We start from the raw sequence: 57,671 nt of genomic DNA, 5'->3' as shown, positions 1-57,671 counted from the left end.
GGACACTTTCACTTTAACCAAAGTCATAGAAAAGATAATGCCGATGGAGCTTTTGAAAAATATTTCCGGGAAGTGGCTACTTCTGTGAATGAAAATTATTCCAAAAGAAACGATCTCCCTCTGGTACTTGCAGCCCTGCCGGAGCATCACAATCTTTTCCAGAAAATAAGTGGAAATGCCATGCTTTTGGAAGAGGGTATCAAAATAAACCCGACAACTTTGTCCACTGAAAAAATGGCGGAACTGGCTTGGGAAATTATCGAACCTGAATATTTGCGCAAGCAGGAAGAATTGGTCAGCCGATATAATCAGGCAAAAGCCGATGGACTCGGAAGTGAGGAAATCAAAGAAGTGGCAGTAGCCTTGGTTGAAGGTAGAGTGGACACCTTGATCATCGAATCTGACCGCATTATCGCAAGTCGGATCACGAATCTGGTCACTGGGAATGTACAAAACAAAGACATCGATAATCCTAAAGTCGATGATTTACTCGATGATATGAGTGAATTGGCCATGCGAATGGGTGGTCGAGTGACAGTTCTTACACCCGAAAAAATGCCATCTGAGTCGGGAGTAGCTGCGATTTTTAGGTATTGAATTTTTGTAATCTTTAGTAAGTGAAAAAGGGCCTCAGATGCATTTAATGTGTGTTTGAGGCTTTTTTTGTCACAAAGAGGAGTATGTTTTTATATTTCCTGTAATAAAGCGGTATATGATTTTAAGATTTTTTGTAACAAAGAGAACTCAAATTAGGAAAATTCTATTTTGAATTAATTATTTGGAGAGTGAAATCCTTTACTAGTGAATAGTGGTGAGTGAGGTACTCACCACGGCGTTAGAAGCTGTCGGAAGACAGGCACTCACTGCGGCAATAGTGAAATGAGAATCCTGCTTCAGGAGAAGCAGGATAGCAACAAAAGCCCGTATTTTTGAAGTAAGTGACACTCACTGCGGGGGAGGTGTATAACGATCAGTTAAACAATTTACCTATTACACCATTCAAACTCAAAGTCGAATCCTTCTCGTCACTACCTCAGCCATGATGGTCTGGCCTTCTTTATTTGGATGAACACCATCTGGGAGAAGTTCGGATTTGTTCATCAATGGAGTGTAGAGATCGATCATTTCTGAACCTGTTTTTTGTATGACTTCATAGATCATGAGTCGCTGTTCGTTGTCCATCACATTCGGAGAGATGCTGAAGTTTTCCCGGGTTACAGGCACGGGAATCACAATATAGACTTTGCCGTCAGCTGGCATGTGTGCTCGGAACTCAGCGATCAGGTCTAAGTAATCTTTAACAAAATCGGCTTTGTGTGCCCAGTTTTGAGGTTTGGAGTCGTTGGTTCCTAATTTAATCACTACCACGTCAGGTGCAAAATCTTTGACTTCCTGAAACTGTGGTTCATTCCAATAGGGGAAGTCACCTTTCTTCAATAGTGTGCGGCCGCTGACGCCAAAGTTTTTGACTTGATAAGCATCGCCAAGCAATGCTCCAACTTGAAGTGGATAGCTGTCAGGATTGTCCCGTCCGGGACCTTGGGTGATGGAGTTGCCGACAAAAGCCACTTTGATTGGACCTTGTGCAAAAGAAAGGGTGGAAAAAAGCATTGCGGCTAATAGGAGAGGGAGAGTTTTCATGGTTTTTTGGTTGATTTTGTGATGGAATAAAACTAGTTGTTTCCCGCAGAATTATGCTGAAAAAATACGCTGATGAGCGGGGATTTTTAGGGAAAGTTACCGGTTTGAAAGTTTTTGATATCATAGATGAGCTTTAACTTTTAATTTTAACCATGAATTTTAGCCAAAGTTTCTTTCGCTATTTGTCTTTGCTATCGATCGATGTGGTTTTGGGGGCGATGGCAGGATTGCTGTTTTTCTCCAGGCTTTTCCGAGTGGAAGTTGATTTGACAGTTTACTTACTTTTAGGATCGGCTGTTTGGTGTATTTATACCCTTGACCATATTTTGGATGCCAAAAGTGGAGTTTTTCCACTCTCGGATCGTTATGTGTTTCATCAGAATAACCGAACCGTTTTGATGGTTTGTGTTTTGGCAGTTGCTATACTCGGACTGGGGCTAGCCTTTCTGACATTTGGTTTAGGTAAAGAATTCTTTTGGAGTGTTGGACTTGGGGCTTTGATTTTGGCTACGATGTTTTTGATAAGAAAGGCCGGCAAATCAGCAGGACTTCTTAAAGAGATCAGTACAGGAGTTCTCTATGTTTTGGGAATTGCTTGGATTCCACTTCTGAGGATAGGGTCTATGGATTTGTCTTATTTGTTTGCCGGATTTTTATTTGGGTACAGTTTGCTGGCAGTAATAAACCTCTTGACGCTCGCTGTTTTAGATGCCAACGAAGATCATGTTCAAGGTTTTCCTTCAGCAGCTGATATTCTTCCCTTAGTCAAATTGGTGGAGGTAATTCGGAGATTAAACTTCCTGCTGATCTTTGTTTCGTTGGCAGGATTCATCTTTCTTTCCTCACTTTATAGACCTTTCGCATGTGTCATATTATTGATGGCATTGGTTCATTACCTGACTTTTTTCCAGGCGGATCTTTCTTCGGAGCAAAAAAGAATGAGGATGGAGGCGAGTTTTATGTTGCCTGTGCTGCTTCTTTTTCTTTGATAGACTATTTTACACCGCGGAGGTTTTTTACCACAGAGTTAAAAGAGGAGTTGTTTTTGGGATTTTGGCCTTGTCTGAAATTCAATCACACAATTTATTCTTAATATTTTTCAAGGTCGCAGAGGGGAAAAGCTAAAGCTTTTCTTTGGGGTAAACCTTTGAGGTTTTGGCAACCTCGAAGGTTTTTGATTTTGCCGCGAAGGACGCAAAGGACCGCAAAGATTTTCCACTTCGTGGTTTAAAGATTCCTCAATACCTAAACCCTCTGAGATCTCTGTAAAAAAAACCTTTACGATTTTCTCCGTTCTTAACGGTAAAATCCTCTCAATTATACAAATGCGCTATGTCCTGTAATTGCCCTTCCTACGATCAGGGAGTTGATTTCTTTGGTGCCTTCATAGGAATAAACCGCCTCGGCATCTGCCACAAAACGTGCGATGTTATGCTCCAGCAAAATTCCGTTTCCACCAAAAAGCTCACGGGCATGGTCTACAATCGAGCGCATTCGAAGCGTGCAAAAGACCTTGGCCAATGAAGCATGTTCGTCCAATAGCTCGCCTTGGTCTTGCATCTCAGAAAGCCGGAATACCATGGTCTGCATGGCGGTAAGGTCACCAAGCATCGTGACCAGAAGATCCTGCACCAACTGAAACGAGGCGATCGGACGACCAAATTGAATCCGCTCCTTGGTGTATGCCAAAGCCAATTCGTACGCTCCTCGAGCGCAACCAACAGCTTGCCAAGCGACGCCTGCTCGAGTCATGCGAAGGACTTTTGCAGTATCACGAAATGAGTTGGCCTCCTGCAATCGGTCAGACTCGGGTACTTCACAATTTGTGAGTGTTATCAGCGCATTTTGAACAGTTCGGAGTGCCATTTTATCCTGCATCTTCTCGGCTACAAAACCTGGGTTTTCCTTTCTGACAATAAATCCTTTGACTTGATTGTCATCCAAGTCTCTTGCCCATATGATGGTAATATCTGAAAAAGTGGCGTTTCCGATCCATTTCTTCTGCCCGTTGAGCATCCAAGATTCTCCATTCCTTTTGCATGTAGTGGTTAAGCCACCTGCCACGCCCGAACCCACTTCTGGTTCGGTCAAGCCAAAAGCCCCGATTTTCTCCAACTTCTGCATTTTGGGAAGCCACTTTTGCTTTTGTTCTTCGGAACCGCAGAGATATATCGAACCCATTGCCAAACCGCTTTGCACTCCAAAAAAGGTAGAGATTGAGGTGTCCACGCGTGCCATTTCCATTGCGATGAAGCCTTCCAGAAGTGCAGAATGTCCTGGGCAGCCATAGCCATGATAGGTCAGACCTGCAATATTGAGCTCAGCCATTTTTGGAATGATGTGCATTGGAAATTCAGCCCGATTCCAGTAGTCGTTAGCGATTGGTTTGATCTCTCGCTCCATAAAATCACGGACTTTCAGCTGGATTTCCCGCTCCTCAGGTTTCAAAGTCTTCCCCAACTCATAAAAATCTCCATTGATGGCAGGAATTTCTTTGGGTTTGCCTCCGCCTTTAAGCATCCCCATCATTTTGGAAAGATCCGATTCACTCATTTGGGAGACGAGCCCGACCATTTTTGGGAGATCTACTTTTTGAGAGAGTTTGGCGATTTGGTCCAAGTCAACACTTTTAAGTAATTGGCGGATGCCGGAGATTTTTTTTAAGATATTTCGCATAAATAGGGTTGTTTTGGGAATATTAGATACTTAGATATTAGACATAAGACATTAGATACTAGATATTAGACATAAGACATAAGATACAAGAGGCTAGACGCTTTACTCGATCTACTTGAAAATTGATCATTGTTTTTTGATCATTGAAGATTTCGCTTCTGGTGTCTTGTGTCTTGATACTTATGTCTCGATACTTGTGTCTTACTACTTTCTGCCAGTTACCTTATCCTTTTACTGATGTCAGATGCCTACGGTTTCCTTGCCCCAATCTATCAGCCATTATCTCAATTGGTTTTTGGAAAGGATTTAATCCAAGCAAATCAAGCTTTTTTGGAAAGTTATGAAGGGAAAAAGGTACTGATTATCGGGGGAGGAGATGGAGTGGCTTACCGTGATTTTAGCGGAAATTTACATGGTGAGTATTGGGATTTGTCTTCTCGAATGTGCCAATTGGCAAAAAAGAATCTAGAAGGTTCTAATCTAACTATTCATATCGGTGCTTGGCAGGGAAAGGGGAAATTTGATCGAATTTTTTTGCCTTTTGTGGTGGATTCATTGGAGGAAGAGCAGTTAGGAGAATTTCTTATTCAGATAAGGCAATGTCTTAATTCCGAAGGAAAGGTTATTATCTCGGATTTCTTTCCTCCCCGGACTTTCCTACAGCGGCTTGTTCATCAACTGATGATTTATGGCTTCAGAATTTTAGCAAAGCATCCTCGCAAGGATTTGCCCAATATTTCCCAAAAAATGAAAGTAGCTGGTTTTAGTTTATATCAAGAAAGAATGTGGAGAAAAGGCTGGATTCGATCTCAGGTGTATGCAGGCTGCAATTAGTTTGCCTTTTCGATACTTCGTCGGATCATTTGGTCAAAGTAACTTCCATTTCCTGGACCATACCAGTTGGTCTCACGAACCTCATGATAATGCTCATCATACAATTCATCCGGGGTAATGTATCCAATATAACCTCCGTTGAAAGTTGTCACAATCAAATTGAGTCCATTTTCTCTAGCCAGTTTATCCCATTCTTCATAGAAAACACCTGAGATTTCCCCACTCGAAGTGATCATCAGCAAGTTTCCAATCTGAGTAAAATCCAAGTGAGGATTGGTGTCACCAAGAAGGTAATTGAAAAGCCAAGGACGAATTCTCAGATTGTCGGAAATCCGTAAATGTGGCTCCCGAAGACTGATATCTAAACGGGAATGTACTATTCTTGGAGTTTTGAGAGTGGCAAATTGAGTCATTCTGAGCCAAATTGCCGAGTCCAGACTGGCTGCATATTCCTGAATTTTTTCAGGCGTATTTCCTGGGGAAAGTGGCCGATGACTGCCAACTGTCCCAGCTGCAAATAGAGCAAATTCATATTCTCTTGCTTCCAAGGCACGTGTGAGATATTTGGGGTAGTCACCTGATAAGCCCATAAATTTCGAACTCAAACAGGTGGCGTGGGCGGAATAAGTGAAGAGGGATGCCTTTACACCTGATTTTTTGGTGAAGATTAGCTGTCGGACATAGGGATCGTAAGGGGCATCTTTGATAAAGCGGTTGGCCACATATTTTCCTGCATCTACTTTGCGATAGCTGAGGGAAACTGTGTCTTGTGCAGAAATTGCTAACCGGAGCGCTTCCACACTTTTGCTGACTATATGGTCGACGATTTTTTGATCATATCCTCCAAATGCCAAATTACCCATCGCACCAGGCATGTAACCTCCCATTCCAGAGTGCGTGTGCGTAGCTGTAAAGATTAATTGATCGGGAGCAATTCCTGAATCTGCAACACCTTTTTCAATAGCTTTTGCCAATGCAGGATGAATAATCAGCAGCTCAAAATTGAGCCAAGCGATTTGAGTTTTGCCGTTAGTCAAAGTGATCGCTTTGACATAGCTGCTGTCCTGAACAAATTCGTAAGGGCCTCGGGGTGAATAACCTACCAAAGGAGCGGGCTCATCCGGTGTGGCATTTGCTTTTCCCCAGCCTGCCATCCAAAAATTCCCCTCAGAACCTTGCCATGGAGTTTTTTCCAATCGTTCTAAAGTCTCTTGGTAAAAATCCTGGTTTTCGATGGGTGATCGATCAACAGTGGTGATGGTCGCAAATCCAATAAGGAGGATCACTCCGATAGTCCAAGCGAGAATTTTTATAAGGCGAGACAAGGGATTAACGATTTACGATTTTTGATGCTTCGACTACGCTCAGCACAAGTTTACGATTTACGCTGTCGATTTCAAATCCCCCTAACCCCCTTTGAAAAATGGGGGAGTTGAATTTTGCTTAAATTTTACTTGGAATTTTGTTTCAGCCTTCTGGCTTTGGCTTTATGATTTCCATCCGAATATTGAAACATCAACTATTAACCCTTAACCCCCTCCTCAATACTCAAAAGTCCCGTACTGACTCTGAATAGTTACTTTTTTGCTTTCGTGAGGCTCGACTCGACCGATGATTTTGGCTTCGACACCGTATGATTCGGAGATATCGATAATCTCTTCAGCATAGCGCTCATCCAAGTAAACTTCCATGCGATGACCCATATTGAAGACTTTATACATTTCCTTCCAATCCGTCCCACTTTCTGCCTGAATGGCTTGGAACAAAGGAGGTGTGTCAAAAAGATTGTCCTTGATGACATGTAATTTGTCCACAAAATGCAGAACCTTGGTCTGTGCTCCTCCGCTGCAATGTACTATGCCATGTACACGAGAACGAAGGTAATTTATGACGTCCACCATGATCGGAGCGTAGGTTCGGGTAGGAGAAAGTACGAGCTTACCCATGTTCACCGGAGCTCCAGGTGCAGGATCGGTGAGGTTGTATTTTCCAGAATAAACCAACTCTTCAGGCACAGCAGGGTCAAAGCTCTCTGGATATTTGGTTTTCAAAAGTTTGTTGAACACATCATGGCGCGCTGAGGTCAGGCCGTTACTGCCCATTCCACCATTGTATTCAGTTTCATAATTAGCTTGGCCATAAGAGGAAAGGCCAACTATTACATCACCAACCTGAATTTTGTCATTGGAAATAACATCCTCGCGACGCATTCGGCAAGTAACCGTGCTGTCCACGATAATCGTCCGTACCAAGTCTCCCACATCAGCGGTCTCTCCTCCTGTCAATACCACATTGACGCCGTTGTCTCTTAGCATTTGTAGGACCTCTTCTGTGCCTTGAATGATCGCAGAGATCACTTCTCCCGGAATCAGATTCTTATTTCGTCCTATAGTGGATGAAACCAAAATATTATTGATTGCTCCTACACAAAGTAAGTCATCAATATTCATGATGATAGCGTCCTGAGCTATTCCTTTCCAGACACTCAGATCCCCCGTTTCTTTCCAATAGAGGTAAGCCAAAGATGACTTAGTGCCGGCACCGTCAGCATGCATGATGTTGCAGAATTCTGGATCGTTGCCGAGGGTGTCTTCTACAATTTTGCAAAAAGCCTTGGGAAAAAGCCCTTTATCAAGGTTGGAAATGGCGTTGTGAACGTCTTCTTTGGATGCGGAAACTCCGCGCTGCATATAGCGCTCGTTCATGAGAGTGGGATGATTTGGTTATGTCAAAGGTACGGAATTGAGAAGCTGAAAGATTGGAAGTTTGGAAAATTAGTAGGTGGATAAGTGGAAATTGTAATTTCTCTTATTGACAATTTTTTACCGAGTGAAACTTGAATGTTGATTAATGTGTATATTCATAAAAAATATACACATGAGAACAAATATTGAAATTGACGACGACTTGATCAAAGAAGCAATGAAGCTTACCGGGATCAAAACCAAAAAGGGAGTAGTGGAGGCTGCCCTTGCACAAATGCTTTCCTTGAAGAAGCAGGAGCGACTAAGAGATTTGAGAGGTAAGTTAAAGTGGGAGGGGAATTTGGACGAAATGAGAGAAGGCCGTGATTTTGGTTGATAGCTCAGTCTGGATTGACTATTTCAACGGTGTTGAAACCAGACAAACCGATTTTGTTTATCATGGAATTGGAGCTATCAACTTTGCCATTGGAGATTTAATTTATGGGGAAGTAATGCAGGGATTCAAAGCTGATAGGGATTTTCAGATAGGTCAGAATTTTTTTGAGGACGTTCCATTTCTTTTGTTGACAAATAAAGAATTAGCTCTTAAATCCGCTCAGAATTACCGCTTTTTACGGAAAAAAGGCATCACAATTCGAAAAACAATTGATTCTTACATCGCTACTTTTTGCATTGAAAAAGACATAACTCTGCTTCATTCCGACAAAGATTATGAGCCATTTGTTGAGCATTTAGGGCTGAAGTCGATTTTTTGAATTTTTCAGATTGAATATAAAGTGAGATTAGAGGACCTTTTCATGTCGTAAATCAAAAATCGTAAATCGTAAATATCAAAAACGTGAAAATGGAAAGGCCAGTTCCCCAGCCTTCTTCTGTCTTCCGTCTCCAGTCTTCCTACTTTTTACCTACCAAAATCAAGTCTTCCTGTGGTGCAATCAAATACTCCGCTCCGGTATCCGTGACCACGGCCATTTCTTCCACTGAGATGGTTTTTTCGGTACCGTCCGCTTGTTTCCAGCAGTGGAAACCGTCAAAGGCAAAAGTCATCCCTTTTTTCAGCAATTTCTGAGCGGCAGGTCTTGGAGTTGGTATTCTCGCTCCTCCGAGATTTGGACCCACATCATGTGCTACATATCCAACGGGGTGACCGGTGCTCCAAGGAACGTACAGGGAGCCATTTGCATCCATCAAGTCACGCTGTGCACGGTCGACATCTTCGCCTTTCACACCGGGCTTCATAGCTGCCAAAGCAATTCGACTACCAGCCTTGCTATTTTCCCAATATTTCTGAATATCGCTAGGCGCTTCAGTTTCTCCGTCTTTCAGTACATAGGCAAATCGCTGAATATCCGAAACCCAAATTCCGTAAAGCTTTACTCCGAAATCAGTCTGAATCACATCCCCAGGCATGATGACTTTATTTGTAGCATGGGAATGTCCCCGGTCAGGGCCGGAGTTTACATTTGGGTTTTGATCGGGGTGCCAAGCATCCGTGACACCGTATTCCGCCATTTTGGACTTTAGGAACTTGGCTACCTCAGCATCAGTCGTTTTTCCCGGCTCGATTATTTTATAAGCTTCAACTTGAAAATCCGCAGCCAATTGTGCCGCTTTTTTCAGGATTTCCACTTCTTCAGGAAGTTTGATTGATAACCATTCATAGACTAACTCGTCGGAGGATATCAATTTCGAAACATCTTTTCCCATCAAGTCTGACAGATCCAAATACTGACTATGCGTCAATCCATCCGCCATGGCATTGCTTTCGGAGGAGTTGATCGCAATCTTGGCAAAGCCACTTTTCTTGATAAAATCTACCGCTTTGGCAACTGCCGATTCTCCTCTCGGTATGCGCTCTACTTTTTCATGAATATTAAGGTCGTCAAGCGCAGTGGCTTCACCTTCAGGGGAAAAAACCAGGGAATGAAATCCTGTTTGGTCTGTGTAAAAGAGGAATGCCGCTGTTCCGCTCGCATTTTCTCCTCCCACATGGGTAGCAATGGGGTCGTTGTAGTTTTCACGACAAATTACCAACCACGCGTCGACTCCGGCATTTTTAAGGGCTTCGGGAAGAAGTTGATTGATTCGTTTTTTTCGGATTTCCGGCCAAGGATTTTCTCCCCAATAGGTCGTAGGGTTGATTTTTTCAGTTTTGACTTCTGCTTTTCCCCCAGTATCACAAGACCAAAGAGTAGCTAAGATTCCAAAAAGAATGAGTGGTTTTCGCATATTCAAATTCATATTTGCGTGAAAATAGCCAGGATTTTCACAATGAAAAATCTTAATTCTATAAATGCAACAGGTTAGCAATCAGGTTTAGGTCAGGAAAAAAATTGTATTTTGAACAAAATAAGGTCGATGTCGTGTTGAGACTAAAAATTCACTAGCTGAACTGCTAAAATGAAAATTGGAATTGTTTGTTATCCCACTTTTGGGGGAAGTGGTGTTGTAGCCACAGAGCTTGGTATAGGTTTGGCTAAAGTTGGCCATGAAGTACACTTCATCACCTATAAGCAGCCCATGAGGTTGGACTTTTTCAGTGCAAATCTTTTTTACCACGAAGTGGATATCAAAAGTTACCCCCTCTTTGAGCATGCGCCTTACGAACTTGCCTTGGCAAGTAAGATGGTAAGTGTGGTGAAGTATGAAAAGCTTGATTTGTTGCATGTCCACTATGCAATTCCCCATGCTTCGGCAGCTTATATGGCGAAGCAAATTTTGAAAACAGAAGGAATTCAGATCCCTGTGGTAACCACGCTTCATGGTACCGATATTACTTTAGTAGGGAAAGATCCAAGTTATGAGCCTGTTGTTACTTTTTCTATCAATCAGTCTGACGGTGTTACTTCTGTTTCAGCTGATTTGAGAAAAGAGACCTATGAGTATTTTGACATCAAGCGAGAAATCGAGGTAATTCCTAATTTCATTGATTTGGATCGATTCAAGCGTCAACGAAAGGACCATTTTAAAATGGCAATCTGCCCTAATGGCGAAAAATTAATGGTACATACTTCTAACTTCCGTAAAGTAAAGCGAGTGGAAGATGTAATCCATGTTTTTTACAACGTGAGAAAAGAAATTCCATCAAAACTGCTTTTGGTAGGTGATGGACCTGAACGAGATCGGATGGAGCGGCTTTGCCGGACACTTGGTACTTGTGATGATATTCGGTTTTTGGGTAAGCTCGATGCCGTGGAAGAGGTGCTTTCTGTTGCCGATTTGTTTTTGATGCCTTCAGAGAAGGAGAGTTTTGGACTCGCTGCTTTAGAGGCAATGGCTTGTGAGGTACCTGTTTTATCTTCAAATGCAGGTGGCATCCCCGAATTGAATATTGATGGTGTCACAGGCTTTGTATGTAATGTAGGTGATGTGGAAGACATGACTGAAAAAGCTAAGATTATCCTTGCAGATGATAATTTGGCCGGATTTAAAGAAAGAGCTTTGGCGCGGGCCAAGGAGTTTGACATTCATCAGATTCTGCCACTCTATGTGTCATACTATGAAAAAACTATTGCGTCGACACTCAGTGTAGTTTGAGTTAATGTGACAAATCATTTTTAAAAATATTTACACGAAGCCCAGAAACCTTACCTTTGCGGTTCAGTTTAAACTATAAACGGTAAAATTCAAATATTTTAATAACGTATTATTTAGCCATGAAATCCTGCTTGACTACTAGCCTGTCAAACAAGTTATAAATTTCGTAATGCAAGATTATACCTAACCACTGAATAAAATTATTAACAGATGAAAAAGATTGGAAGATTGGATAAGCCCGATAATTTCGGTTCGGCCCACATGTTTTCTAATCCAATTATGGAGAGATTGTCCAGGACTCATATTATGGTCCCGATTACTTTATTTATATCAATCTCCGTGGTGTCGCTTTATTATGCATTGACTGCTACGGAGATCGGTTTGGGGATCGGATTATTGGTATTACTGTTGGGCATATTTGTTTTCACTTTTGTGGAGTACATGATGCATAAGTATTTTTTTCATATGGAACCCGATACTCCATTGAAGGATAAATTGCAATATTCCGCTCATGGTGTGCATCACGACTATCCACGAGACAAAGATCGCTTGGCCATGCCTCCCTTCGTAAGCGCAGCTTATGCAGCAATTTTTTACCTGGTGTTCAATCTGATTATGGGAGACTATTGCCTGTATTTCCTCCCCGGATTTTTGATTGGCTATACGACATATTTGGCTGTTCATTTCATAGTCCATGCTTATAATCCGCCCAAAAATTTTCTGAAAATTCTTTGGGTCAATCATGCAATTCATCACTACAAAGACCCGGAAACTTCTTTTGGGGTAAGCTCGCCATTATGGGATTACCTACTTGGTACCATGCCGAAAAAAGATTAAACCAAGCCTCCTACGGGAGGTTTTTGTTTTGTAGGCCACAAAGGCACGAAGACGCGAAGGGAAAGTTTGAAGTATAAAGTAAGAAAGCTAAAATTGATACTGGCCAATTATTTTCCGCTAACTTTTCACTACTTACCATACACCACTTACAAGATTTAAATTCGTGCCTTCGAGTCTTAGTGGCAATAAAAAAATGAAAACAATATCAATCATCGGCTTAGGCTGGCTAGGAGAGCCACTTGGAATTCACCTTCAGGATAAGGGTTTCAAAGTCTTAGGATCTACTACTTCTGAGGAAAAAAGAAAACGACTATTCTTAAAAGGACTGGAAGTGATCCGTTTTTCCTTAAATCCACACCCTGAAGGCCTTGGCTTTCACGCACTATTTCAACCCGAAATCTTGGTAGTCAATATTCCTCCTCGCACCCGATCAGGAAATGGAGAATTTCACTTGGAGCAACTCAAATACTTAAGAAGCCTGATTGATTCCTCACCGATTGAAAAGGTGATTTTCGTGTCTAGTACAGGAATCTATCCCGAAACACCTTCCAAGGAAAAATACGCTGAGGATTATTTATTGACACATGAAAATGCCGGAAATGAGATTCTTCTTCGCGCGGAGCTGTTAATGGGAAAAGACCAGAACTACGACTTGACCATAGTTCGGTTTGGAGGCTTGATGGGGAAAGATCGAATTCCGGGGAAGTACTTTTCAGGAAAAGAAAATGTCGCAGGACATACCCGTGTCAACTTTATCCATCAAAATGACGCGGTGGGAATTTTGGCTTGGGTGATTGAAAAAGGGCTTTGGATTCAAACCTTCAATGGAGTTGCCCCGATTCATCCATTTCGAAGAGAGATCTATGAAAAGAACTCGGCTGAACTCGGAATCGCTCCACCTGCTAGCTACCAAAACGAACTTGATGGAATTGATCGATTGATTGATTCAAGGAAGATTCTGGAAACAGGATATGAATTTGAATTCCCGGATCCGTTGGGGTTTTCTTATTTGTCGACAAGTAACTGAGAGATTTGTTCAAATGTGAAACCTGTTATTTTCTAATTTCTCACAGATGGCACAGATTATCACAGATGTGTTTGTCTGTGTTCATCTGAGAAATCTGTGAGCAATTTCAAAAACTGGCATCAGAGACTAATTACTCCTCACTTCAAATTTTTAGCTTTCTCACTTCAAATTTTAAACTTCCCTTTCGGTCTTCGTGTCTTTGTGGCAAACCAAAAATGCCATCTTGTCACTTTTTCCCACTTGGAACAGGCATTGATAACACCCTCTTGTCAAATTTTGTGTTTTACTAAACCGATTTATACCCATGCAGGAAAAAGGCACGATCTCGATCCATACAGAGAACATTTTCCCGATTATCAAGAAATTCCTCTATTCCGACCATGAGATTTTCCTTCGGGAACTCGTCTCCAACGCGGTAGATGCAACCCAAAAAATCAAAAGACTTGCGACATTAGGTCAGTATACCGGCGACTTGGGTGATGTCACCGTCGAAGTAGCTTTTGATGAGAAAAAGAAAACGATCACCATCTCAGACAAAGGTCTTGGGATGACTGCCGAGGAGATCAAAAAGTACATCAATCAGATTGCTTTCTCCGGTGCAACGGAATTCGTTGAGAAATTTAAAGACGCCAAAGACGCCAATGAGATCATCGGTAAGTTTGGTTTAGGTTTCTACTCCGCCTTCATGGTGGCCAAAAACGTGGAAATCCACACACTTTCCTATCAGGAAGGATCCGAACCGGCAATCTGGACTTGCGATGGCAGTACAGAGTTCGAAATCAAAAAAGGAAAGAAGAAAACCCGAGGAACTGACATCATTCTTCACATCAATGAGGATTCTGAAGAATTCCTTGACAAGTGGAAGCTTCAGGGAATCCTTGACAAATACTGCAAGTTCCTACCAATTCCGATCAAGTTTGGAACCAAATCCGAGTCTGTAGAAGACGGAGTGGATGACAAAGGCGAGAAAAAGTGGAAGTCCGTTGAAGTGGACAATATCATCAATACCACTTCTCCGATTTGGACAAAGTCACCAAGTGATTTGAAAGACGAGGATTATCTGGCATTCTACAAGAGCCTTTATCCAATGGGTGAGGATCCGCTGTTCTGGATTCACCTGAATGTGGATTATCCGTTCAACCTGACTGGGGTGCTATATTTCCCTAAAGTCAAAAACGAATTCGAGCTTCAACGTAATAAAATCAAGCTTTTCAGCCGTCAGGTATTTATCACCGACGAAGTGAAGGACATTGTTCCTGAATTCCTGATGCTGCTTCATGGTGTGATTGACTCTCCGGATATTCCGCTTAACGTGTCACGAAGCTTCTTGCAAGCTGATGGCAACGTGAAAAAAATCAACAACTACATCACGAAAAAAGTAGCTGACAAGCTATCTGAGCTTTACAAAAAAGATCGCAAAGCCTACGAGGAAAAGTGGAGCGACATTGGACTTTTCGTGAAGTACGGAATGATCTCCGAGGATAAATTCTACGAAAAAGGTAAAGAATTTACCCTCCTGAAAAACACCAAAAATGAGTACTACACGCTGGATGAGTACCGTGAAAAGGTAAAAGCCATCCAGACTGACAAAAATGAGCAGACGATTTTCTTGTATGCTACTGACCTGAACAAGCAAGATGGCTTTATTCAGTCTGCTGAGAAAAAGGAGTTTGACGTGCTGGTATTGGACTCACCGATCGACAGCCACTTTATTCAGCATTTGGAGACCAAGTTGGAGAAGACTCAGCTGAAGCGTGTGGATGCTGATGTAGTGGAGAAACTGATCCAAACTGATTCTGCATACGCTAATCTCCTAACTGAAGATCAAAGCAAAGCGGTGAAGGAGCTGTTTGAAAAGGCGATCAACAATAAAAACTACACGGTGGAAGTGGAAGGCTTAAGTCCTGAGGAGATGCCAGTAACTATCACGATGGAAGAGTGGATGCGCCGCATGAAGGACATGGCACAGACAGGCGGAGGACCGATGAGCTTCTATGGGGCTTTGCCAGACAGCTACAAAGTTGCCATCAATGGTAACCATCCGATGGTAGACAAAGTACTGAAAGCCGAGTCTGAAGAAGAAAAAGAGCGACTGGCCAAGCAGGCATTTGATTTGGCATTGCTTTCCCAAGGCCTCTTGACTGGCAAAGATCTGACGGCCTTTGTGAAGAGAAGTGTGGAGATGATTTAATCCTTCCCACAACCCTCCAAGGGTTTGAAAACGTTAGTCACCCTGAGCGAAGTCGAAGGGTGGTATTGAAAATCCTCGGCCTCGGTCGGGGATTTTTAGTTTTACTTAGAAAAATCTAATTGCTTAAACTAAAATGTAACTGTTTATTAACAAATTGTACATCAATAAGTTATAAATTGCATTCTACTAAGAATTTAAAAATAATTTCATTGAAAATCAACTAGTTACAATTTTTCGATAATTTTTTTTCGTTGGAAACTTGACTTTTTGAATGGGGGGGGTATGTTTAGTTTAAGTTTTCGGCGATGGAAATTTCTAATATTAGTTTGTAACCTAAAATTGTTAAAAAGATGATCGAAATTAAAAAATGTTTATTTGGCGTATTTGCTATCTTATTGTTCTCTACAGGATCAAGTTCAGCGCAATCTACATGTGATACGACTCCGGATGTGGGTCAAACAGTCGGACGATGCTTTGTTGTAACTACCTCACAAGGAGATTTAGCTACTTGTAATACCTCAAATCCGGAAGGAGAAATCTGTTATTTTGGTGAGCCTAAAGTAGAGGGGTAATTTAATTCTTAAATATCTGTAAACTTAATGGCGGCAATTTGAAAATTGCCGCCTTTATTACTATTATGAAAAAAATTTTCAAGATCATTTTATTACTTCTATTTAGTTGCAATGTTGATTCTATTAAAGATGAATCAAAAAGTCCTAAAAGCCTAAGTTATAAATTTGAGAAAGATTATGCGATTGGGATAGATGATGAAACAAATATTTTTAATTATTTAAGTGCCCCTATAAATCTTGGGAATGAGCAAAAACTTTCTTTTTTTAGTGAAATTTCTAACTCATTAAATATTTATGATATTTCAAATGGAACGCTTGAAAAGAAAGTTAAATATCCGATTCAAGGGCCAAATTCTATTTTTGGTATTGGGTTTAACTCAGGATTAATTTTTGTGAATATTGATTCCATAATTTACTATAGTAGATTAATGGAAAGAATTTATATCTCTAATTCAAATGGCGATATTTATAAATCTTTGAATTTAACCAATACTAAAAATAGTTTTGGATCTATTGATATAAGTTCTCCAATGGTATATCTGGACAAATCAATTTATTTACAAACCTTGCCAAAGATACCTATTTACTCAACTTCAGACTCAATTCTTGTTTTAAATAGAATATCAAAAATAAATTTAGAAACTGCGGTAGTAACAGAACATGAAATTGAAAGTCCAGCCATTTATTCCTCAGGTAATTTTTCTTACCAATTGAAGATGCTTGACTTCGTTTATAATCCTACCATCGACAAATTTATTTTTAGTTATCCACTATCAGATTCTTTATATGTAGTGGATTTTAAAGGTTATTCAAAGTCCTACGTTGCTAAAAGTGATTTGGTTAATAATTTTATTGAATCAGACCCTCAAAACAAAATTGTGCCTAAATCAAAATTAACAAATTATTATTTTTGGAGGAGTGATTCTTATGGTAAATTAATATACGATCCTATTAATGATATTTATTTAAGAGAAGCAAGAAAGGGGATCACAGAGCAAAATTTTTTAGATCGAAAATTGAAGACGGAAAAGGAAATTTTAATTCTTAATAATAAGTTTGAGCACATTGGAACTATACCTCATAACGGCGGAGATTTTTTTTATTACTTTTTCGGGAAAAATAGAATTTTTTGGAACAAAGATCTAGTTGAGTTCAATTTAAATTCTCGTCAAGAAGATTCTTTATTTTTTGATGTGGTATTGATAGAGTTTAAATGAATCCTTTGGACTAATAAAAAAATTTCACTTCTTTCTATTTGCAATTTAGGTACTGATTTCATTCCCCACCACCGTACTAGGCTATTTGGAGAAATCCTGTATTTTTGATTATGCTTTCCAAAAAGACCAAGTATGCCCTCCATGCCCTGACTTACCTCGGCAAGCATAGGGAAAACAAGACTGTTTTGATTCTGATTTTTGCTGTATGACATGGCACAGACTGGTGGCGGACCGATGAGTTTCTACGGCAGCTTGCCATACAGCTACAAAGTCGCCATCAACGGCAACCACCCGATGGTAGACAAAGTACTGAAAGCCGAATCTGAAGAAGAAAAAGAACGATTGGCAAAGCAGGCCTTTGATTTGGCATTGCTTTCCCAAGGGCTATTGACTGGCAAAGATTTGACTGCCTTTGTGAAAAGAAGTGTGGAGATGATTTAGACCTTTGAGGTCTCAAAGACCTCGAAGGTCTTTATGATTTTGAATAAATTAAACCTTCGGGGTTTTCAAAACCCCAAAGGTTACCCCCAATCCCCGGCATCTGTCGGGGATTTTTTGTTGTTCATTTAAAAATACAGCTATTTCGTAACTATATTTTGGTTATTTGTCAACAAATTGCACATCAGTTAGCTAAAAATTACATTCCCCTAAGAAATTAAAAATAATTTCTTTGAAAATCAACTAGTTATGATTTCTAGATAAATTTTTTTCGTCAGAAACTTGATATTTTGAAAGGGGAGGGGTAAGTTTAGTTTAAGTTCTTAGCGCTGAGGGCTTTTAAATTTTGTTTTAAACTTAAATTTTAAAATCATTTTAAAGAAAATTCAATTATTAGGTTTCGCTTTGTTGAGTCTATTTCTGATGTTTTCAGCGGAAACTTCAAAAGCAAATGATTACCCCTCCAATACAGGCTATTGGGTTGAAAGTGGTGATAATACTTATTATTGTGAATGGTCTTTCTTTGAATCGACCTGTAAATCAGGAAGTACTTCAAGTACACCTCCAGTAATCAAGCCAGTAGAGGGTGGTTAAATATTATTTTGAACGGGCTAATACTTGAGATTAGCCCTTTTTTTCATTTAATTAAGATAAGAATGCGGTTAGTTGCCATTTGCCTTTGTTTATTATTTGTGTCCTGTTCTGCTGAGAATTTTGAAGATAAAATTAAAGAATATCAGGTTGGAGGAAATAAAATATCTTCAAAGAAAGAATATGATTTGGTTAAGATGGTTGAGTATACCATCCAAAATCCCAACTTAGATCATCGATTCAATCGCGGGAGTTTGGATGTTTTATTTCAGGATTCATTGCTTTATTTTAATTTTCAGAATAAGATTAAAATTTTGAATTTAGAAACAGAGACATTATCGGAAGTTATTCTAGATGATTTTGAACTCAGAAGCGATTTAATTTATCTACATCCAATTTCAAAGGACTCAATAGTTACATTGCAAAGATTGCCTCCTATTTTGATGATAAATGATTCTAAAGGGAAAATATTTTATAAGGAGACTCTGCCCTATTTTCCATTTGATATCGATGATATTTGGTGGAAATCTATGCAGAGTTTTAGTGGAAAAAATAATTTTAATTTTAATATACAGCCATTAAGAAATCTTTTCTTTGATCATAAAAATCAAACCATACACATACCTATTCTTGCTGTAGATTATTTATTTTTAAAGGATGTCAGTGATGCCGAAACTATCGGAGTTTTTGATTTGCGAGCAAAAAATTGGAAAAATGGATATGGAAAATCCAGAGGTTTAATGCGATATCGGGGAGAAAATAACTATTCCGGTGTTTTCGATCGAAATTATTTTTTGGTGAGAGGCGATACGTCATACCTAAGTTATCCAATTAGCCATCATATTTTTCTTATTAATAATAAAACCGATGAATTGATTGCCGAAATCTTAGCTTCTCCAGAAGTTGCAGATCCTATTTCTTCACCTATTAAGAAAGAATGGTTAACAAGTAGTGATTTTGTTAAAATGAATGATTGGCGATCTACAACCCCTTTTTATAGTCAATTAATGTATCATGAAGACAACGAGCTTTTTTCACGAATCTATTTTCATAAGATGGGCTTGTCAAATTCATTTGCAGGGAGTTATTGGGAAAACAGGGACATGACTTTACTAATATTCGATAAAAATCTTTCATTACTAGATGAAATTAAACTTGATCCTGAAGTTTTTGAATTGTGGCGTTATATCCCAACTGGCGATGGTATGCTTGTATCAGAAATGAATAAGCAAAAAGATCTTGAAAATTCAGACCAAATTTTACTAGGTTATACTGCTCGATATAAGATCAATGGGAAATGAAATGGCGATGGATATTTTTTTTTAGATGATTAACCACGAAGTTTATGGGGATTGTTATCTTTCCTTTAATCATTTCAGGAATTGTTTATTGTGTAAAAAGATTGATCCAAACTTTGCGTGAGAAATATTATGGTTGAATGAAAAAGAAGCCCTATTTCTTTCGCTGACACTTTTCTTTGCGATTGGTTTGACCTAGTTTATCCTAGTAAAATTTTGAATAAACAGTAGGGACGTAAAAATTTACAATCCCGGCCTTGGTCGGGGATTTTTTCATTCCCCACCTCCGTACTAGGCTATATGGAGAAATCCTGTATTTTTGATTATGCTTTCCAAAAAGACCAAGTATGCCCTTCATGCCCTGACTTACCTCGGCAAGCATAGGGAAAACAAGACTGTTTTGATTCAGGATATTGCCGAGGAGCATGGAATTTCACATAAGTTTCTTGAAAACATCCTGCTTGAACTCCGCAAGGCCGGCTATCTCGGTAGCAAAAAAGGCAAAGGGGGAGGCTATTACCTGATCAAAGAACCCAAAGAAATTCCACTTTCCAGAGTGATTAGACTCCTGGATGGACCGATTGCTTTGCTTCCATGCGTCAGCCTCAACTACTATGAACCTTGCGCAGAATGCAAGGATGAAGCACAATGCGGCATCAATAAAGTCATGATTCAGGTTCGAGACGAGACGCTTAAAATACTGGAAAACAAATCGTTACAGGATATTCTCGATGGAGAATAAAATTTTTTTGGAATAAACCCTATAAATTAAATAGGGTTTATATACTTTTGCTTTTATACTCCGTATGAAGTAACTATGATTCTGGACCAGCCGCTCAAAAAACTATTTACATCCAAGCCCGGCAAGGATAGCAATGCCAAAAGCTTAATGAAATCCATTTCCTGGAGAATTGTAGGCACTATTGACACAATCATTATTTCCTACATCATCACTGGTCAATTGATGATGGCGGTGTCGATCGGTTCGGTTGAGGTTGTATCTAAAATCCTTTTGTATTACCTCCATGAGCGAGTTTGGGAGAATGCATCTAAAGTAAAAGTCGATGAGCCAGCAGCAGAATATATCAGATCTTGAGGCAAGATTTCAGAGCCTTTCAGCAGCTGAGGGGCTTGAGTTGATAGCTGAGCTTTTTCCAGGGAAAGTGGTTTTTTCCACTTCTTTGGGTCAGGAAGATCAGGTGATCACCCAGTTGATTGCTTCGCAAAATCTATCGATCCAGATCTTTTCATTGGATACTGGACGTCTGTTTCCTGAGACTTTAGATCTATTAAGTCGAACCGAAGCCAAATACAAAACTCAGATTAAGGTTTACTATCCAACGACTTCTTCTGTAGAAAATCTAGTCAGTGAAATCGGGATTAACGGCTTCTATGAATCCGTAGAAAATCGCAAATCCTGCTGTTCTGTACGAAAAGTAGAGCCTCTAAAAAGAGCTTTAGCCGGAAATGACATCTGGATCACGGGCCTTCGAGCAGAGCAAAGTGCCAATCGTAGCGATATGAAGCGCATCGAGTGGGATGAGTCCAATCAGATCATCAAATACAATCCATTAATGGACTGGTCATTTGATCAGATGATTGCCTATATCAACGAGCATAGAATCCCTTACAATCCTCTTCATGATCAGGGTTTTGTCAGCATCGGATGTGCGCCTTGTACCCGAGCGATTTTGCCAGGTGAAGATGCAAGAGCAGGCCGCTGGTGGTGGGAAGAGTCGAAAAAGGAGTGTGGGCTGCATTCCAGATAGCAGTTGGCAGTCTCAGTAAGCAGTAAGATAAGTCAGAAAGCTAAAGTTAGAAAGCTGAAATTGAGTAGAAAATATAAGGCAAGCAATACGCAACTCCCCCTTTTAAAGGGGGCGGGGGGATTTGAAATTCGAACCCTCCTGCTATAAAGGATCAGCTCGTAAATCGTACTTCGTAAATCGTAAATACACATGTCAAACCTATTTCTACCTAATCCCAAAGAAGCAGAATCGATCCACATCCTGAGGGAAGTGGCGGCGCAGTTTGAGCGTCCGGTTTTGCTTTTTTCGGGAGGAAAAGACTCCATTACCTTGGTTAGACTGGCTCAAAAGGCTTTCTATCCAGCCAAAATCCCTTTTCCTCTACTTCACGTTGACACCGGCCATAATTTCCCTGAGACGATCGAGTTTCGGGACAAGTTGGTTGCGGAGCTAGGTTTGGAACTGATCGTAAGAAACGTTCAGGACTCTATCGATCAAGGGAAAGTTCGTGAAGAGCGAGGCCGCTATGCAAGTCGAAATACCCTTCAAACAACGACTTTGCTTGACGCCATCGAAGAGTTCAAGTTTGACGCTTGTATCGGCGGTGCCAGAAGAGACGAAGAAAAAGCCAGAGCGAAAGAGCGAGTTTTCTCCGTTCGGGATGATTTTGGTCAGTGGGATGAAAAGAATCAACGCCCTGAACTTTTTGACATGCTCAATGGCAAAATCCATGTCGGTCAAAACGTCCGTGTTTTCCCGATTTCCAACTGGACAGAACTGGACGTGTGGGAATATATCAAAACTGAAAAAATAGAAATACCGAGTATCTATTTCGCTCACAAGCGTGAGGTTTTCTTCCGCGATGGAATGATTTGGACTGCCAACGAGCATGTTTACAGAGAACAAACCGAGTTGGTCGAGGAGAAAATGGTTCGCTTTAGAACTGTTGGAGACATGACATGTACTGCCGCTGTTCTCTCGGAAGCAGTGACTTTGGATGATGTGGTGGCTGAAATCCGGGACTCTACGATTTCAGAACGGGGTGCAAGAATCGATGACAAGCGATCCGAAGCAGCGATGGAGACGAGGAAGAAGGTTGGGTATTTTTAAAGAGACACAAGATTCAAGACGCAAGAAGCAAGAGATCCAAGCTTGGTTATGCTGCTTCTCCAAAAGCATCATTTAAGAATTACTAGTCCTGCTTCCGGAGAAGCAGGGCAACAAAGAGGCGTCATTGCGAGGGAGGAACGACCGAAGCAATCTTATTAAATAGGAAATACAATGGAAATACACTTGAAATAGGTCCCGCAAGCGGGACGAAATAAGAGCCTGAAAGGGAGGTTATTTCACCGAACGAAGTGAGGCATATTTCTAAGTATTTCCACAGTATTTCAAAAAGAAAAAAACATGGACATACAAGGCAGAAAACTCATAAAAATCGCCACAGCAGGCTCCGTCGATGATGGAAAAAGCACGCTTATTGGTCGGTTGCTTTACGATACCAAATCATTGACGACGGACAAGATTGAGGCTATCGAGCGAAGCAGCAAGCAACGCGGCTATGATTACTTGGATTTTTCATTGGCTACAGACGGATTGGTGGCAGAGCGTGAGCAGGGAATTACGATCGACGTAGCTCATATTTATTTCAATACTGAAAAGACCAATTTCATTGTAGCAGACACTCCCGGCCACGTAGAGTACACCCGAAACATGGTAACCGGTGCTTCCACTTCCAATGTGGCGATCATTCTGATTGATGCTCGCAAGGGTGTAATTGAACAGACTTACAGACACTTCTTCATTGCTAACCTGCTCCGCATTTCACATGTGGTGGTTGCAATCAACAAGATGGATTTGGTCGGTTACGATGAAGATACCTATCTGAAAATCAAAGCTGATTTCGATGTTCTAGTTGGAAAAAGTGACTTCAATGAAGATCAGATTACATTCATTCCTGTATCTGCACTAAAGGGTGAAAACATTGCGAGGAAATCTGAAGAGATGTCATGGTATGTTGGAAATACACTGTTGGATCATTTGGAAATCCTAGAACCCGAGGATTTACAGGAAAGTACCGTTGCGAGATTCCCAATTCAGTATGTGATTAGACCAAAAACGGAGGCTTTCCATGATTTCCGTGGATTCTCCGGAAAACTTTATGGAGGAAGCCTGAAAGTTGGGGATGCGGTGACTGTACTTCCATCAGGAAATGAATCTACGATTAAGAGCATTCATTTCTTCGATCAGGAATTGGATGAAGCAGCTCCAGGTTCATCGATTGCCATCACATTGGCTACTGAAGTGGATTGCAGCCGGGGCGATATGATTGTGAAAAGCGGTTCAGCACCCAAAAGCGAAAAGGCCCTTTCCGCCACCATTTGCCAAGTAAATAGCAAGGCACTTAAAGTGGGAGGGAAGTATATTCTTCAGCACGGAATCAACCGGGTTTTGGCTAAAGTCGATCAAATCGAAAGCCGAATCCACACTGATTTTACCGGAACTGAAGAAGTAGAACAGTTGAAATTGAATGACATCGGACGGGTTCATTTCCGTCTCAGCAAGCCTATCCATTTCGATTCCTATCATGACAATAAATCAAACGGAAGCTTTATTCTGATTGATGAGGGCAGTTTTGATACGGTTTCGGTGGGGTTTATTGAGTAAAAATAGACTTAAGTAGCAAGACATAAGTATCAAGACTTCTGGTCCCTGTTATGCTGCTTCTCCAGAAGAAGTATGGGGAAAAATTGAAAATCCGTGAGTGACACTCACGGCGGCAACAGACACAAGTATCAAGACTTCGATGTTCAGTATTCGACGTTCGACATTCGATATTAAAATATTGAATGTCGAATTATGAATATCGAATGATGAAGTGGACGACGTCAAGTTATGCTGCTTCTCCGGAAGCAGCATTAAAATAGCAATGAGTGAGACACTCACGGCGGCGGACTAGACTTCGATTTTTATTATTCAGCATTCGGCGTTCGATATTAAAATAATGAATAGCGAATGCTGAACATCGAACTCCGAAGATCGAAAACGAATGAAGAATCGATTTAATTAATAAAGCATTATCCCCGAAAGGGAAACCTATTATAACCATGCAAAGCTTTCGAACCGAACTAGAAAACCCGATTGTAGAACGAGATATTCTTGAATTGGAGCGGAAAATCGCCCTTTTCCGCGAGGGAAAAATCGATGAAGAAAAATTCCGAAGCCTCAGACTGGCTCGTGGTGTCTATGGACAGCGGCAGCAAGGCGTACAAATGATTCGAATCAAACTTCCTTATGGGCGAGTAAATTCGGCTCAATTGCGTCGAATCTGCAAGGTTTCGGAAGAATATTCCACAGGAAGATTACACATCACCACACGTCAGGATATTCAGATTCACTATGTCAGTTTAGATCGCACCCCGCAGCTTTGGGCTGAATTGGAGCGTGATGATGTCACCCTTCGCGAAGCATGTGGCAATACAGTCCGCAATGTAACTGCGTCCGAATTGGCAGGAATTGATCCAAATGAGCCATTTGATGTTACTCCCTACGCGGATGCCACGTTCCGTTACTTTTTGAGAAATCCGGTTTGTCAAGAAATGGGGCGAAAGTTCAAAATGTCTTTTTCTTCATCGGATGAAGACATTGCACTGAGCTATTTGCATGATATGGGCTTTATCCCAAAAGTGAAAACTGTGGACGGCAAAGAAGTTCGTGGTTTTAAAGTTCTGCTTGGTGGTGGCTTGGGTTCTCAGCCTAGACATGCAGATTTGATTTCTGATTTTATTGAAACTGATCAAATCATCCCTTTCACTGAAGCAGTCCTTCGGATCTTTGACCGACATGGTGAAAGAGCCAGAAGAAATAAAGCCAGAATGAAGTTTTTGGTGAAAGATCTTGGAGTCGAGGCGTTTTTGGATTTGGTGGAAAAAGAAAAAAAAGCGCTACCCTATTCCAGTTATCCAATTGAATTTGAGGATTATGATTCTCAAAAATCCCTTCCGAATCCAGAAACACCGGCACTTGAAGAACAACCTGGGTTGGATTTTGAGCTTTGGAAATTGACCAACGTTCTTCCCCAAAAGCAGGAAGGATATGTTTCCATTGGAGTCAAAGTTTTGCTTGGAGATTTTTACATCGATCAGGCCAGGGCATTGGCAGATTTAGTCGAGAAATATGCGAACAATGAGGTTCGATTCACACTTCGTCAAAACTTCCTGATTCGGGATGTGCGTGAAGACTTGGTTCCTTTTTTCTATCAGGAACTTCAGAAAATCGGTCTTGGACAGCGTGGTTACAATACTCTTGGAGATATTACGGCTTGCCCGGGCACAGATACCTGTAACCTTGGTATCGCAAGTTCCACCGGTATTGCGGTCGAACTCGAAAAAGTCATTCTAGAAGAATACCCACAATACCTTCAAAACCGAGATTTGGTCATCAAAATCTCAGGCTGCATGAATGCCTGTGGTCAGCACAACATGGCTCACATTGGATTTCAGAGTATGTCCATGAAAGCTGGTAAAACTGTGATTCCAGCCCTTCAGGTATTGCTTGGAGGAGGAAATTTGGGTGATGGTAATGGAAGATTTGCAGATAAAGTGACCAAGGTTCCAAGTCGTCGTGGACCACAAGCACTTCGAGTTTTACTGGATGATTTTGAGAAAAATGCCGGAGGAATTGACTTCCTGAGCTATTATGATAAGCAGGGTCAGATGTATTTCTATGAGCTTCTGAAAGAACTCAGTGATGCATCGACCGTGACAGCTTCCGATTCGGTGGATTGGGGTCACAATGAAGCCTATGAAGTGGCTGTTGGTGTGGGAGAATGCGCAGGAGTTGTAATCGACTTGGTAGCGACTTTGCTTTTGGAAGCATTGGAAAAACTAGATCAAGGTCAGGAAGCGTTGGATCAAGGCCGTTGGTCGGACAGTATTTATCATCACTATGCAGGTTTGATTAATGCCGCAAAGGCACTTTTGCTTAGTGAAGATACCAGTACCAATAGCTACGCAAATATCATTTCTCTTTTTGATGAGAAGTTCGTTGAAAGCGGAAAAATCAACATGGAGGGCACTTTTGCGGAAAAAGTCTATCAAATCAATCAGCACGAACCTAACGAAGAGTTTGCAAAAACTTATGCAAAACAGGCGATGGAAGTATATAGTCTGCTGAAAACCTATCGGGAGGAGGAAGTCGAAGCATGAGAACGATCGTCAATCCAAAAGTTACACTTGTTGGTGCTGGTCCGGGAGATCCCGAACTGATCACTTTGAAAGCGATCTTGGCATTGAACAACGCCGACGTGGTGTTGTATGATGCGTTGATCGATCCTGTTTTGCTGAACCATGCGCCGGACACTGCCTTGAAAATCTTTGTTGGCAAGCGTGTTGGAAAGCATTCCACTCCTCAGGAAGACACGAATCAACTTTGCGTGAGCTTGGCAAAAAAGCATGGACACGTCGTGAGACTTAAAGGTGGAGATCCATTTGTCTTCGGCCGAGGTGCCGAGGAAATCGAATACATCGAGGCTTTTGGAATTCCGACCGCTTTGATACCAGGGATTACTTCAGCTATTGCAGTTCCGGCTTCGGCAGGAATCCCTGTGACAAAACGTGGTGTTTCCGAGAGTTTCTGGGTAGTGACAGGGACTACTTCCTCTGGGGAATTGTCCAAGGATTTGGCTTTAGCTGCGCAATCTACCGCTACTGTAGTAATATTGATGGGAACCAAAAAACTGGCTGAAATTGTAAAGGTTTACCAGCAATTTGGAAAATCAGATCTGCCGATAGCGATCATCCAAAGCGGAACCACCAATGAAGAAAAGATCGTGGCAGGCTACATTTCCGATATCGAGTGTAAAGCTATAGAAGCCCAAGCCGAAGCTCCTGCGATTATTATCGTTGGAGAAGTCGTGAAAGAAAGCGTGAAATTGGCGGAAGTTTATAGAGAGATAGTATTGATTAGTAGGCAGTCTCAGTGATCAGTAGGCAGTCTCAGTTTGTTTTGTTGAACCCTTCGACTTCGAGACTCCCGTCTCTCAGGTGCTCAGGGTGACAATCGTGTCAGGCTGAGTCTGAATAACCTTGGATTAACAAAATGGAGATGACATATCGAATGATTATTTGGTTTTTCAACAATTTACCAAATAATACATACTCTGTCATTGGTAGCGGAGTCGAAGCCATATGAAGCAATATTTTCAGATATCTGAAATCTGGTTAAACTATCCAACTTTACCACCTTCCAACCTTGAAACTTTAGATCTAACAGTCTTGAATCTTGCTTCTAACATCTTGCCTCTAAAAAAATGAACCATCTCTATCCCATTTTCCTAAAAGTTCACGAACTCAACGTCCTGTTGGTCGGTGGGGGATTTGTGGCTACGGAAAAGTTGGAGTTTTTACTTAAATCAAGCCCGGAAGCTCAAGTGACCGTTGTTTCCAAAGAATTCAGACCTGAGTTTTTGGAGATTGCTGAAAAAGCTCAGACGGTCACTTTGATCGAAGATGTGTACCACGAAAAGTATCTTGGAGGCAAGCATCTTGTGATCGGGGCAACTGATAATAAAGCTGTCAATCGCCAAATCCGTGATGAGGCAAAAGAGCGCTTTCTCTTAGTCAATATTGCAGATACGCCGGAATTGTGTGATTTCTACTTGGGTGGAATTGTCACCAAAGGCAACTTGAAAATTGCCATTTCCACTAATGGAAAGTCTCCAACTACGGCAAAGCGACTTCGGCAGCTTTTGGAAGAAGTACTTCCTGAAGAAATCGACGACCTTTTACTCAATCTCAATGCTTATCGGGAGACATTGAAAGGTGACTTTGAATTCAAAGTGAAGGCGATGAATGAGATTACGGAAGGTCTCGTAAGGAAGTCAGAAGTCTAAAATCAGAAGTCTGAAATGTGGACCTTTGAGGTTTTAAAAACCTCGAAGGTCTTGAATAAATCGTGTTGAGGCCACCATCCTTATGCTGCTTCTCCAGAAGCAGAATCGACAACAAAAATAACATCCGATGTGCTGCTTCTCCAGAAGCCGTACTTGCTTAAAAAGCCAAAAATCACATATTATATGCGGATTATGTGATTTTTTTCACGTTTTCGGCACGTAAAGTGTGATTTTGTAGAAAAAATGAATAAAAATTTAAATACTCAAAGACTGGCAAATGAATCCAGTTACTAATTTTAAACTTTCTAGGAGTATAAGAGTCAACATTCGCTCAATATCCACCATTCTTAACCAGGGAAAACGGTTTTAAACCTTTCAATAATCTTCAGTAGTCAAGAAGTTCTAGATAGATTAAAACATTAAGGAGTTTAGGATCATTAAGAACTAGGCTCAATCCTAAGCTGTGAAATTTTCACCAGAGATCACCTGCATTACTCTTAATTCCCTTAATGGTAAGTATGAAAAACATTAAAAACCATGGCTCTATGTCCTTTTGACACTTATTTCATTGGAGTTATTTTAAATGCGATTTCCCTGCCAGTCTTCCCTCATTAATTTTTTATTTCACCCAGTTCCCGTATTTTTGGGCACCATTCAAAAACGAATCAATTATTTAAGTTTATGGCATATTTATTCACCTCAGAGTCAGTGTCTGAGGGTCATCCTGACAAAATCTCTGACCAAATTTCCGATGCGCTGATTGACAACTTTTTAGCCTTCGACCCCAATTCCAAAGTAGCTTGTGAAACGCTAGTAACCACCGGACAAGTTTTCTTGGCTGGAGAGGTGAAATCGGAAGTCTATCTTGACGTCCAAAAAATCGCTCGTGATGTAATCAACCGAATTGGATACACCAAAAGTGAATACATGTTTGAGGGCAACTCCTGTGGAGTTATTTCTGCCATTCATGAGCAGTCGGCTGATATTAATCAGGGTGTTGAGCGTAAGAATCCTGAAGAGCAGGGTGCTGGCGATCAAGGAATGATGTTTGGTTATGCAACCAACGAAACTGATAACTACATGCCGCTTGCTTTGGATCTTTCTCACATGATATTGAAAGAACTGGCCGCACTTCGAAGAGAAAACAAGGATATCACGTATTTCAGACCTGATTCCAAGTCTCAGGTGACTATCGAATACAACGATGACAATGTCCCTCAGCGAATCGATGCGATCGTAGTGTCAACGCAGCACGATGACTTCGATGCGGAGGAAGCCATGCTTGCCAAAATCAAATCCGATATCATCAATATCCTCATTCCTCGAGTTAAGGCTCAATTGAAGCCTGAGCTTCAGAAGCTCTTCACCGACGAAATCACTTATCACATCAATCCAACCGGGAAATTTGTGATCGGTGGTCCTCATGGAGACACTGGTTTGACTGGTAGAAAAATCATCGTGGATACTTACGGTGGAAAAGGTGCACACGGTGGAGGAGCTTTTTCCGGAAAAGATCCATCTAAAGTCGATCGTTCCGCAGCTTATGCTACGCGTCACATCGCCAAAAACATGGTAGCAGCTGGTGTTGCTGACGAAATTCTGGTTCAGGTTTCCTATGCAATTGGCGTAGCAAAGCCAATGGCAATTTACATCAATACCTATGGCACTGCGAAAGTAGGATTGAGTGATGGTGAAATCGCGAGAAAGGTCGAATCCATCTTTGATATGCGTCCATATGCGATAGAGCAGCGACTGAAGTTGAGAAATCCGATCTATGAGGAAACTGCAGCTTACGGTCACATGGGAAGAAAAAATGAAGTGGTTAAAAAGACCTTTACTTCACCTTATCGTGAATCAATCGTCAAAGAAGTGGAGCTTTTTACCTGGGAAAAGTTGGATTTCGTAGATCAGGTAAAAGAAGCTTTCGGGATTTAAAATCCAAAACCTTACACATACAAAAGCCCCCAAAAAGCATCAAACTTCTTGGGGGCTATTTTTTGGTGAAAATAATTTGATCTCAAGCTTCCGAATCAAGCATTTGTAAGAGTTCTTCGAATCATATCCAGGTTGACGCGAATTTCTTCGATACTTTCCCATTCCCGACCTTGCGCTCCATGTTCGATACCCACATAACCATTGAATTTGTGGCCGACTACTATTTTCATCATTCGCTCATAGTCTAGTGGATGCTCTTTGCCAAAATCATCCCAAACCTTTGGCTTCAAACTGACTCCTTTTGCTTTAGGCATCAATTCATCCACACCACGGTAGGAATCATAGCTGAATATTTTGTCACCTTCTTTGTGCAATTGGAAATTTCCAAAATCAGGAAGTGTGCCTGCTCTTCGATGTCCAGTTTCTTTGATGAGCTCTGCCAGCCATTTTCCGTTGCTGGAAAATCCCCCATGGTTTTCTACAATCACATCGATGTCAAAATCATTGGCGAATTGACAGATTCTTCTCAGAGTAGAGCTGCACACATCGATTGCTTTTTTTTCCTCCTTGGGATCAGTGCTGTAGGGAACAGCAGTATAGGCGTTTACTCGGATGGCATGACAGCCCAGAAACTTGGCTGCTTCCACCCATTTTTTATGTTTTTCCACAGTTTCGGCTCGCTCTGCTGAGGTTGCTGCTCCCAATTGCCCTTCCCCATCGATCATAATCAAAACCGAGGTAACGCCTTCACCATCTGCTCTTGTTTTCATTTCCTGAAGGTAGGCTTTGTCTTGTGCCTTATCTTTGAAAAACTGATTCACATACTCCACGGCATCAATACCGTGTTTTTTTGCTTCAATGGCAAAATCCAAATGGTCCATTTTTCCTGCAAAGAGCGGTTTATTTAGTGACCACTCTGCCAGTGAAATTTTAAATAATTCTGCTTTTTTCATGTCAAATGAAAACTGAGGGAGCCCGAGTCCTACTGCCGCTGTAGCAAGGCCGGCCGATTTGATAAAGTTTCTTCTGTTTGTCATGGGTAAATTGGTTATAGGTTATTGGTTATTTGTAAAAATGGTTTTTTGGTCGATTTTATTCTTTAAACTTTAAGAGGGTTGAGTCCTCCTAGTCCTGTAAATTCTGAATCATTTTTCTGTCCACTGTAAACTGCGACTGCCTACTTCTTTTTAGATTTTTCACGTTAGCCTTCATACTTGTTATATCTCCCACCCACTTCGATATTCTCGGGTCAGGAACTTATTCACTGCTTCATCATTGGTTATTTTAATCAAATTTGGATCAAAATCAATTCGTTTGTTCGCTCGAAGCGCAACCGCGCCGAGATTGATGGTATCTGTTATTGTCTGGGCTCGGATAAAACTGCCCGATGTTTGCCTTCCTTCGAGCATCGCATCTACCCACTGGTCGGTATTGCGTTCCACTTCTCGAGAGTTGATCTTTTCAGATTCTGGGCGAATTGCCATTTTGCTTTCCGGTAAAAGGACCGGGTTTTCTCCTCTGAATCCTCCAATAATTTTCCCCTTTGTGCCGACTAGAAGTAATCCTTCTTCAGGAGTGTCCTTTCCGTCCATATCTAATTCTTCACAGGCAAAAGGCTTCATTCCACCGTCGTACCAGAATAATTCGAAGGCAGGCAATTTTTCCTGCTCAGGAAATTTCCATTTGATGGTGCAACTAGCAGGAAAGGCAACTTCATTTTTTACCCATTGATAGACCTGATCAATTTCTTCTCGAGAAGTGGTTCCGAAAGCTCTTGCAGAAATAGGAGATCTATTAATGCCTAATGTTTCAAATAACGGAAACAAACTGTAATGACCCATATCCGCCACAGATCCACCTCCGAATTCATACCAGCCACGGAAGACATTGTGAGTGTAATTCTTATGGTATGGCATGTCTGGAACAGGTCCAAGCCAAAGATCCCAATTGAATCCTGCTGGAACTTGCTGGATTTCGGTAGGTCGCTTGGTCCATTGTTGCCAAGCCGGGCGATAGGACCAATTGTGGATTTCTTGCAGATCGCCAATCAGCCCTTCATCCATCCAAGCTTTGATTTGACGGTATTCGGGCCGATCGGACCATGCCAAAAGATGGGTAATCATTCCGGATTCTTTAGCTTTTTCGATGACTTTTCGTCCTTCAATCAGTCGATTGGAAATTGGTTTGTGAGTTACTACATGCATGTTGCGATTCATTGCTGCCAAAGCAATTGAAGCATGGGTATGATCCGGCGTCATGATTTTGACTGCGTCGATTCCTTTTTCTTTTGCAAAAAGCTCTCGATAATCCTCGTAACTCTCACAGCCCTTGTACTTGCCGGAAGGTTTATTCTTGGCGTAGTATTTTTCAACGTATTCCTGTCCGACATCTCGACCTCCCGGAATTCCCGGTTTGCCTTCCCACCATGTCGGATCATCTAATACTTTGCGGATATCATTTCGGATTCCATGAGCTGACCAATCGATATAGTCAGTCGATAATTTATTGGAATCGCAAACTGCGACTATGCGGACTTTCGGATTTTGAAGTAAACTACCCATCTCTCTTAGCCCCTGAGTTCCGCATCCGATATTTGCGACAACAAGCTGATCGGATGGAGGAATGTGGCCCGTTCCTGCGATAACATGAGATGGAACGATAGTGATAGAAGCGGCAATGGTAGCCGCCGAACCAAGAAATTCTCTTCGGTTGATTTTGGGTGATGGATCCATGAAAAGCTGTTGGCCTTGAAAGTCAATAATTTACGAAAGGAATGAGTATTTCAAAAGAAAATTTTTCCAATGGGTAATTTCCAAGAATTTTCAAGACTGGTTTTGAATTCAGGTTAGGCTTTGCTTTTTCTTCGTTCTTTTGGCTTGACCCAAAAGAACCAATAGGTCAATATTTGCCAAAGCTCCCACCCTGCCTACCGGAAGGCAGGCGCACAAGGGCAAACGCTGGCTCGCTGGCAAATCCTCATTATGCGCCCTACCGATCAATATTTTGTATACCCAAATTAAATTCAAACCTCGATTAACAAGTTTTTTGGCTTTCAGCTTAAAAAAATCATTTCATTTTTGTGTGTTTATTAAATATTTCAGACTAAATGTGACATTTGGTAATAAAGAGACAGCCTTATTTGCTTCACACATCCATGCAATTTTGACACTTTAATAAAGGAACCATAGATAATCTTGGAGACCGCTTAATTGTGGTTTCACTCATCGGACATCGGTCATCGGACATCGGACTTCCGATCCAGATCCCAAGGTACATTTGTCAACTCGAGGAATGCCTGATAATTCAAATAGCGTTATTCTTTCTCCTTCTCCGGTTTTTCAGGCGATTCTTTTTTCTCATCGTCCCCTTTGAGATAAGTCGGGAGATTGAGCCCTGCCATATTAAAGAGATCATTTAATGGCGGAACTGTTTTCATCATTCCGGAGACAAAATTGGCAGTTGAGTTATTTCCGTTTTCGCCCTGACCGGAATCCCAAACCGTGATTTTATCAATTTTGATATTCTTGACAGCTTCCACTTGAGTTCTTACCAATTCAGGCAGCTTTTCAATCAGCAAAAGTTGGAAGGCTTTGGTTGGATCTCCACCCGCAGCGGCAACGACATCCCGATATCCTTCAGCTTGTTTTGTCAAAATCTCAAAAAGACCTTTTGCTTCCGCTTCCATTTTGGCAAAAATCGCATCGGCTTCACCTTTGGCCTGTTCTCTGATGCGTTCTGCTTCGGCTTGTGCTTCAATGATCGCACGCTGCTTGGCGATTTCGGCGGGGATTACAATGTTTGCGTTTTGGGTAGATCGCTCTCGCTCAGCACGTGCAGTTTCAGCTTTTTGCTCGGCCAGATAGGCCTCCTCTAAAGCCTTAGCCGCCTGAACTTTTTCAGAGGCAAGGGCAATTCGTAAGGCTTCCGCTTCTTTTTCCCTTCTTAATGCATCGGACTGGGCGATAGAGATTTTAGCTTCGTTTTCACCTTTGATTGCGATCGCATTTGCTTCAGAAGTTTTGACTCGGGTGTCTCGTTGAGCTTCAGCTTTCCCGATACTTTCATCCTTTTGGGCTTCGGCAATGCTTACTTCCCGATCTTTTAGCGTCACAGCGATCTTTACATCGCGATCCCGTTGGGTGTCGGCGATTTGCACATCTTTTTCCCGATCAGCTAAAGCCTTACCTGTTTCACCGATTTTTTCTTGCTCAGCAACTGAGATCTTCGCTTCGTTGATTGCTTTTGCGGCAGCTTCTTTACCCAAAGCTTCAATATAGCCGGACTCGTCCTTGATATCAGTTACGTTAACGTTGATCAGTTTCAAACCGATTTTCTTGAGTTCGGAATCAACGTTTTTTGAGATATTATCCAAAAACTTATCCCGGTCGGAATTGATCTCTTCAATTGTCATGGTCGCAATCACTAATCGAAGCTGTCCAAACAAAATGTCTTTTGCCAATTCCTGAATTTGCTCATGTGCTAAACCCAAAAGACGTTCAGCAGCAGTATTCATGGTGTCTGAATCTGTAGAAATAGCAATCGTAAATCGACAAGGTACATCCACACGAATGTTTTGACGGGAAAGCGCATTGGTCAGATTGGCCTCAATGGAAATTGGCTTCAGATCCAGGTAAGCATAGTCCTGAATGACGGGCCAAATGAACGCCCCTCCACCGTGGATACACTTGGCGGAGGTGCCGCCGGTCTTACCATAGACGACGAGGATTTTGTCCGAAGGACAGCGCTTGTAGCGAGAAACTAAGGCGATGATGGTGACGAAGACGACAAAAGCTCCTGCTAGTATTAAAATTAAAGGATCCATAAAAAGGGTTGATTTAGAGTTTTTCTACGATTAAAAGATTGCTGCCTTCGACTCCTACCACTTTGATGGCAGCTCCGGTTTCGATTCGATCACCGAGAGAGATTGCGCTAAGTTCTTTTTGGGAACCCTTGACGCTGATGGCTATTTTACCGACACCTTGCTTGTGTTCAGGGATTGAGAGGTAAACTGTTCCGGTTTTTTGAATGGCATGCTCCAGTTGGAAGGTATTGTCTTCTGCGAGTTTTTGGATTTGCTTGATGATGAAAAAGAAAACCCAGACGAACCCAATTCCGACTAGTGTTGAGATGATGATTAATATGAAGTAGTTCGATATTGAGTCATAAAATGTGATTCCTGTCCAGCTGAATCCTAGCAGAAAATTGATGAGGTTTCGGAGTGTAAAGAGTTGCATCGGAGCATCTACACCTTCCAGGTTTCCATCAAAGTCGGCATTGATTCCTGAAGTGGAATCTGAACCGATAAAGGTCATGATGGTTTGGAGCAAGAAAATGAAAGAAGTTGGTAGCGCGATGTACCAAAGTGCTCGGAGGGAAGGTTCCATTTCGGCTAAAAATTCCATAATGATAGCTGGTTAAAGGATGATAATTTCTGCCTATAATTATATCTTTAATTTTTAAGAATTGCAAAAACAGAGGCAAGTGGTTTGAAAAAAAATATAGAATTGTCACTAATAAAAAGACAAATCAATATAGAATGTCACTGTAATATTATGAGGTATAAGCGGCGGGGGATTTTTTGTACTAAGATTTAAAAAAATGATTCATGTCAAATGAATTTATAGGCTGTATGTGTTAGTTTATCCTTACCTCATCTTGACCTTATAAAAATCAAAATTCGAATTTTATAACTAGGCCTTGTATGAACCCACGGAACAAAAGAAATTGTTTCCGTCAATATGTGTCAAAAGCCTTATTAATGACGGAAATTAGAATAACTTCATGTGGGATTTAAATCAAACAAAAACTTACTAATCATGTGGATAGCATCAACCTCAGGCTTTTTTTCAATTGTACAACATCATGATCTTCCAGACTTGGTTTTGGTGAGGTCCCGGGTAAAAATAGACCTCGAAAATCTCTTTGCTCCAGACAGGATCATACATACGCCTGAAGGAGATTACCATTGGAGGGTTTTGGCTACGAAAAAGGAGGCAGGTGAACTTTTTCTTGACAGCCTTATGAATATCAATTATTCAAACTTTAAAAATCAAGTTGCTCAAATCCCGGAACAGCGTGATAAGCTCGATGCTTATCATGAAATCTGGCGGGTAATGTGGGACTATTCAACTAAACAACAGAAAAAATGAAAATCACTTTTGTAATCGGAGCAGCAGGATCAGGCAAAACCAGTTTTATTCGAAATAAATACCCTAAGTCAGAGAAATTGTCTGTATTTGATTTAGCCCGAACATCCTGGGATTTATTTCAGGATTACCAGGCGCTTGAAGATGACCGATCAGTGGATGTGTACAATAAATGTTCTGAAGAGGGATTTTTTGCCATGATGGACGGAAAAGATCTTGTCGTGGAATATTGTGCCGAAGGACATGATGATGAGTTGTTTTCCGTGATCAACCAGGCAAAAAAAGCAGGTATCCGCGCTGAAGTGATTTGCCTAACCGTGGACGCAGATGTCGCTTGGGAGCGGGTACAAAAAGCTGATTCGACTTACTATTCTTCCAGCCAAATTAAGGAAGATACCCTGGAGGTGTTGTCGGCTGTGATCGAAGATTATGTGTTCAACCAGGATTTCGAAAAAATCTGTGAAGTGGGTTCCGATGGAGGGAGTGTCAGTTTTTTCAGGTGTAAAAAACTAGGGAAGGAAGTGTTCTTCTTCTCTACCGATGAGTCGGCCTTATTTGATTTTGCTCCGGGTTTTGAATTTGAGAAAATGCCCGGAGTAGCATACGTTGACGAGTTTACCAATTTCCGGGATGCCTTCGAGGCACTGCTGGAAAAGTACCCCATTTTCAGATTATATCCTTTGGAGGTCAATCCGAAGTATAAAAGAGAATTTAAAGAAGCTTACAACAATTTTCTGGGGCTCAATAAAGATGAGATGAAGGATGAAAGGTGGAATCAATTTTTAAATTAAGAGGCATGGAAAACTATAAAAATGCGATCAGGGAAGTATGTGTTACCCTATCCAAATCAAGAAATGAAATTATCACTTCCATGATAAATGTGGCAATGAACGGTGAATATCAAGAACTTGATGAGGTTTTTTCAAATGGAGATATGTTTAGTTTTGAGCTAAGCCATTTCGCTGACTGCAAAGATGAAAACCTAAAACTACTCCATGAACTGATCCAAAAATTGGAAAGTACTTATGACAGCATATTGAATCTTAATAGTTTAGATTCCAATGATTTATAATCTGAATTAGTGAAAAAAAAACCCGATGAATCAAAACCGGGGAATTTTTCATCCTTCTGATTTCATCCTTCTCACTTTCTAGAAAGCTCTTTCCTCCAAATGCTCACCCAATTTCAACCTTGGAACTCCTTTGCTCATCCAATTAGGAGCTGGCAGACCTTTCAAGTGGTGATCGAAGAACTCCATCATCCGGACACTGTAGTCTTTGCGGTTTTCGAGTTTGCTCGGTCAGTTTTACATCTCGTGCTTTGAGAGATTTTTTAAAGAATGACAAAATTCAATGAATTTTTGGCTCTAATCTTTGATTTCTTAAATGTATTTATTAGGTTAAACTCATAATTAAATCTTTTACCTAATCTCTTTTTTATGAAAAACAAAATACCCCCCCCCCAACAGCAAAAACCTGTTAAGATTTCTATTTTCTAGATCTTTTGGTTTACTATTTAGTTTTTGTTTAGTTATTTCTTCTTGTGTAGAAGAACCCAAACTATCAAGTGGATTATCAGAATTGCCAAAAGAAAAAATCCTAAGGACTTTTACGTCCATTCAAAAAGATGATTTTTTAAGGAAGTACCAAAATGAAATTAGCGTTCCATCAATTGGAAATCGAGAACAAGAAGGCAAACCTGATTTTCTGGAAAGAGCCAATTGGGCGAAAGCCTACAAACATGAAGATCAGGTCAATGATGAGATAACCTATACGATTCCCCTAATTTCATCTGGCTCGGAAGAATTTGGAAATCTGGTTATTGTGAAAAATGCCAGCACCACGAATTCTTATGTACTCAATTATATTCCTGAGAAAAAATGGTTAGACACCAAAAAAAGAAGGCAAGGCTTTGGGAATTTTTCAGGAATTATCCAAATGATCGACTTAGATGGTGAAGTGTTTAGTGAAGCACAATACGATAATGGAAAAATAGTATCAAATGAAGGAATTAATGCTAGAATTGCAGGATGTAGAACAGAAAGGGTAGTTACAGGATATACAACAGTTTGCTTTGAAAACCAATGTATTATATCAGAGGTTAGATTTGCAGATGTAGAAATCTGTGAAAGCACTTCACCAAGTGAAAGCGGAGATGATGATTCTGGAGGTGATTCATTTGGAGGTTCTGGAGGAAATTATACCAACCCGAGGGATTTGGGAAAACCGGGTCCTTTGGATCCTGAAGATGTTTCGTATTGGCTCAAACCTTTAATTGAAGGGCAAGATTTAAATAATCCTCAGGATGGTATGAAAGCCATTGCTCCAGATGGTACAATTTACACCTATGATGCTGATATCAATGGTTGGTTGATGCCGGATGTAACAGTAATGGAAGAAAATGGATTCATCCCCCAATATTTTTTTAGTTCCTCAGTTGACTTCGATGGAGGAATTATTTCAACAATGATTATTGTTGCCGTCGCTGAACCCACTCCAATAGGTGAAATAGTTGTAGGAGGAGTATTATTTTCTTTATGGATTTATAATGTTTATGATTTAATGACTACTAACTGGGATCAAGCCAATTATGATCATTGTCAAAGGCTTTACAATCAGTGTGTGGTTCAATATGCCAATAAAAATATGCCCTGTTCTTCCTGTCTTCAATATTGTAGAGTACAGAAAGAATGGGACTTCATAAATTGTTCTCTGAGATAAAAATAAATAAGGTATTATGATAGGTTTTGAATTAAAGAGCAGTAAAGAGAATTTAGTCGCTGGATTGCAAGAAGGTGTCACTTCTATAATATTCACTCGAGTAAAATCGGAAAATCAAGATTTCCTTGATCTGTCTTTTTCAGGATTAAATATTGAAAAGCAAGAAAACTACCAGTGGCTTTCTCGTCAATTAGAGGTAGGGGAAGAATTTGTTTTGAAAGTAGTAAAAATAGAAGAATCTAGTAATCCTGAAAAAACAGGTTACTATCCCATTGAAAAAGCTCTCCTTGAAGATAAATTGAAAAGATACCAAAATTTAAAAAAGGAACTTGAAGATGCTGGACTGATCTAAACCAAAAAATCCCCTGGTGAAATTCATCAGGGGATTTTAGTTACTTAGGTCAAAATTTAGATTGTCTCAAATCCGAAATCCGAAATTCAAAAAGCTCTTTCTTCCAAGTGCTCTCCCAGCTTCAATCTTGGGACACCTTTACTCATCCACTCCGGAGCAGGTTCACCTTTCAAGTGGTGATCAAAGAATTCCATCATTCGTACGCTGTAATCCTTGCGGTTTTCGAGTTTGCCGAGTCCGTGATTTTCACCAATATACTGAACCATAATAACTGGTTTTTTCAGCCTTCTCAATGCATTGTAATATTCCACGCCCTGAGTGAAGTCCACTGCGCCGTCTTTGTCATTGTGAAGCATCAATAGGGGAGTCAGTACATTTTTTACATGATAGATTGGGCTGTTTCGCTCGTAGGCATCCCAATTATCCCAAGGTCCGCCCAAGAATCTACCTTGAGAAGCTTCGAAGATTGACATGTTTCCTCCACCGGAATTCCAGTAGATCAAGTCATACATCGAAATCATATTAGTCAACGGTGCTCCAGCTGCCGCAGCTTTGAATCTGTTAGTCTGAGTAATCAGGAAGGATGTTTGGTATCCACCCCAACTGTGGCCGTGAAGTCCCATTTTGCTTTCGTCGATGACACCTGTTTTGATGGCAGCGTCCACGGCAGGAAGCACCGCCCAAACGGCAGACATTCCAGGATCATCCATTTTGTAAACAATATCCGGGATCAATACTGCGTAGCCATTACTGGTGTACATGCTTGGACTCCAGCCTGTTCCGCTATAGCTTGGATTAGACCAGTTGTGGAGAGTTTGAGATAGCTTTTCGTAATAATAGACAACGGTTGGATATTTTTGGCCTTCTACATAACCGGCTGGTAGGAAGAGCGCAGCCTGAAGCGAATCGCCTTTTGTGGTCACATAATCCACCAATTTCACCCCTTTAGACCAAGCAAATTTGCCGGCATCAGGTGCATTTTCGGTGACTTTCTTACCATTCGCAAGCGTGGCATCTGTCAGATAAATTTGGGTTGGTTCGTTGAATTTCTCCTTGGAGTAAGTGAACACGCCTGACTTTTTAGCTTTAGCGATTCCTCCGATATTAGCATCCTCCCAAATAAGCATCTTTGGTCCTGCTGCCAATCCGGCTTTCGCAGGAGAAAGGGTAGCAACACCGCTTTTCTTGGTCGATTCTCCATAGGTTCTGACATAAACAGTTTTGCTTAAGTCGATTCCCTTTTCCTCTGGATCAAGTGTGAAGCGGTATTGGTAGCGGATTTTATCTTTTTTTCCGTTTTGTGTGAGGTTGATTGCATTTTCCTTAGCTGACATTGGAATCTGCCAGATATCCCAGCCGTCGCGTACCAAGACATATTTGCTGTCGCTGCTCCAGCCCAAAGGATTTTGAAGTGGATCTTTCACATTGTGATCATCCTCTGTATTGATCACTGAAACAGGAAGCTTCTCGGTGATATTGGAGTGGGTTTTTGCCAAGATATCGTAGACATAGAAATGCCCATCTTTACCATAAAGCAGCTTTTTGCCATCTGTCGAGGGTCGTGGCATCGAAGCGTAAGAAGGGAGGTAGAAGTTCTCGAAAAGCGGAGTTTTTACACCGGTTTTTAAATCCACCAAAAAGTAATCCTGATAGTTTTGGCCATTCAAATTGATGTCGAGCTCATAGCTTTGCTGATCAGATCCCAGAGCAAAGTGCTGATAGGGTAAAATATTCAGATCCTTCATGGTACTGTCTTGCAGTGCGATGTGCTTCTTGCTAGTAACATCATACATGGCCCAAAAGCTGTAGTTTTTGTCCATATTCTCCAAGACTTGCTGACGGGACTGCAAGCGATCATCTTGCCAATGCCAGATAGTCATTTCAGGCTTTTTGGCATCATTGGACTTTTTGCCATTTACTTTTCCAGTATCCAATTTCGCGATCGCTTTCTGCAGATCAGCAATGGACTTGATGGTGGTATCTGCCATGATTTTGGCAATTTTCAGTGACTCAGTTGTAGCCAGAGAATCTTTGTTCTCCTCCTTTTTGGGAGTTTCCTTTTCAGCCAAAACCAAAGGGTGAATTCCGTAAAAAAGTCTGGTCAAATCCTCGGACCACATCGGACGACGGTTTTGACTGATGGTGTATTTCTGATCAAATCCTGTGGAATCTTTTGCAGGTTCGTAAAGGGTAACCTGAGGATTGGAGAGGTTTTTCACCCCAAGTAAAATGCCGAGATCCTGCTTGTACTTTTTATCCTTTTTCATCTTCAAGGCTGCAAATGCATCACCTTTTTCGGTCCAGTTGATGCTTTGGTAACCCGCTTCATCCGAGTCAAGGACTTGAATGGAGCTGTTGGAAAGAGTTAAAATATAAAGTCCATTTCCTTGTGAGTTGGCTGCATCGACGGAATATGCCAAGTGCGTCCCAGCTTTGTTTGCAGAGTGTTCACGGACATTACCGAGGTTTTGGGATTTGCCGGATTTGAGGTGGTAGATCAAGACATCAGAGCCTTTTGCTTCTCCATTTCCTTCTTTGGGCAAGTTGATTAATAGGTGCGACGAAGCGTCATTGTTGAAGCTGAATCCGCCAACTCCTTCAAATGTCTTTTTGTCATCCGTGCCGAGTTTGATCAGGTGGAGTTTTTCTTTGAGTGGCTTGCCTTTGGCTTTTTCATTAGACTCTTTCTCTTTGAACTTTGGATATTCCTTGAAAGCGATCCATTGGCTGTTTTCACTGAATTCAAATCCAGGAAACGTGGTATTTCCGATTGGAAAAGTTTTTTTGCTTTCCGGATCAGAAACTTTCTGAAGGATCAATTCGCCGTCAGCTTCGATTCCAATCAGGGCATAAGCCATCCACTGTCCGTCGGGGGAAAGTTTGAAGGCACTGTTGGGCATATATTTCCAGGTGGCGACGTCCTTCCAGGACATGGGTTTTATCTCCTGCGCTAGCGCAAAAGTTGCGGTCAGGCAAAGCAGCCAAACTAAGAGTAGGTATTTCTTCATGGAGTATAATTTAATGAAAGTTCGAATTTGAGTTGAATGGAAAAATTAAAAGCACATCTTCTTTATTGGGATTGAAAAATAACAGATTTTTTGCTGAGCAAATGAAAAAGTATTTCAGTGGCGAAATATAAATGCAATGATGTTGCTTTTCAAGAAGACGGGAAGTTTGAAATCTATGAAGCGGATCTTCCAGCTAATCAAAGTGCTTGGCATTTTCTCTTAAATAGCAATCCAAAAACAGTGAGAAAACTGAATCTGAATACTTCCTCTAACGATCACATGCCTTTTGTCTATGGGGATTTGTTGGTTTTCTCTTCAGATCGTGCAGGAGGATTTGGAGGATATGATCTGTACTATTCTCAGAAAACAGCCAACGGCTGGACTGAACCTGTCAACTTTGGACCCAAAATCAACTCAGAATTTGATGAATATCGCCCTGTTGTTTCTGACCATCCAGAGTTTGCCAATCGCCTGATGATCTTCTCGTCAAACCGTCCCGGAGGCTTGGGGGGCTTTGATTTGTATTTTGTGGGGATTGATAGGTTTTGAGAAGAGGTCTGTAAGAGCTAAATGGAGGTTATGTCCATGTATGTAGCTGGATTCACGAATCCACGTATATAATCAAATTGTTGTTGACAACTACTCTATGCTCCTTGTATGCAGCAGAAAAGGAACAAACACTTTTAAAATCTTAATCCGGTTTGAGAAATATCATTTGCGGGAAAAAAGCAATCTATTCACCGCACATTTTGCGAGATTTATTTCACGATGCGGTGAATATCCTATACATTTACCGTAAATTATGCGGTGAATAATGTATATCTATCAACATAGGAACTGGCCAAACTTCTCTTGGGATGCAAGTCAAATTGCTTCCCTATTGGCATCAGTCCGTCACAAGCAAGGTAAACTTACCGGTCGAATGATCAGCCTTGGTTTTGCGCTACAAGAAGAGGCCGTACTTCAGACGATTACCCAAGATGTTCTCAAGACAAGTGAAATTGAAGGTGAGTATTTAAATGCTGATCAGGTTCGATCTTCTATTGCCCGCAAATTGGGTATCGATATCGGTGGATCAATTCCTGCAGATCGCCATGTCGAAGGGGTGGTAGATATGCTCCTTGATGCCACACAGCATTTTGAAAAATCAATAGAAAGCGATCGCTTGTTTGGTTGGCATGCTGCGATGTTTCCTACGGGAAGAAGTGGCATGCACAAGATCACTGTCGGATCATGGCGAACTCCTGACACAGGCGCAATGCAAGTCGTCTCCGGTGCAATGGGCAAAGAACGGGTGCATTTTGAAGCCCCACCTTCAGAAGTCGTGGCTGAAGAAATGAAGGTCTTTTTCCAATGGTTCAACTCCAAAATTGACTTAGATCCGGTTCTGAAAGCAGCCATTGCTCACTTGTGGTTTGTCACCATTCATCCGTTTGATGATGGAAATGGGCGTATAGCAAGAGCTTTGACTGATTTGCAGTTAGCTCGATCCGATGAAAGCAAACAACGTTTTTATAGTATGTCGGCTCAGATTCAAAAAGAAAGGAAGCAGTACTACGAGATTTTGGAAAAAACGCAAAAAGGCGATCTTAATATCAGCAGCTGGATTCAGTGGTTCCTATCTTGTATGGAAAGAGCCCTTTTTCAAGCAGAAGAAACATTAAACAGCGTACTCAAGAAGGCCGCCTATTGGAATTTCTTAACTGCTAAATCCCTCAATGAACGTCAGAAACTAATGATGAACAAACTGTTGGATGGTTTTGACGGAAAGCTGAATACTTCCAAATGGGCTAAAATCACAAAAGTTTCCACCGACACGGCGCTACGGGATATTCAGAATCTTGAAGAGCAGGGAGTATTGGTGAAGCAGTCAGGCGGTGGAAGAAGCACAAGTTATGAATTGGTGGGGTTGGGTTGAAGTTTTTCAACCAATTGCATCCCGATAGCTATCGTGGATGGTTAGGATATGAGGGTTGGACAAGGTTTTAAGAAATCTTCCTTTTGGAAGATTTTAACCTTGGGCTGGCTTGTAGGGAAAACAAATTCCACCTAGCGTCTAATTGAACTTCAAAGGTGCTGAGAAGAAACTACAACTAGCTGGGGATTTGATTTATATTTTGTGGGGATTCCTGAGTTTTGATAAAAAAAAAGACCTATCAATTCGCCGAGGCGGATTGACAGGTCTAATGGGGTTGCGAGTTTCAGCCTATTCCTAGACCACTTTAAGGAGTTCGGAAGCGATCCGATGAAGTCCTTCTACGACTTTTCTTCGGTTTTCTGGACGAGGAACTACTCGGCCCGTGATGTAGTGTCCCAATTGACGCTCATTAATTCCCGAAGCTCGGGCGATTGCAGCTCTACTGACTTTGCCATCCATCGCTTTTAAAAGAGCTCGAGTATTGAGATTATAGTCAAAGGAATAATCAGAAAGAAATTGTGAAGGAATCTCTTCACCATCGTCCTTTATTCCGGTTAAGTGATGTTTTACTGCTTCTTCAAAGGAATTTTTAGCACCTTCTAAAGTCGCATGAGTAGCCACACAACCCGGTAAAAGGTCGCAAAAGGCACCGTAATTATTGTCCCACGTGATTGTAGCAGTGATAGTTTCCATTTATTAATTCATTTAAATCATTTCCAACCAGCTTGCTTCCAGATACTATTTAGCAGTTCTTGACTTAGCGTATCGCGTGGCTTACCATTTATTGTAACTCTTCCCTTTTTGGTTGGGTGCTTAAATTGTCGGTGACTCCCGTTCTGCTCTTTTAAAAACCAGCCATCTGCTTTTAGCAGAGATAATCCAATTTGTCTAACATTGGCTGAATCAACGTTTGTCTACTAAAAGTTCAAATCCTGGAGGCCAAAAACCTACGAAATCGTTGACCCAATCCAAAGTCAACAATAAAGACCAAAAGATTGACCCAAATTCCGATTACTATCAGGGCGGTGACTAGAGGCTAGTTTCTTTTCCATAAGCTATTCAATCGGCTCTTCTTTATTTTTTATTTTAACTCTTTCCGAACTTAAGAATATGAATGAGAAAAACAGATAAACCAGTCCTGCTACCCATTTATTGGTTTCCCAGAAACTAAATAGCCTAATCTCATCCTTAGAGGAAATGAAAAATATGACATATAGAGCATTAAGCCCATAGACGGTAGCAAAGGTCAAGAAAAGAAATCGGGTGAATTTGCGCATGACAGTTTAGAAAGTTAAAAATGTAGCAAGTTGATCGATTTTTAAATTAATCAAAACGAGTCTTTATGTCAATCCTTCATAAAAATAAACCGCCGGAATGATCAGTACTGCATTATACACCCCATGAAAGATGATGGCCCATTTCATCCCATGATTCAATCGGATATAACTCAATACCAAACCCACCACAAACTGTGCTCCTACCATAAAGGGTACCCAATAAAAGTATTTGCCATAATCAAAATCGGTAAAGTTACCCATATGAACTAAGGCAAATAAGGCAGAGGAAATCCAGATTACATACTTCAGATTTGGTGGATTTCCTTTACTCACTCGGTATGTCAAGAAAAACAAGTACATCCAAATCAATACGACTGGCCACCATACCTCGCTTAACATAAGAACCGAAAGCCCAATTCCCCACCAAATAGAAGATATTTTCAAGTCAAGATGAAGTCGGAATATGGGTTCCTCCAATAGTGGAGCCAGGAAAATAACTGCAATGGCTACCACCCATTTGTTGTCTTTAAGCAATTCCTCCAGTTTATGGTCAAACTGATCCATACCTGCTGCTTCTAAAATCAAAGCGTAAGGGATGATGATTGCCAAGGTCAAAATTAGTAAGATCAGAAAGGTATTTGGTTTAATGGGGGAATAAGCTTCAGGGAGAAAGGGGGACTTGAGGAAGGAGAGGAGGTTGTTTGCGATGTCTTTCATTAAAAGCTGATTATTTTGAATGATTTTATAGGAATTAAATCCGGTCTATTATTTTATTAAGGGGAATTTGCCAATTGGTAAATAATAAAGGGAAAGAGATTCCATAAAAAGTGAAGAAAAATAGAGAAATAAATGTCCTTTTTAAAAAATAAGTAAGAGTATATTAGTCCGCTTAAAAATCTTGGGGTAAAAATATAAATGTAAGATAATATATCTTCATACGAATAGGAAAGATCCTTATAGGCTAGATGGGAGACGCCAAAAATGAAGGCAGAGATATATACAAAAATAAAATTATTTGATTGCTTTTTCAAGCTAGATATTAAAATTAAAATTAAAAAATATGAAATTAAGAATAATAGAAACCAAATTTGATCATAAAAAATTATGCAAGTTGCAATTAAAGATAAGGTGATATTTTTCAGTTTCAAATTTAAGTGAAATCTGCAAATAATTTCTTCTATAATGGGTGCTAATATAAGGAAATTAATTAAATCCTTGAAAAAACCTTGTCTATTAAGTCCTTTTATATTTCCATCAATCCTTAAATCGAATAGAAACAAATTAAGTAAAGCAAATAATAAATAAAATCCATATTTCAATATGTAGAGATTAATAAGTAATTTAATGTTTGATCCAATAGATTCTTCAGATACTCTACCTGTAGTCAAAAAAAGGAAAATATCCTGGATTTGGTTAATCATAATTTATCGGGGTCTAGGGTAACCATCGTCAGAAACTTTGATACATTTAATTGATAGTCTTAATAGCATTAGCTCCGATTTCAACAACATTGATTTCTACTGCAGAGCAAAAAGACAGGTCGTAACAGTGGTTAAAAAACGGTAATTGTGGCTCGCAAATTCCTCCACATGTAAGGGCAGTACATTTTTTATAAAGGAGCGGCATGAGTAACAGCCATTATCAATGTTACGCCATAAAAAAGTAGTTGTCTAGTCATATTTTGGGACCTTTCCTTCCCCACTGTCCATCTCCATTAGATTTGTACTTAACTCTTTTATAAGTAAGTTATTTGAAATTAGAAATTTGATTTAGAATACCCCTATCGGTGGTCTCGACTTTATCTTAAATTATTATTATTATTATCAGATTCATTTTTACGCCCTTTAATATCAAGGTAATAAATAATAACAAAACCAAATACATAGTAAATTATATCCTTAAAATCATATGTGCCAATAGACTTAAAAAAATAAGACAAAACCTCTTGAATAATATATAATAATAAGATTGCGATTGCTAAATTCTTTGATTCAAGATAGGACATTTTTTTTTTCGAAATTGCAAGATAAACGATCATTATTGAAATCATACCTGAGCCACTATCGGCTAATCCAAAATCATTAAATTCATATTTAGCTTTGATAGGCCTATAATAGTTTATTAATAAGAAAGAAATAATGAAAAGCGAAAAAATTAGACAAATTCGTTTGTAATTATTTTTAACCATGATGTATGATAAAACAATCACTGAAAAACAGAATTTTCAGTGATTGTGAGCCTTTATATAAGTTATTTACTATGAAACTGGGGATCCGTTAATGTGCCATTATTTGCTGCTAATCGGCAGGAGATATCCCAAACTCTAGCTACATATCCAACTGCTCCCCATAGGGCTTCCCCTATTTCACTTAGGCCACCACCGTGTACGTCTATGAGTTCCTTTTCCTTCAATTCTTGAAATTTATTCATTTTTTTAAATTTATAAGTTTGCATATTTTTCAAGTTCGCCTGCTTTATCCCAACCACTTTTCATTGCATCAATTGTTGCTCCAGGATTTAATAATGCCTCAACAGCAAGACTTACTACCACGACTCCAGCTAAGGCTATCCATGTTAATCCCCCATTTACTTCCTGCATCTCCTCGATGCTCAGTTCTTTAAACTTTTCCATCAGTTCGTTTTGTTTTCGTTTTCCTGACCTTTTACAGGAGTCAGATTACCTCATCACAGCACGATCTTGATCTTTAGCTAGCATTGATCTTGATGGCTGATCATGAAGCTAACTTAGTTTCGCTCCGTGCAAAAAAACAGCACGGAAAAATATTTTCTAAAATTTTTCCACCATTTATTTCCTTACTGACGTCTTCCTCCAAAACTTGGAATTGGAATACAATTTCAAGCTCCTTTCCATTATTGAAAATAAAACTATTTGTTTTTCTAGAATAGACAATATCCATCCCATAATCTTTCAAAAATTCAAGATAGGAATATAATTGCCTCCTACTCAGTCCCAATCGCTCGGCAAGTTCCTCCGGACTTCCTGTTCGCTTTTCCTTAACAAGCTTATTTAATAGCTGTAAGCGCTCGATTTGCTTGATAAATTCCATGGCTCGTTTCCTTAAAAGTTTAAAATTAATCTTTTCTCTAACTAACTGATATACATATGCCTATTCCTCTATCTTGAAACTTGATACCAGCTACTTGCTACTTAAAGCAGTACTAACTGCTTTCGGATCATCTGAAAGTATTTCCCTTCTTTTTCGATTAATTCCGCGTGATTACCTTCCTCGACCAGCTTCCCCTTATCCAGCACGTACAGTCTGTCAAACTCTTGTACGGCTGCCAGTCGATGGGTAATGAAGATGATAGTTTTCCCTTCAGTAGCCAGCATACGGATGGCCTGCTGTACAAACTGCTCCGAGTCCGGATCCAGGGAGGATGTGGCCTCATCTAGGATCAAGATTTCGGGATCCCGGTACAAGGCTCTTGCGATGGCGATTCGCTGCTTTTGTCCTCCGGACAGCGAGGCTCCATTTTCTCCCAAGTAAGTCCCAAATCCATTGGGCAGACTCTCCACAAAATCCATCATCCCCAGCCGATGACAAATATGCACTACTCGCTGCATATCGGGTTGATAATCTCCCAAGGCGATATTCTCCAGTACATTCCCGGCAAATAGATCTATTCGCTGTGGCACCACGGATACGATCCGCCTGAGGGAGGTATTGTCCACAAACTTGATGTCGTGCTCCCCGATGTAGATATTCCCGGATTGGAGGGGGTAGAGGTTTTGAAGGAGGGAAACCAGTGTGCTTTTCCCGGATCCGCTCTCCCCGATGACTCCGGAGATCTTTCCCTTGGGAAATGCCAGCGAAAGGCCTTCGAACACATTTGCCCGAGATCCATAGCGAAACGAAACTTCACGAAAAGTTATGTCACCTACATCTGATTTTTTGATGGGAAAAGTCTCATCCGATCGCTCCACCTCCAAGTCCATGATTTCAAAGAGGCGGTCAGCCGCAATCAGGGCGTTTTGAATAGTTTTGTTCATCCCGATCAGACTGGAAATGGGTCCGGTCAAGTACCCGGTCAAGGCGTAAAATGACATCAATTCTCCGGGAGTAATCTCGTTTTGCAGGACATAGCCTGCACCTACCCAGAGAAGGATAATCGTAAACAACCTGGATACCGCTTCGGAAGAGGTTCCAGAGAAAACACTGTTTAGCCCTGACTGATATACCGTCCGAAGCAAGGCGATGAACCGCATCTCGGTCTTGATATTGGCGTGATCCTCTGCGCCAAAGCGCTTGATGGTACCTGCCGAGGTAATGGATTCGACGAGTTGGGATTCGAGTTCGGCGGACTCTTCCATGAGCCTTCGTTCCACTTTCTTGTTGAGTCGATTGGATATCCAATAAATGACCGCATACAGTGGAATCAGCAGCAGCATGACCAAGGCCAGCTTCCAGTAGAAGGTAAACATCAGCGCAAACGAAAACAGGATGATGAATACATTGACCAAAAAACTGATGGAAACATCATTGATAAAGGCCCGGATTTTTACCGCATCGTTGATCCGGGAGATAATCTCTCCGACTCGCATTGTGTCAAAAAACCGTTGAGGCAAGGACAGCAGGTGCTTGTAATAACCCAAAATTAATCGGGCATCAATTCGCTGCCCGACTTTGATGATGAATAGTGTTTTGAAGGTTCCGATGAATAATTGAAAGACCAACAGCACAATCATCGCCACCGAAAGAAGATTCAGCAGATTAGTATTTCTACCGATAAATACATGATCGATGATCTTTTGGACATAGATTGAGGTAGACAGTCCCAGGACTGTATAGACTACAGCTCCAAGCAAGGATTGGATCATGACGCTACGGTGCGGACGAACCAAAAACCAAAACCTGGACCAAGTGCCTACTTTTTGATTCAATGCCTGAAATTCCTCATTGGGCATCAGGAGGACGAGAACACCTGTCCACATTTCCTTAAATGCTTCAGGGGTCACCTTATGGATCTGTCCATCGCCCGGATCCATGTATTCCACCTGCCTGTCAGTGACTTTGTACAACACCACATAGTGGTGCAGGACTTTTTTCACGATGACATGGGCGATGACCGGCATGGGAACATCCAGCAAAGCACCGAATTCCCCTCGGACTCCTTTGGCCGAAAAGCCCATTTTTGTCGCAGCTTCGATCAGGCCCAAGACATTGGTGCCTTTCTGGTCAGTAGAGGCCATCTGCCGAATCTTCGCTACGGGTAACTCCAGCCTGTAGAATGCGGCTACCGAAGCCAGACAAGCTGCCCCACAATCCGTAATATCGCGTTGTTTGATTTTGATGCTCATTGGATTAAAAAATTAGGATGATTTTGAAAGTGAAGGATTGAGCCAATTATCCACTTTGTCATAAAGCAGTTGGAAAAGCGAACGCCTCGCTACCACAAATCGGGCATTGAAGGTCATGCCTTTACGAATCTCACCTTTTTGCCCACTGGGAAGCTTCATGATCAGGGAGTCCAATTTACAAGTCACTAAAAACCCAGCTTCTTTTTCAGATACCAAGGAAAGGTCATTAGCGATTTCCACCACCCTGCCAGTTGCGACTCCCCACTGATTGTAATTGTAGGCATCGACTTGAAATTTAACTTCCTGCCCCAATTCCAGAAAAGCAATATCCACCGGAGAGAGGTAAGTCACGGCCATCAGTTCCGAGTCAGGTGAAATCTCAGCCAATTTTAGGTTGGGATAGACAAAATCACCCGCATTCAAATTCAGGACGTTCATTAGAGTTCCTGAAGTCCCAGCTATGATTTTATATTGATCCATTTGCTCCAGAGCTACTTCGAGTTGATTGATGAGTCGGTCGCGTTCGTTGCTATGATTGATCAGTTCCTGTCCCCATTGATTTAGGCGTTGCTTTTTGAGTAATTCCAGCTGTGTGCTTGCCTGTTGGTATTGGACTTGGACCTCGTCGAATTCAGCAAAGGCAATTGATTTACTGTCAAAGAGACTCTTTGCTCGCTGGAAATCCCGATCCAGCTTTTGGAGCACCATTTCATGATTGAGAAGTTGAGACTGAAATTCTAACCAAGCGGCTTGGTATAAGCTGGATTTCAGGGTTGGATTAGGCTTTTCCTCGTAGGATTGAAATTTGATCAGAATCCTCAAATCCCTGATAAAACTCTGCAATAGAGCAAGTCGATTTTCAAGCCCTTTCATTTCTAAGTTCAATTGTTCACCTCGGATCAGTGCGAGGACTTCACCTTTTTCCACTTTCTGATTTTCGGAAAGGTTCCAAGACTCAAGTCGGCCGCCTGTGGCAATCTGTACTGGATTTCGCTGAAGGGCTGACTGAAAAGTGCCTCTAGTCTGCACGGCTACATCCACCACAATCAGCGGCAGAGACATCGCGATCACAAGAATTAACCCTAAACAGGTCAGGTAAATCACCTTCGACCGAATACTGATCCTTGAATCAAACACCTCGACAGTGTTATTAAGAATAGCCGATGGGAAAATTTTATTCTCCATTAGTTAAAAAATCAAGGGTTAGATCATCTGGATATCGTACTAGACCAACCGGTCTATGGATCCACTTTGATAGGCTACCTATTGAATCCGACTTTTCGTGATTTTCCTTAATTTCAGGCAGGATAGCTTTTGCCCAGGAGTTATTAAAATTTGATGTGATTTTTTGGTTTGGCTCGATGTGGTCACCGCATCCCTCCAATAGCAAGCTGGCTATTAGAAATAACCCTGTTGCATAAAGCGCAATCAATCCAAAAATTCTCATAAAAAATTACGTTTAGGTAAAAAAAAGGACTTATTATATCTAATAACTAAAAGAAAAATAAAAAAAGCAAGAAATGGTTTGGCTCAATTAATTCTTTGATAAATCCTAAAACAAATAAAATTAAAATTTACCAAATTTTCTTTTAATGCAATAAAACCTCATTGATAATTCAGAATTTAGTTTCAAAAATCAGCGAAAATCTTAAATCAAATTTTTTCTTGATTCTTTTGAAATTTTATTTTATCTGAATCATAAGCCTAGCTTATAAGGGAATTATAGGGTGGTCGGACCTTTGAGGTTTTCCAAAACCTCGAAGGTCTTGTCAATTTATAGCTCACCGAATTTCATACTAACTGTGGCGCTCTGACTTTTAATTACTTTCAAATAACGTCGCAAGACATTCAACAAGTTTGAAAAAAAAGACCTGACCAGCTTTCGATACCGGACAGGTCTATGATTTTTTCAGCCTATCTGCTGTAGGTAAACTTTCTGACTTCAGCTCTTTAACTTTAGATTAAGACTGCTTCGTGCCTCGCAGTGACGGGTACCAACTGCCTACTGAGACTGAAAACTGCCTTCGACTCCCTGCCTACCGGACAGGCTGGCGCTCAGGCTGACACTCTACTGCCTACTGAACACTACTTTCCCTCCCACCACAGTCATCTCCACTTTAGCATTCAATATATCATTTTCAGGGATTTTCATAATGTCCTTGTCGAAAACGGTGAAATCAGCGGCTTTTCCAACTTCAATAGAACCTTTGAAATCTTCCTCAAACTCGGCGAATGCTCCATCCAAAGTATAAGATTTAAGCGCTTGCGCACGTGTCATTTTTTGCTCGGCTTCGTAACCACCTTCCGGTAGTCCTTGAAGAGTTTTGCGGGAAACAGAAGCAAAGAAAGAAGGAATCGGATCCACGGGTTCTACCGGAGCATCGGTTCCGTTGGTCACTACGGCGCCGGTTTGCATGAGTGTTTGCCATACATATGCACCGTCGATGATGCGTTTTTCTCCCAAGCGATTTATCGCCCAAGGTCGGTCCGAACTTAAATGAATCGCCTGCATGGCTGCTATCACGCCAAGCTGACCAAATCTTGGGATATCATCCGGATGCAAATGCTGTGCATGCTCGATACGGAACCGGTGGTCTTTTGCCTCCGGATTTTTGGCCAAGGCAGCCTCAAATCTGTCCAAAATCTCCTGATTGGCGCGGTCACCAATGGCATGAGCCGCAACTTGGAAACCCAATGGAAGTGCTTTCTCAGAAACCTCTGTTACTACCGACATCGGCAAAGTCTCATGTCCTCGATGACCAGGCTTGTCGGCATAATCTTCCAAAAGCCAAGCTCCCCAAGGGCCAAGTGCACCATCACAGTTCAACTTGATGGACCGAACAGTTACCATGTGATCCGGATCGATCATAGGACCTTTTTTGTACCAAGCCTCCAATAGCTCCGGCTGACGGCCGGAAAGCATAATGTATTGGCGGGCTGTAAGTTTTCCTTCTTTTTTAAATTTCTCCAATAAATCAATTACATCCTGTCCACTTCCTGCATCATGGAATGAAGTGATTCCTTTTTCTGCGAGTTCTTGAAGTGCCAAAGCCAAAGCTTCTTCAGCTCGTTCTGGAGTTTCCGCAGGAATCAATTTGCTCACCAAAGTGGATGCGCGCTCCACCAAAACTCCGGTTGGATTTCCTAAGTCATCGCGAAGGACTTCCCCGCCTTGTACTTCCTGCGTTGGTTTTTCGCTCCGCAAAGGAGTGATTCCTGCAAGCTCCATCGCTTTTTTGTTCACAAAAGAAGCGTGGCCTGAAGCATGAGCGAGATAGACAGGATTGTTTGGAGTGACTTCACTTAATGCATCGTGAGTTTGGAAGCCTTTGACGGTCTTATCGGGCATTTGTAGCCACTTGTCCTGATGCCAGCCGCGACCGGTGATCCAGTCGCCGGGTTTTGCCTTTGCTGCTGCTTCTGCGACTTTCTCGATGAGTTCATCGTAAGTTTTGACGTACATCAGGTCGATTTCCAACTTGTTGTAGCCGATTCCCATGAGGTGAGCGTGGGATTCTACAAGACCGGGAGTCATGGTTTTCCCACTTAGATCGATTACTTCGGTGGATTCGCCCACGTAGGCTTGGATTTCTTCTGAAGTGCCAACGGCGAGGATTAATCCGTCTTTGACAGCGACGGCTTCAGCTTTGGGATTGGCTTCGTCCACGGTGTAGACGATTCCATTGATAAAGACTGAGTCGGCGGGATTTTCGGGGCCGGATTTGCAAGCCCAAGCAAAAAGCGCTGCGAAAATGAATAAGTTGATGTTCTTCATTGGATTTATTATTCTGTTTCGAAGCTAGATGTTTTAAGGGATTGGGGCAAGTGGGATTATTTGGAAGGCAGAAAGCTCAATTTAGAAATCTTAAAAAATGCCCTCCCCTAAATAGTATTGGCTGTTAGCCTTAACATTCGTTTTAAAATTCCTTCGCGTAACAATAAGCCAGAGGTTCTTCTATTGAGCATTTGAGAATCACTCATTTAATTCGATCCTTCTTATTCCTTTCCTGTAAAACGATAAGAAATGCCAAATTGAACTGCTAGATTTCTATATCGAATTTCATCCTGAATTTCATACAAGATAGATGCGGCAAGGGTATTGGTCCAATAGTCATGAGGATGGTCAGAACGAAGATAGGTGGCTGCAAGGTTCATATTGAGCTTTTGAGACAGTGAGTAGGTGAGTTTGGTTTCTAATCCATAAGCAAATTCCCTGAGATTAGTCGGTACAGGCCCGTCAACAGGAAATGGCCTTAGAGGAATAGACGTGGTCTCGGAGATCTGATAGGTCCAGGAATAAAAAGGAAACTCCAGGTTATTCATCCCTGCTAATCCAGTAAACCGAACTTCCAGGCGATTAATAGGCAAACGATACCCTACTCCTATGTAAAAAAGACTAGCGCGATAAGGGTCACTTTCCAATCTTCCCGGAACTTCAAATGGGACTCCATTTAAATCGATTTCGGATTTAAAATTGGCGTCGTAATAGATTTGTTGTGGATGGGTATCTATGGTATGCTGAGTTTTAAGATAATTTAGGCTTATAAAAACCGAAGGAGTGAGATGATAGGTCAGGTTTAGTCCCAGGCTGTAGCCCAATTCTGCTTGCCCTCCTTCATTTTTGAGAAATCCCTGAAATCTCTCAGGAATAGAGCCCGGTGGGACAGGTTCTAAGGATGGAGCTATAGAAATTTCTTTAAAATGACCAACTGGCACAGCCAATCCTCCGGAGAAACCTAATTCAATTTTTTCGAAGATTTTTGTTTGAGAAAAAGCTTCTGAATTCAGTAATGAGAGGGATAGTATTAATATAAAAACCTTATTCATTTTTCATCAATCTAGATTCCAAAACTATATCCTCACCTATTCTTATTCTGACGAGGTATTCTCCCTTTGGAAGATTTTGGATGTCCACTTTTTCATCAGCAGTGATCTTAAATTCAAGAATTTTACTGCTCATTGATAGAGGAATGATCTCCAAATCCATGGATTCCTTATAGTCGCTATTAATGCTGATGGTAGAACTACTAGGGTTAGGGTAGAGGCTGAAGTTACCATAATTATAATAAGTAACATTTCTAACTGCCAAGGTATCGTTCCCAGCACTGCGCGCATATATTCTAAAAGAAACATAGTTGCCAGATTGCATCGTAAAATGCATCTGATTGGTATGTGCCCAAAAAGGGAGATTTCCTTGGTATCTCTCCCAGACTACATTGTTTATCCCTGCCATAGATAGGTAGGTGGATACATTTCCAGAAGGTACCTGATTTCCATTTCCCAAAGTATGATTGGTTGAGTTGGACGTGGTATAGGTTCCCGAAATGGTTACTGCAGGGACAATACATAATATTTATCAGGTTCAGTTTTACCTGCATTTTGCAGTTCATAAAGAGTGGAATCGAAATCGTGCCGGATTACCGGGCTTTCAGTACCATACTTTGAAATAAATTTAGGGTTAAAAGTGGTGTTTCGGTCTCTAACCAAGGAATGGGGGCCTGGAAAACTTCCGAATACTTGGGTAATTACATCCACATTCGAGAGACTTTGACCGCAAACTTGGATATATTTATTTGAGTTTTGAAAATAATATCTGTCTGTAAAACCAGCAGATGAGGTGTAGGATGTTTTTACATTTACGATTCCGGGATTAATAGAATTCAAGGAGGAACCTTGGGTAAATCCATCTTCCCAATAGGCGGCTGCAAATCCATGGCAGATAAAATCTCCACAATTGGACGAAAGTCTTTCGGTGCCAAATTGGCTTCCAACTTTCCAAAATCCATCGTCCCCGCAGCTCTGTGAAATACCTTCTAATGCGAAGAAGAATAATAGGTTAAGTAAAAATAACTTCTTCATAAAATTGAATTTTCATCTAACTTAAGAACTGACTTTTAAATAGTCAAGCTTTTCACTAATTTTTAATTATTAAACTGATTCTTCCTTTGGTTTTTTCTTAGCGCCTTTGGTGTTCTGTGAGGGGATTCAATGGATTTTACTCGGGTGGATGGCAGGTTCATAGAAAATTTCGATCACTATAAGTAGAAAGAAGGCAGAATTCGAAAGTCAGAAAGCAGAACTAGTTTGGACTACCAATTTTTGGTAACTTAGAGAAAAAAGAAAAAATGGGACGCAACACATCAGTTTCATTGGGAGATTACTTTGAAAGTTTCGTGGACAGTAAAGTCTCGGAAGGAAGATTTTCGAGTGCCAGCGAGGTCATTCGTGCGGGCTTACGATTGCTTGAGGAGGAGGAAAACAAGGTTTTAGCCTTAAAAAAATGCTATTCAAGAAGGAATTGAAAGTGGAATTGTAGAAGGTTTTGATCCCCAGAAACATCTGGAATCGCTGAAAGCAAAAAAAAGGAATGGGTAGCTATTTTTTGTCCCAAAAAGCGATTGACGACTTATCTGCAATTTGGGAATACACTTTTGAAACTTGGTCAGAACATCAAGCAGACTCCTACTATTTTACTTTGGTTGAGGATTGCCAAAAGCTTGCTGATAAATCCTATTTGGAAAGAAATTACCCTGAAATAAGGGCTGATATTTTTGGTTATAAATCAGGTGAACATTTGATTTTTTATAGAAAATTGGACCAACCCAACATCGAAGAAATCCGGATTTTACACGCTCGAATGGATTTGAAAATAAGAATTTTGGAGTAAATCAAATAAGTTATTGACCTGCGATTTTTGAAAATCTGTGTACATCTGGTGCGCCACGAGGCGTGTGTGTTATAAATTAACTTAAAAACCTAGGAAGATGAAAGTTCTTTCCAGCCAAATTTGC

Annotated in this window: 56 protein-coding genes and 2 pseudogenes (1 of these 58 running past the window's edge); 32 read left to right on the top strand and 26 right to left on the bottom strand. The window is 41.0% G+C overall.

The features are described 5' to 3' along the window. A protein-coding gene (locus ACK4HU_RS19715; RefSeq protein ID WP_409809445.1) for a hypothetical protein crosses the window boundary here: on the top strand, positions 1-597 show its 3' portion. 558 nt of this gene lie to the left of the window's left edge; only the last 597 of its 1,155 coding nucleotides appear in the window; the start codon falls outside the window, past its left edge; it ends in the stop codon at positions 595-597. Positions 598-1,005: 408 nt separating this feature from the next. Here the strand turns inward: ACK4HU_RS19715 and ACK4HU_RS19710 are convergent, their stop codons facing one another. Continuing rightward, positions 1,006-1,641, bottom strand: coding sequence for a GDSL-type esterase/lipase family protein (locus ACK4HU_RS19710; RefSeq protein WP_409809444.1), 636 nt, complete (start codon positions 1,639-1,641; stop codon positions 1,006-1,008). Between the two features lie 152 nt (positions 1,642-1,793). Between ACK4HU_RS19710 and ACK4HU_RS19705 the strand changes: the two genes are divergently transcribed. After that, positions 1,794-2,630 (top strand): hypothetical protein, encoded by an 837-nt coding sequence (locus ACK4HU_RS19705; RefSeq protein WP_409809443.1) that lies wholly within the window; start codon positions 1,794-1,796, stop codon positions 2,628-2,630. A gap of 328 nt (positions 2,631-2,958) precedes the next feature. Here ACK4HU_RS19705 and ACK4HU_RS19700 read toward each other — a convergent pair whose 3' ends face one another. Further along, on the bottom strand, positions 2,959-4,317 hold the full coding sequence (locus ACK4HU_RS19700; RefSeq protein WP_409809442.1) for an acyl-CoA dehydrogenase family protein: 1,359 nt from the start codon (positions 4,315-4,317) through the stop codon (positions 2,959-2,961). 237 nt (positions 4,318-4,554) lie between these two features. On the opposite strand from ACK4HU_RS19700, the gene ACK4HU_RS19695 reads away from it, so the two are divergent. After that, entirely contained in the window at positions 4,555-5,151 is a 597-nt protein-coding gene (locus ACK4HU_RS19695; RefSeq protein ID WP_409809441.1) for a class I SAM-dependent methyltransferase, read from the top strand. On the opposite strand, the gene ACK4HU_RS19690 is transcribed toward ACK4HU_RS19695, so the two are convergent. Together ACK4HU_RS19690 and ACK4HU_RS19685 are read right to left on the bottom strand one after the other, a co-directional pair. After that, the gene (locus ACK4HU_RS19690) at positions 5,148-6,476 is read right to left on the bottom strand and encodes an alkaline ceramidase (RefSeq protein ID WP_409809440.1); all 1,329 of its coding nucleotides are present in this window, start codon (positions 6,474-6,476) and stop codon (positions 5,148-5,150) included. The two genes, ACK4HU_RS19695 and ACK4HU_RS19690, sit on opposite strands and share 4 nt — an antisense overlap. A 216-nt stretch (positions 6,477-6,692) precedes the next feature. After that, a complete protein-coding gene (locus tag ACK4HU_RS19685; protein WP_409809439.1) occupies positions 6,693-7,856 on the bottom strand; it encodes an AIR synthase related protein in 1,164 nt (387 codons plus the stop codon). A gap of 172 nt (positions 7,857-8,028) precedes the next feature. Here ACK4HU_RS19685 and ACK4HU_RS19680 point away from each other — a divergent pair, with 172 nt between their 5' ends. After that, a complete protein-coding gene (locus ACK4HU_RS19680; protein WP_409809438.1) occupies positions 8,029-8,232 on the top strand; it encodes a type II toxin-antitoxin system VapB family antitoxin in 204 nt (67 codons plus the stop codon). Next, on the top strand, positions 8,219-8,611 hold the full coding sequence (locus ACK4HU_RS19675; RefSeq protein ID WP_409809437.1) for a PIN domain nuclease: 393 nt from the start codon (positions 8,219-8,221) through the stop codon (positions 8,609-8,611). Before ACK4HU_RS19680 ends, ACK4HU_RS19675 begins: the two co-directional genes overlap by 14 nt. Positions 8,612-8,750: 139 nt before the next feature. On the opposite strand, the gene ACK4HU_RS19670 is transcribed toward ACK4HU_RS19675, so the two are convergent. Then, entirely contained in the window at positions 8,751-10,085 is a 1,335-nt protein-coding gene (locus tag ACK4HU_RS19670; RefSeq protein ID WP_409809436.1) for a M24 family metallopeptidase, read from the bottom strand. A 171-nt stretch (positions 10,086-10,256) separates the two neighbouring features. On the opposite strand from ACK4HU_RS19670, the gene bshA reads away from it, so the two are divergent. From bshA to metK, 18 genes and pseudogenes are all read left to right on the top strand, one after another. Next, positions 10,257-11,393 (top strand): N-acetyl-alpha-D-glucosaminyl L-malate synthase BshA, encoded by a 1,137-nt coding sequence (gene bshA, locus ACK4HU_RS19665; protein ID WP_409809435.1) that lies wholly within the window; start codon positions 10,257-10,259, stop codon positions 11,391-11,393. Between the two features lie 210 nt (positions 11,394-11,603). Beyond that, a complete protein-coding gene (locus ACK4HU_RS19660; protein ID WP_409809434.1) occupies positions 11,604-12,230 on the top strand; it encodes a sterol desaturase family protein in 627 nt (208 codons plus the stop codon). 193 nt (positions 12,231-12,423) lie between these two features. Further along, the gene (locus ACK4HU_RS19655) at positions 12,424-13,257 is read left to right on the top strand and encodes an epimerase (RefSeq protein ID WP_409809433.1); all 834 of its coding nucleotides are present in this window, start codon (positions 12,424-12,426) and stop codon (positions 13,255-13,257) included. A 304-nt stretch (positions 13,258-13,561) separates the two neighbouring features. Continuing rightward, on the top strand, positions 13,562-15,448 hold the full coding sequence (htpG, locus tag ACK4HU_RS19650; RefSeq protein ID WP_409809432.1) for a molecular chaperone HtpG: 1,887 nt from the start codon (positions 13,562-13,564) through the stop codon (positions 15,446-15,448). Positions 15,449-15,798: 350 nt separating this feature from the next. Beyond that, positions 15,799-16,020, top strand: coding sequence for a hypothetical protein (locus ACK4HU_RS19645; protein ID WP_409809431.1), 222 nt, complete (start codon positions 15,799-15,801; stop codon positions 16,018-16,020). Positions 16,021-16,058: 38 nt separating this feature from the next. Next, positions 16,059-17,237 carry a hypothetical protein gene (locus tag ACK4HU_RS19640; protein ID WP_409809430.1) on the top strand — a complete coding sequence of 393 codons (1,179 nt, stop codon included), beginning with the start codon at positions 16,059-16,061 and terminating at the stop codon, positions 17,235-17,237. Between the two features lie 110 nt (positions 17,238-17,347). Beyond that, positions 17,348-17,428, top strand: a pseudogene (locus ACK4HU_RS19635) (transcriptional regulator); the annotation flags it as partial. Positions 17,429-17,444: 16 nt separating this feature from the next. Further along, positions 17,445-17,678 (top strand): annotated as a pseudogene (locus ACK4HU_RS19630) (molecular chaperone HtpG); the annotation flags it as partial. Between the two features lie 653 nt (positions 17,679-18,331). Beyond that, positions 18,332-19,567: a hypothetical protein gene (locus ACK4HU_RS19625; RefSeq protein WP_409809429.1), complete on the top strand. Its 1,236-nt coding sequence runs from the start codon at positions 18,332-18,334 to the stop codon at positions 19,565-19,567. Positions 19,568-19,889: 322 nt separating this feature from the next. Beyond that, positions 19,890-20,306 (top strand): RrF2 family transcriptional regulator, encoded by a 417-nt coding sequence (locus ACK4HU_RS19620; RefSeq protein ID WP_409809428.1) that lies wholly within the window; start codon positions 19,890-19,892, stop codon positions 20,304-20,306. A 75-nt stretch (positions 20,307-20,381) separates the two neighbouring features. Then, positions 20,382-20,660 (top strand): DUF2061 domain-containing protein, encoded by a 279-nt coding sequence (locus ACK4HU_RS19615; protein ID WP_409809427.1) that lies wholly within the window; start codon positions 20,382-20,384, stop codon positions 20,658-20,660. Beyond that, positions 20,629-21,333: a phosphoadenylyl-sulfate reductase gene (locus ACK4HU_RS19610; protein WP_409809426.1), complete on the top strand. Its 705-nt coding sequence runs from the start codon at positions 20,629-20,631 to the stop codon at positions 21,331-21,333. The genes ACK4HU_RS19615 and ACK4HU_RS19610 overlap by 32 nt, the downstream gene beginning before the upstream one ends. A gap of 189 nt (positions 21,334-21,522) precedes the next feature. Then, positions 21,523-22,422 (top strand): sulfate adenylyltransferase subunit CysD, encoded by a 900-nt coding sequence (gene cysD, locus ACK4HU_RS19605; RefSeq protein ID WP_409809425.1) that lies wholly within the window; start codon positions 21,523-21,525, stop codon positions 22,420-22,422. A 297-nt stretch (positions 22,423-22,719) separates the two neighbouring features. Continuing rightward, positions 22,720-23,979, top strand: coding sequence for a sulfate adenylyltransferase subunit 1 (locus ACK4HU_RS19600; protein ID WP_409809424.1), 1,260 nt, complete (start codon positions 22,720-22,722; stop codon positions 23,977-23,979). A gap of 440 nt (positions 23,980-24,419) precedes the next feature. Further along, positions 24,420-26,519: a nitrite reductase gene (locus ACK4HU_RS19595; protein WP_409809423.1), complete on the top strand. Its 2,100-nt coding sequence runs from the start codon at positions 24,420-24,422 to the stop codon at positions 26,517-26,519. Continuing rightward, positions 26,516-27,295, top strand: coding sequence for a uroporphyrinogen-III C-methyltransferase (gene cobA / locus ACK4HU_RS19590; RefSeq protein ID WP_409809422.1), 780 nt, complete (start codon positions 26,516-26,518; stop codon positions 27,293-27,295). Before ACK4HU_RS19595 ends, cobA begins: the two co-directional genes overlap by 4 nt. Positions 27,296-27,622: 327 nt before the next feature. Continuing rightward, positions 27,623-28,204, top strand: coding sequence for a bifunctional precorrin-2 dehydrogenase/sirohydrochlorin ferrochelatase (locus ACK4HU_RS19585; RefSeq protein WP_409809421.1), 582 nt, complete (start codon positions 27,623-27,625; stop codon positions 28,202-28,204). 681 nt (positions 28,205-28,885) lie between these two features. Next, positions 28,886-30,139 carry a methionine adenosyltransferase gene (gene metK, locus ACK4HU_RS19580; RefSeq protein WP_409809420.1) on the top strand — a complete coding sequence of 418 codons (1,254 nt, stop codon included), beginning with the start codon at positions 28,886-28,888 and terminating at the stop codon, positions 30,137-30,139. 95 nt (positions 30,140-30,234) lie between these two features. Here metK and ACK4HU_RS19575 read toward each other — a convergent pair whose 3' ends face one another. The 4 genes from ACK4HU_RS19575 to ACK4HU_RS19560 form a co-directional block, all read right to left on the bottom strand. Then, positions 30,235-31,176, bottom strand: coding sequence for a TIM barrel protein (locus tag ACK4HU_RS19575; RefSeq protein WP_409809419.1), 942 nt, complete (start codon positions 31,174-31,176; stop codon positions 30,235-30,237). Positions 31,177-31,356: 180 nt separating this feature from the next. Further along, complete coding sequence (locus ACK4HU_RS19570) at positions 31,357-32,871, bottom strand: Gfo/Idh/MocA family protein (RefSeq protein ID WP_409809418.1); 1,515 nt, start codon at positions 32,869-32,871, stop codon at positions 31,357-31,359. Between the two features lie 581 nt (positions 32,872-33,452). Next, on the bottom strand, positions 33,453-34,961 hold the full coding sequence (locus tag ACK4HU_RS19565) for a flotillin family protein (RefSeq protein ID WP_409809417.1): 1,509 nt from the start codon (positions 34,959-34,961) through the stop codon (positions 33,453-33,455). Positions 34,962-34,974: 13 nt separating this feature from the next. Then, the gene (locus ACK4HU_RS19560; protein ID WP_409809416.1) at positions 34,975-35,541 is read right to left on the bottom strand and encodes a serine protease; all 567 of its coding nucleotides are present in this window, start codon (positions 35,539-35,541) and stop codon (positions 34,975-34,977) included. A gap of 414 nt (positions 35,542-35,955) precedes the next feature. On the opposite strand from ACK4HU_RS19560, the gene ACK4HU_RS19555 reads away from it, so the two are divergent. The 3 genes from ACK4HU_RS19555 to ACK4HU_RS19545 are packed head-to-tail and all read left to right on the top strand — an operon-like array spanning position 35,956 to position 37,357. After that, positions 35,956-36,288: a hypothetical protein gene (locus ACK4HU_RS19555; protein ID WP_409809415.1), complete on the top strand. Its 333-nt coding sequence runs from the start codon at positions 35,956-35,958 to the stop codon at positions 36,286-36,288. Then, on the top strand, positions 36,285-37,076 hold the full coding sequence (locus ACK4HU_RS19550; protein ID WP_409809414.1) for a hypothetical protein: 792 nt from the start codon (positions 36,285-36,287) through the stop codon (positions 37,074-37,076). The genes ACK4HU_RS19555 and ACK4HU_RS19550 overlap by 4 nt, the downstream gene beginning before the upstream one ends. A 5-nt stretch (positions 37,077-37,081) precedes the next feature. Then, complete coding sequence (locus tag ACK4HU_RS19545) at positions 37,082-37,357, top strand: hypothetical protein (protein ID WP_409809413.1); 276 nt, start codon at positions 37,082-37,084, stop codon at positions 37,355-37,357. A 348-nt stretch (positions 37,358-37,705) separates the two neighbouring features. Here the strand turns inward: ACK4HU_RS19545 and ACK4HU_RS19540 are convergent, their stop codons facing one another. Beyond that, positions 37,706-37,903, bottom strand: a complete 198-nt coding sequence (locus ACK4HU_RS19540; RefSeq protein WP_409809412.1) for a hypothetical protein — start codon at positions 37,901-37,903, stop codon at positions 37,706-37,708. 205 nt (positions 37,904-38,108) lie between these two features. Between ACK4HU_RS19540 and ACK4HU_RS19535 the strand changes: the two genes are divergently transcribed. Both ACK4HU_RS19535 and ACK4HU_RS19530 read left to right on the top strand, forming a co-directional pair. Further along, positions 38,109-39,005 (top strand): hypothetical protein, encoded by an 897-nt coding sequence (locus ACK4HU_RS19535; protein WP_409809411.1) that lies wholly within the window; start codon positions 38,109-38,111, stop codon positions 39,003-39,005. Between the two features lie 16 nt (positions 39,006-39,021). Then, positions 39,022-39,357 (top strand): hypothetical protein, encoded by a 336-nt coding sequence (locus tag ACK4HU_RS19530; protein WP_409809410.1) that lies wholly within the window; start codon positions 39,022-39,024, stop codon positions 39,355-39,357. An 86-nt stretch (positions 39,358-39,443) separates the two neighbouring features. Here the strand turns inward: ACK4HU_RS19530 and ACK4HU_RS19525 are convergent, their stop codons facing one another. Next, complete coding sequence (locus ACK4HU_RS19525; RefSeq protein WP_409809409.1) at positions 39,444-42,365, bottom strand: alpha/beta hydrolase family protein; 2,922 nt, start codon at positions 42,363-42,365, stop codon at positions 39,444-39,446. 117 nt (positions 42,366-42,482) lie between these two features. Here ACK4HU_RS19525 and ACK4HU_RS19520 point away from each other — a divergent pair, with 117 nt between their 5' ends. Next, positions 42,483-42,914, top strand: a complete 432-nt coding sequence (locus ACK4HU_RS19520; RefSeq protein ID WP_409809408.1) for a hypothetical protein — start codon at positions 42,483-42,485, stop codon at positions 42,912-42,914. Between the two features lie 265 nt (positions 42,915-43,179). Beyond that, positions 43,180-44,283, top strand: coding sequence for a Fic family protein (locus ACK4HU_RS19515; RefSeq protein ID WP_409809407.1), 1,104 nt, complete (start codon positions 43,180-43,182; stop codon positions 44,281-44,283). Positions 44,284-44,577: 294 nt separating this feature from the next. On the opposite strand, the gene ACK4HU_RS19510 is transcribed toward ACK4HU_RS19515, so the two are convergent. The 15 genes from ACK4HU_RS19510 to ACK4HU_RS19440 form a co-directional block, all read right to left on the bottom strand. Next, entirely contained in the window at positions 44,578-44,976 is a 399-nt protein-coding gene (locus ACK4HU_RS19510) for a type II toxin-antitoxin system HicB family antitoxin (RefSeq protein WP_409809406.1), read from the bottom strand. Positions 44,977-44,993: 17 nt separating this feature from the next. Continuing rightward, on the bottom strand, positions 44,994-45,155 hold the full coding sequence (locus tag ACK4HU_RS19505; protein WP_409809446.1) for a type II toxin-antitoxin system HicA family toxin: 162 nt from the start codon (positions 45,153-45,155) through the stop codon (positions 44,994-44,996). 183 nt (positions 45,156-45,338) lie between these two features. After that, positions 45,339-45,560, bottom strand: a complete 222-nt coding sequence (locus tag ACK4HU_RS19500; RefSeq protein ID WP_409809405.1) for a hypothetical protein — start codon at positions 45,558-45,560, stop codon at positions 45,339-45,341. A gap of 63 nt (positions 45,561-45,623) precedes the next feature. After that, positions 45,624-46,277: a type II CAAX prenyl endopeptidase Rce1 family protein gene (locus tag ACK4HU_RS19495; protein WP_409809404.1), complete on the bottom strand. Its 654-nt coding sequence runs from the start codon at positions 46,275-46,277 to the stop codon at positions 45,624-45,626. A 56-nt stretch (positions 46,278-46,333) separates the two neighbouring features. Continuing rightward, complete coding sequence (locus tag ACK4HU_RS19490; protein ID WP_409809403.1) at positions 46,334-46,981, bottom strand: type II CAAX prenyl endopeptidase Rce1 family protein; 648 nt, start codon at positions 46,979-46,981, stop codon at positions 46,334-46,336. Between the two features lie 377 nt (positions 46,982-47,358). Then, positions 47,359-47,769, bottom strand: coding sequence for a hypothetical protein (locus ACK4HU_RS19485; protein WP_409809402.1), 411 nt, complete (start codon positions 47,767-47,769; stop codon positions 47,359-47,361). 41 nt (positions 47,770-47,810) lie between these two features. After that, the gene (locus ACK4HU_RS19480; protein ID WP_409809401.1) at positions 47,811-47,990 is read right to left on the bottom strand and encodes a hypothetical protein; all 180 of its coding nucleotides are present in this window, start codon (positions 47,988-47,990) and stop codon (positions 47,811-47,813) included. A 10-nt stretch (positions 47,991-48,000) separates the two neighbouring features. After that, a complete protein-coding gene (locus tag ACK4HU_RS19475) occupies positions 48,001-48,192 on the bottom strand; it encodes a class IIb bacteriocin, lactobin A/cerein 7B family (RefSeq protein WP_409809400.1) in 192 nt (63 codons plus the stop codon). A gap of 100 nt (positions 48,193-48,292) precedes the next feature. Next, positions 48,293-48,628: an HTH domain-containing protein gene (locus ACK4HU_RS19470; RefSeq protein WP_409809399.1), complete on the bottom strand. Its 336-nt coding sequence runs from the start codon at positions 48,626-48,628 to the stop codon at positions 48,293-48,295. Between the two features lie 101 nt (positions 48,629-48,729). Then, complete coding sequence (locus ACK4HU_RS19465; RefSeq protein WP_409809398.1) at positions 48,730-50,880, bottom strand: peptidase domain-containing ABC transporter; 2,151 nt, start codon at positions 50,878-50,880, stop codon at positions 48,730-48,732. A 12-nt stretch (positions 50,881-50,892) separates the two neighbouring features. Beyond that, positions 50,893-52,065, bottom strand: coding sequence for an HlyD family secretion protein (locus tag ACK4HU_RS19460; protein WP_409809397.1), 1,173 nt, complete (start codon positions 52,063-52,065; stop codon positions 50,893-50,895). 883 nt (positions 52,066-52,948) lie between these two features. Beyond that, entirely contained in the window at positions 52,949-54,655 is a 1,707-nt protein-coding gene (locus tag ACK4HU_RS19455; protein ID WP_409809396.1) for an amidohydrolase, read from the bottom strand. A gap of 221 nt (positions 54,656-54,876) precedes the next feature. Further along, the gene (locus tag ACK4HU_RS19450; RefSeq protein WP_409809395.1) at positions 54,877-55,707 is read right to left on the bottom strand and encodes a hypothetical protein; all 831 of its coding nucleotides are present in this window, start codon (positions 55,705-55,707) and stop codon (positions 54,877-54,879) included. Next, on the bottom strand, positions 55,700-56,113 hold the full coding sequence (locus ACK4HU_RS19445) for a T9SS type A sorting domain-containing protein (protein WP_409809394.1): 414 nt from the start codon (positions 56,111-56,113) through the stop codon (positions 55,700-55,702). The genes ACK4HU_RS19450 and ACK4HU_RS19445 overlap by 8 nt, the downstream gene beginning before the upstream one ends. Before the next feature lie 95 nt (positions 56,114-56,208). Continuing rightward, positions 56,209-56,739, bottom strand: coding sequence for a hypothetical protein (locus ACK4HU_RS19440; protein WP_409809393.1), 531 nt, complete (start codon positions 56,737-56,739; stop codon positions 56,209-56,211). Positions 56,740-57,005: 266 nt separating this feature from the next. On the opposite strand from ACK4HU_RS19440, the gene ACK4HU_RS19435 reads away from it, so the two are divergent. Together ACK4HU_RS19435 and ACK4HU_RS19430 are read left to right on the top strand one after the other, a co-directional pair. Continuing rightward, a complete protein-coding gene (locus ACK4HU_RS19435; protein WP_409809392.1) occupies positions 57,006-57,182 on the top strand; it encodes a type II toxin-antitoxin system ParD family antitoxin in 177 nt (58 codons plus the stop codon). Positions 57,183-57,247: 65 nt separating this feature from the next. Beyond that, positions 57,248-57,547, top strand: coding sequence for a type II toxin-antitoxin system RelE/ParE family toxin (locus ACK4HU_RS19430; RefSeq protein ID WP_409809391.1), 300 nt, complete (start codon positions 57,248-57,250; stop codon positions 57,545-57,547). Positions 57,548-57,671 lie beyond the last annotated feature (124 nt).

This window comes from Algoriphagus sp. (assembly GCF_046296635.1).
Classification (GTDB): Bacteria; Bacteroidota; Bacteroidia; order Cytophagales; family Cyclobacteriaceae; genus Algoriphagus.
The sequence above is the reverse complement of the archived record's forward strand: the minus strand, read 5'-3'. Positions and strand labels throughout refer to the sequence as shown.

Excerpts from the sequence above, each read along its gene's own strand:
- ACK4HU_RS19610 (WP_409809426.1), top strand. The coding sequence starts at position 20,629 with ATGAGCCAGCAGCAGAATATATCAGATCTTGAGGCAAGATTTCAGAGC.
- ACK4HU_RS19660 (WP_409809434.1), top strand. The coding sequence starts at position 11,604 with ATGAAAAAGATTGGAAGATTGGATAAGCCCGATAATTTCGGTTCGGCC.
- metK (WP_409809420.1), top strand. The coding sequence starts at position 28,886 with ATGGCATATTTATTCACCTCAGAGTCAGTGTCTGAGGGTCATCCTGAC.
- ACK4HU_RS19435 (WP_409809392.1), top strand. The coding sequence starts at position 57,006 with ATGGGACGCAACACATCAGTTTCATTGGGAGATTACTTTGAAAGTTTC.
- ACK4HU_RS19620 (WP_409809428.1), top strand. The coding sequence starts at position 19,890 with ATGCTTTCCAAAAAGACCAAGTATGCCCTTCATGCCCTGACTTACCTC.
- ACK4HU_RS19645 (WP_409809431.1), top strand. The coding sequence starts at position 15,799 with ATGATCGAAATTAAAAAATGTTTATTTGGCGTATTTGCTATCTTATTG.
- ACK4HU_RS19595 (WP_409809423.1), top strand. The coding sequence starts at position 24,420 with ATGCAAAGCTTTCGAACCGAACTAGAAAACCCGATTGTAGAACGAGAT.
- ACK4HU_RS19555 (WP_409809415.1), top strand. The coding sequence starts at position 35,956 with ATGTGGATAGCATCAACCTCAGGCTTTTTTTCAATTGTACAACATCAT.
- ACK4HU_RS19600 (WP_409809424.1), top strand. The coding sequence starts at position 22,720 with ATGGACATACAAGGCAGAAAACTCATAAAAATCGCCACAGCAGGCTCC.
- ACK4HU_RS19470 (WP_409809399.1), bottom strand. The coding sequence starts at position 48,628 with ATGGAATTTATCAAGCAAATCGAGCGCTTACAGCTATTAAATAAGCTT.
- bshA (WP_409809435.1), top strand. The coding sequence starts at position 10,257 with ATGAAAATTGGAATTGTTTGTTATCCCACTTTTGGGGGAAGTGGTGTT.
- ACK4HU_RS19680 (WP_409809438.1), top strand. The coding sequence starts at position 8,029 with ATGAGAACAAATATTGAAATTGACGACGACTTGATCAAAGAAGCAATG.
- ACK4HU_RS19550 (WP_409809414.1), top strand. The coding sequence starts at position 36,285 with ATGAAAATCACTTTTGTAATCGGAGCAGCAGGATCAGGCAAAACCAGT.
- ACK4HU_RS19455 (WP_409809396.1), bottom strand. The coding sequence starts at position 54,655 with ATGAAGAACATCAACTTATTCATTTTCGCAGCGCTTTTTGCTTGGGCT.
- ACK4HU_RS19510 (WP_409809406.1), bottom strand. The coding sequence starts at position 44,976 with ATGGAAACTATCACTGCTACAATCACGTGGGACAATAATTACGGTGCC.
- ACK4HU_RS19655 (WP_409809433.1), top strand. The coding sequence starts at position 12,424 with ATGAAAACAATATCAATCATCGGCTTAGGCTGGCTAGGAGAGCCACTT.
- ACK4HU_RS19540 (WP_409809412.1), bottom strand. The coding sequence starts at position 37,903 with ATGGACGTAAAAGTCCTTAGGATTTTTTCTTTTGGCAATTCTGATAAT.
- ACK4HU_RS19450 (WP_409809395.1), bottom strand. The coding sequence starts at position 55,707 with ATGAATAAGGTTTTTATATTAATACTATCCCTCTCATTACTGAATTCA.
- ACK4HU_RS19495 (WP_409809404.1), bottom strand. The coding sequence starts at position 46,277 with ATGAAAGACATCGCAAACAACCTCCTCTCCTTCCTCAAGTCCCCCTTT.
- ACK4HU_RS19430 (WP_409809391.1), top strand. The coding sequence starts at position 57,248 with ATGGGTAGCTATTTTTTGTCCCAAAAAGCGATTGACGACTTATCTGCA.
- ACK4HU_RS19440 (WP_409809393.1), bottom strand. The coding sequence starts at position 56,739 with ATGAAGAAGTTATTTTTACTTAACCTATTATTCTTCTTCGCATTAGAA.
- ACK4HU_RS19695 (WP_409809441.1), top strand. The coding sequence starts at position 4,555 with ATGTCAGATGCCTACGGTTTCCTTGCCCCAATCTATCAGCCATTATCT.
- ACK4HU_RS19565 (WP_409809417.1), bottom strand. The coding sequence starts at position 34,961 with ATGGATCCTTTAATTTTAATACTAGCAGGAGCTTTTGTCGTCTTCGTC.
- ACK4HU_RS19560 (WP_409809416.1), bottom strand. The coding sequence starts at position 35,541 with ATGGAATTTTTAGCCGAAATGGAACCTTCCCTCCGAGCACTTTGGTAC.
- ACK4HU_RS19525 (WP_409809409.1), bottom strand. The coding sequence starts at position 42,365 with ATGAAGAAATACCTACTCTTAGTTTGGCTGCTTTGCCTGACCGCAACT.
- ACK4HU_RS19670 (WP_409809436.1), bottom strand. The coding sequence starts at position 10,085 with ATGCGAAAACCACTCATTCTTTTTGGAATCTTAGCTACTCTTTGGTCT.
- ACK4HU_RS19705 (WP_409809443.1), top strand. The coding sequence starts at position 1,794 with ATGAATTTTAGCCAAAGTTTCTTTCGCTATTTGTCTTTGCTATCGATC.
- ACK4HU_RS19685 (WP_409809439.1), bottom strand. The coding sequence starts at position 7,856 with ATGAACGAGCGCTATATGCAGCGCGGAGTTTCCGCATCCAAAGAAGAC.
- cysD (WP_409809425.1), top strand. The coding sequence starts at position 21,523 with ATGTCAAACCTATTTCTACCTAATCCCAAAGAAGCAGAATCGATCCAC.
- ACK4HU_RS19475 (WP_409809400.1), bottom strand. The coding sequence starts at position 48,192 with ATGGAAAAGTTTAAAGAACTGAGCATCGAGGAGATGCAGGAAGTAAAT.
- ACK4HU_RS19545 (WP_409809413.1), top strand. The coding sequence starts at position 37,082 with ATGGAAAACTATAAAAATGCGATCAGGGAAGTATGTGTTACCCTATCC.
- ACK4HU_RS19480 (WP_409809401.1), bottom strand. The coding sequence starts at position 47,990 with ATGAATAAATTTCAAGAATTGAAGGAAAAGGAACTCATAGACGTACAC.
- ACK4HU_RS19625 (WP_409809429.1), top strand. The coding sequence starts at position 18,332 with ATGCGGTTAGTTGCCATTTGCCTTTGTTTATTATTTGTGTCCTGTTCT.
- ACK4HU_RS19530 (WP_409809410.1), top strand. The coding sequence starts at position 39,022 with ATGATAGGTTTTGAATTAAAGAGCAGTAAAGAGAATTTAGTCGCTGGA.
- ACK4HU_RS19445 (WP_409809394.1), bottom strand. The coding sequence starts at position 56,113 with ATGGCAGGGATAAACAATGTAGTCTGGGAGAGATACCAAGGAAATCTC.
- ACK4HU_RS19500 (WP_409809405.1), bottom strand. The coding sequence starts at position 45,560 with ATGCGCAAATTCACCCGATTTCTTTTCTTGACCTTTGCTACCGTCTAT.
- ACK4HU_RS19460 (WP_409809397.1), bottom strand. The coding sequence starts at position 52,065 with ATGGAGAATAAAATTTTCCCATCGGCTATTCTTAATAACACTGTCGAG.
- ACK4HU_RS19465 (WP_409809398.1), bottom strand. The coding sequence starts at position 50,880 with ATGAGCATCAAAATCAAACAACGCGATATTACGGATTGTGGGGCAGCT.
- ACK4HU_RS19490 (WP_409809403.1), bottom strand. The coding sequence starts at position 46,981 with ATGATTAACCAAATCCAGGATATTTTCCTTTTTTTGACTACAGGTAGA.
- cobA (WP_409809422.1), top strand. The coding sequence starts at position 26,516 with ATGAGAACGATCGTCAATCCAAAAGTTACACTTGTTGGTGCTGGTCCG.
- ACK4HU_RS19515 (WP_409809407.1), top strand. The coding sequence starts at position 43,180 with ATGTATATCTATCAACATAGGAACTGGCCAAACTTCTCTTGGGATGCA.
- ACK4HU_RS19710 (WP_409809444.1), bottom strand. The coding sequence starts at position 1,641 with ATGAAAACTCTCCCTCTCCTATTAGCCGCAATGCTTTTTTCCACCCTT.
- ACK4HU_RS19615 (WP_409809427.1), top strand. The coding sequence starts at position 20,382 with ATGATTCTGGACCAGCCGCTCAAAAAACTATTTACATCCAAGCCCGGC.
- htpG (WP_409809432.1), top strand. The coding sequence starts at position 13,562 with ATGCAGGAAAAAGGCACGATCTCGATCCATACAGAGAACATTTTCCCG.
- ACK4HU_RS19575 (WP_409809419.1), bottom strand. The coding sequence starts at position 31,176 with ATGACAAACAGAAGAAACTTTATCAAATCGGCCGGCCTTGCTACAGCG.
- ACK4HU_RS19700 (WP_409809442.1), bottom strand. The coding sequence starts at position 4,317 with ATGCGAAATATCTTAAAAAAAATCTCCGGCATCCGCCAATTACTTAAA.
- ACK4HU_RS19585 (WP_409809421.1), top strand. The coding sequence starts at position 27,623 with ATGAACCATCTCTATCCCATTTTCCTAAAAGTTCACGAACTCAACGTC.
- ACK4HU_RS19570 (WP_409809418.1), bottom strand. The coding sequence starts at position 32,871 with ATGGATCCATCACCCAAAATCAACCGAAGAGAATTTCTTGGTTCGGCG.